The organism is Akkermansia muciniphila (genome assembly GCF_900184965.1).
GTDB lineage: Bacteria > Verrucomicrobiota > Verrucomicrobiia > Verrucomicrobiales > Akkermansiaceae > Akkermansia > Akkermansia muciniphila_A.
Genome location: NZ_FXYA01000213.1, coordinates 167,511 through 225,181, shown reverse-complemented (window position 1 = coordinate 225,181; position 57,671 = coordinate 167,511). Strand labels below are relative to the sequence as shown.

The following is a 57,671-nucleotide window of genomic DNA, read 5'->3' as shown; positions in this document are numbered from 1 at the left end:
CCGCGTATGATTTGGCGGTTTGCGCCGCCGGAATTACCAGGGACAGGCCGTTCCTGAAACAGACGGAGGAGGAGTGGGACGAGGTAATGAACGTGAATGTGACGGGAGCCGCCTGGTGCGGCCGGTGCGCCGCCGCCGCCATGATGCGGGAGAAACGGCAGGGGCAGGTGGTGATGGTCGGCTCTTATGCGGCGCTCCGTCCGGCTCCGTCCCAGGCGGCTTATGCCGCTTCCAAGGCTGCTCTGTCAGGCCTGGTGAAGAGCCTGGCGCGGGAATGGGGAAAGGAGGGGATTCGCGTGAATCTGGTGTTGCCGGGGTTCATGCTGACGGAGATGACGGCCGTGCTGAGGGAGAGCGTGAAAGAGGCGGCTTTGTCCCGGCATGTGTTGAACCGGTTGAATACGCCGGAGCAGGCTGCGGCGTTTATCCTGTTTTTACAGGATGTTCTTACGGCAGCTTCCGGCCAGGTGTTCGATCTGGACAGCAGAATTGTTTAATAATGGACAGCGGATTTATTATCCGCGTTCATTTCTCCCAATAAAATATTTTCAAAAAATTCCTTTTTTAAATAAAAGGGGGCGCCTGCGATGATTCTGAAAACAGGAAATCCCCAGGAACAAGGGTTTTCCGGTCTTCTGGAAAGCATGTAAACATGGAGAAATTTCTCTTTCCGTGTCTGGAATTTCATGTTTCCGGCGGAAACCGGATATCCCTGAACCGTCAGTTTTTTCTTAAATCACTCTTCTTCAATATTAAGGCTTGAACGCGGATAATAAATCCGTAGAAATGTTTCTCCATGAGTTTGCCGCTGGCTGATGATGAAGAGAAAGGAAAGCGTTTTTCCTGTGGTTGTCCGGAATATATTTTCCCGTCCCGGAATTATGGGATAGATGCTTTGCGCATTGTCGCCATGGTGATGGTTTTAATTCTTCATCTTTTGGCCTCCATTGATGTTTTGTCTGTGGAGAATCATGGGACCTCTTCCTATAATGTCGGGTGGCTGCTGGAGACTGCCGCTTATTGCGGGGTGAATTGTTATGCGCTCATTACAGGATATGTGTGCTGCGACGGAACGTTCAGGTATGAACGCGTGGTTTCCTTATGGTTTCAGGTTGTTTTTTATACATGGGGCAGTTTGCTGCTCGCGCTGTTGTTGTTTCCCCACGCGCTTCAATTGAATCATATTCTGAATTCCCTTTTCCCCGTTTTATCCGGTCAATATTGGTATGTGACGGCGTATGTGGGGTTGTTTTTCTTCATTCCGTTTCTTAACGCCCTGGGGAACAGGCTGACCAAATTACAGTTCCAATATCTTCTGGTGACCGTTTTTGTGCTGTTTTCCGTTATTCCCACCCTGCTTCACAGGGATGTGTTTTCGGTGGAAGAAGGGTATACCATCTGGTGGCTGGGCAGCCTTTACATGCTGGGGATGTATATTAAAAAGCATGGTTTGCTGATGGGAATGAAAACGCGTTCTTTATGGATGTTTTATGCCGGATGCGTATGTTTCGCCTGGGGTTTCAGGATGGTTCTTAACGTGGTGTCTCCATACCTGATTGGGCAGGTCAAGGGCGGTGGAATGTTTGTTCACTATAATTCTCCTTTTATTGTAGGAACGGCGGTTGCTCTGCTGCTGATTTTTTCCCGGATGCATTTTTCATCCCGAAGATATGTCTCCTGCGTTTCATGGTTGGCGGCAGCGTCGTTCAGCGTTTATGTGCTGCATTGCAATGCTTTGATAGGAAAGTGGTTTTTATGGGATGTCTTTGAGTGGACTGCGTCTCCTTCCACAGCGCTGATGGTTGTGAAAGTGTTGGCCGCCGCCGCGGTTTACGCTGGATGCGCCCTGGTGGACTCCGTGAGGCGTTATTTGTTCAGGTTGATAAACGTGGAAAGAGGCGCCCGGTCAGTAACGGGCTTTTGCGGAAAGCTGGGGCACGCGTTCCGGCAGATGTACCGCCGGATAAATCCGCGTTCCTGAGGACGTGGAAATGCTCTGTTCCGGCGGTTCCGGGCGGTTTTTGCCCGGAAGCCGGGCTAGTTGTTATGATGGCTTTTGTCCAGGAGGGATTTAAGCCAGGGAATAACCAGGTCTTTTTTGAAGAAGTGGTTGCGAGGGTCCACGTTGACGAGGCGGAAAAAAGCGTCTCTGTCCAGTCCTGCGGGCAAGTGGCTGCCGTTCCAGCGTTGGGCAGGGTCCGCAAACCGGGGCTGGTGGTGGTATTGGAAATGATCCGGCGCTCCGGCCATACGGTAGGCTGCGGAGATGATCCGGAAGTCCCTGTCTAGGCCGCCTTCCGTGCAGATGACGGGGCGCGGGGCGAGAGCCGCCACAATATCCGGGAAGTCGAATTGTTTCCAGAAGCCCGGAATGAGGTGGCGGATGGAGTTGGGCGCGGAGCGCATGCCCCTGCCGTTGGGCATGGTCATGGTTTTGGCGCGTTCCAGCGTGCGGCACAGAAAGTCGTTATATACAAAGGCAAAGATATCCGGATTCAGGATGCCCAGAACCATCATGGGTTCCGTTCCCAGGGAGAAGCCGCTGAGAATAATATGGTTTTTTTGCGCCCAGGGGCGTGTTTTCACCCAATCCAGAACACATTGGTCCGCATAGGAGGCGTAGCCCAGCCAGCTCCAGTCCATTTCCAGCAGGAAACGGGCCAGGTTTTCATAATCGTGAGAAGAACGGCCTGCGGCGCGTTCCGCGTCTCCTTCCTCTCCCGTTCCGGCGTTGTCCACCACAATGGCTGCCCATCCCTGCCTGACATAATGGAACGCCATGGCGTTGTTGCCCGGCTGCTGTACGGGAGGCTGGTCCAGATCCGGCGATGTTTCCCCCGCCAGCTCTTCCTTGGTCTGGTCGGAACCAGGAATGCAGAACAGCACGGGAACCGGATTTTTGTCTGAAGCGTTGTCCGGCAGGAGCGCCAGGAACGGTACGGCGGCTCCCGGGAAGGGATAGGCTTCCCATTTTTCCACCCGGTAGTGTTCTCTTTGCGCGGTTTTTACCAGAACGGGGGCGGGGATATCCGCCTGAAGGGGAAATTTCATCAGTTGTTTCATGGCTTCCCGGAGTTTTTCCCGCCAGGCGGGGAAATCCTTTGGAGCCATATCCGGAGAAAATTCGCATGCCGGACGCAGTTTTTCCAGCATGGTTTGGACGACGCCCCGTGAGGAAACATGCCGCTGGTCGCTCCGGGAGGAATGAAGCACCGCCCAGTCTTCCGCCCGGAATTTTTCACTGGGCGGGGAAAGGGAGAAGGAGGGAAGAGAAAGTGTTGCCAACAGAAGAGAGAAGAAAACGGCGGGCTGAATAGTCATGAAGCCAGATTGCCATAAAAGGAGCTCCCGTTGCAAGGTTGCGGCGGTGGTCTTTTCAGGTTGTTCCTGACGCACCGGAAGCTTGAGTTTTTCCGGGCAGGGCGGTAGTTTTGCCGCCGTCATGATGACGGGGGGTAAGAGTCCTGGAAGCCCGGAACCGCGGGTATGCGGCCTGGGCCTGGCTTCCGGCTTCGGCATGGGGGCAGAAGCCCATCTTGCCGGGGTAAGGGAAGGACGCAGAGTGTTGAAGCCGTTGAGCGAGTTGTGGGGCGAGGGGAATCCCTGGGACGATGTATTAAGCGGATGGATTCCAGACAGGGGGCTGTTATGCAGCCGCAGGAACGGCCCTGCCTCCCAGCTGGCGCTGCTGTTGGCGCGACAGGCCGTGGAGGAAGCCGGATGGGGAAAGGAGGAATTGAGGGACGCCGCCCTGATTGTAGGCAGTTCCCGCGGGAACGCTTCCGGGTGGCTGAGCCCGTGGCCGGGACGGCGGGCCATGAAAATTTTGGCCGTTCCCAATTCCCTGCATAGCGAGCTTGCTTCCTGCGTCAGCATCGAATTAGGAATTTGCGGGCCTTATCACGTCCTGGCGAGCGGCTGTGCCGCCGGCCTGGATGCCGTAGGCATGGCCGCCATGCTGATGCGGCAGGGAATTGTCAAGAGAGCGTTGGCTATCGGTCTGGATTTGCCCTTGTGCCGGGAGCTGCTGGGGACGTACTGGGCCTCCGGCATGCTTTCCCGCAATGGCTTGAATGATCCCTACGGCCCCCTGGCCGACGGCATGTGCATTTCCGAGGGCGGGGCGGCCATAGCCCTGGAGTTGTCTTCGGAACCCGGTATTTATGTGAAGGATTATCTGGTGAATTCCGATGCCTATAGCCCGCTGGGCATGCCGGAGGACGGAAAGAGCATTGCCGCCCTGCTGGAGGATGCTTTGAAAAATTGGGATGGAGAGGTCCCTCTGACCGTTTGTCCCCATGCCAGCGGCACGGCAGGGAATAGCGTGTCCGAACGGGCTGCTCTGAAAAGGGTTTTTAGAAACGGACTGCCGGATTTGAGGATGATGAAGCCGTGGACGGGGCATGCCATTGGAGGCAGCGGAATTCTGGAACTGGCCCTGATGCTGGCCTTTGCCAGAGAGGGGGTATTGCCTCCCAATCCTTCCTGGGTCACCTTCCCGGAAGGCGGCGCCTGTTCTGCGGAGGAACTGCCGTTGGCCGGGGGGCGGATGCTGGTCAAATCCTCCGCTTCCATGGGCGGCCATAATGTGGTGCTGAGTCTGGCCGTGGACGGCTGAATATTGTTGAATATTGAACGCTTATGAAGAATCCTGAACAGTTTTTGTCAGAGTTGCAGTCTGCGGGGCTGCTGCGTGTCCTGCGGGATGTGGAATGCCTGCCCGGAGGGATGGCCCGCCTGGCGGATGGGCGCGAAGTGGTCAATCTGGCGAGCAACGATTATCTGGGGCTGGCCCACCATCCGTCTCTGGCGGAGGCTTTTTCCCGTGCGGTGCGGGATGAAGGGGCCGGGGCCATGGCGTCCCGCCTGGTGACGGGGACGCGGCGGGCGCATTCCCGTCTGGAAGAGGCCCTGGCCGCTCTGAAGGGAACTGAGGCGGCGGTCAGCTTTTCTTCCGGTTATGCTACCTCCCTGGGAGTGATTACTTCTATTGCGGACCGGGAGGATACGGTGCTGATGGACAAGTTGTCCCATGCCAGCCTGATTGACGGGGCGCGTTTGTCCGGGGCGCGTTTGTCTACCTTCCTTCATAATGATATGGAGTCATTAAGGAAAAAACTGCAACATTTGCGGAACGCGAATCCTTTCGGAGGGATTCTGATAGTGACTGAATCCGTTTTCAGCATGGATGGAGACCGTGCCCCTCTCCGGGAAATCGTGCGTCTGAAGGATGAATTCGGCGCGTTGCTGCTGGTGGATGAAGCTCACGGATTCGGCGTGTTGGGAGAACACGGGGCAGGACTGGCGGAAGAGCTGGGCGTTTCCTCCCGGATAGATTTTCAAATGGGGACTTTAAGCAAGGCCGCCGGAGTAAGCGGCGGATATGTGGCCTGTTCCCGCGCCTGGGCGGATGTCATGGTTAATTCCGCCCGGTCCCTGATTTATTCCACGGCTCCGCCCCCCGCTCTGGCCGCTGCCGCCCTGGCCGCGGTGGAAGTGATCCGCAGCGGGGAGGGAAAGGAATTGCGCCGCCGTGTTTCCGTGCTGGCGAATGTTTTGTCCGCCGCCCTGGGGATGCCGGGAAGGCCTGTTTCTTCCATTTTCCCTGTTGTCGCGGGAGAGAACGAGGCTGCCCTGGCTGCGGCGGACGCTCTGCTGGAACAGGGATTTCTGGCTCCCGCCATCCGTTATCCCACGGTTCCCCGTGGAACGGCCCGGTTGCGCATTACGGTGACGGCGGCTCATCACTCCGGTTGGATACGTCGGCTGGGGCAAATATTGGAGGAGCTGCCGCACGGAGAATAGGATTGTCAGCTGGAAAATCATGAAAGCGTTGTCTTCCCTTTCCCTGCATTTGGTCCTGAGCCTGTTTTTCCTGCCGATGATCATGGTATATGCCGTGACAGGCCTATTGTATATGGGTGGCGCGGATCAGCATTTTACCTCCCACGTGGAAGTGTATGAATTAAGTTCCGGAGATGAGCCTCCCTATGCGGATTCCTGCCGGGAACTGGAGCGTCTGGGCGTGAAATTACCGGAAGGAAAGGTCAGGCCGTTTAAGGGGAATTACATTCTGGGTTTGGTAACAGGTACGCATGTGCTGTTTCTAAGAACGGAAAATTCCCTCAGGGCTGAGGTGGTGGAGCCTGGCATTTACCCCAATCTGTTGCTGGTTCATAAGGGGAAGGCGGGGTGGTGGTTTTCCGCGCTGGGATATGGCTCGGCCATTTCCCTGATCCTGTTGTATATTTCCGGCATTCTTCTGATGTGGAGGAACAGAAAGAAACGGAAATTGATGCTGGTCAGCGTCGTTTTGGGGACATCTGCCGTCGTGGCGGGGTATCTGATGTTCTTTACTATGGGATGACATCCTGATGTCCCGAATGGCAGAGCTTGCCTCTTGACAGGAAAGTTTTTCTCCTTGTAATGAGAAAGAATGAAGGTTCCCAAAGGAATTTTCACTGAACCCTATAAAATAATGTAATGATGAATACTTACGACTCTTCTTCTCCTTCGTCCTGCTGCAGCGGTTCACTTTCCTGCACGGCTGCTCTTGTGCTCGGCATTATTGCCCTGGTATTGGCATTGGTCGGTTTTTTCCCGTGCCTGGGTTGGATTACCCTGATTCCTGCGGGATTGCTTGCCATTATTGCGCTGATTATGAGCATTGTGGCTGTCAGTAAAGGTTCACCCAAAGGGGCTCTGGTGGTCGCCATTATCGCGTTGGTTCTGTCCGCCGTGGCGGGAATTGTCCAGGCATGGATGGCTAGCGTTACCGTGACCTACATGGAACAGCACCAGGATTATGTGGAAAAGAAGGCTCTGGAAATTCAGAAGGAGCTTCGGCAGATGGAGCAGGAAAACAAGGAGGCATTGAGGCGGTCCGTTGAGGCGGATGGAATGTCCCCCGCGGACGGAACAGGCTCCCGGGAACTGTAGTTCCTGAACCTTTCAGGAAGATCGGCGATGAATGGCGTGCGCTCGTCATGGCGTTCATGCCGTAATAGAATGATGGTCAGGAAAGTGTGGCTGCCTGTATGGGCTGTTCTGTCCTGCCTGTTGCTGGCGCCTTCCCTCATGGCGCTGGCAGTCAGCCCTGACGGGATGAATTCTCTGGCGGCCTCTGTTGCCGTGCCGCATCGTGAATGCCCGTTGTGCGGCATGACGCGGGGGTATGCGGAAATGGCCCGCGGGAATATCCGCGCCGCATGGAGATGGAACCGCGGCGCTCCGGTCTGGTTTATGGCAGGACTGCTCAATGGAGGGGCTGCCGTGGTTTATTTGGCATGGCTCTGGCGGGGAAGGGCCATGCGCCGGAAAAAGGATAAATGGCTCTCCTGTGGAGAAATCCGGCAGGAAAGGGAGGGGAAATAGTTTCTTACGGGATGCGTCCAGGCATGATGATTTTGCCGTCATGAATTCGGCACGTTAAAAAGATGCTCCGGGAAAGGACGGATGAATTAACCGGATGGTCATCATGTCTATTTTCAACTCCCATTGATTGACCATTCGGAAAGGAGGGGCAGCCGGGCTGGAAGAAACAGTTCTACCTGTCCCCGGCAGATGGGACGGCGAAGGTTTTGAAGAGGGGCGTGGGAAGTTCTTCTGCCGCCTGTTTATTCCCTGTCACGGGGGCTGGTTTTTGGAGAGGGGAATGCGGGGCTGTTGTTTTGTTCCTCAGGGTTATTTTTTGTCAGGAAGGAGAATAGCTTTTCTGAAAACGGCCGTTCTTGCCGTTCATGGAAAGGAGTATCCGCGGCATGGAATATTTTGGATTTTTCTCATTTTAATGTTTTGCTGATAATATTGTTTTTTATGTAGTTGTGTTATTTTCTAACATTTTTATTCTAGGCCCGCCTGATTTTATATATATAGTTTTTGGATATTGTATGAATATTTGCATGTCCATCTATAGATCAATCGAATTGCGGAAGAATGCATCCGGGAGTTATAAAATCCGGCTGACTATCGACCGGGGAAGCAAGTTTTGCGGAGCCAGGAAATCTCTTGGGCTCGGCACCCACCGGGAGGATTGCGCCTTAAGACGTGCCTACCTGATGCGATGCCTGCTGTTTCATATGGGATGGTTTCCCGGCGGAAAGATTGCCGTCAGGAATTCAGCCGAGTGCGGCATCAAGGATGTTGTTTGGGACAGCATGGAGTGTTCAGGGGATTCCGGAATGTTCAGGCTTACCGGAAGGGGATGCCGCATGGCCGCGGATGAGACCATGGCTATCTGGTTCCAGACGAATGGAGATGGGAGGGTTCAGTGCCTCCGTCTGCTCATCTCCGGATGGAGGAAGGATGACCGGGCGGGTGATTTGAGGGTGTTGATTCAGGGGATGCGGCATTGCGCCTCGGAACAGCGCCAGCATCCTTGCCGGATTTTGAATATTGAAATCGGAGCAGGTCCTCTCACGGCGCCCCGGGATGAATGTGTGCTGAAAGGGTAGGAAAACGGATTGTTTCAGATACCGGTTTATTCTGGTTTTATCCGGAGGCCGCCACATTCCGGTTGGGAAATTGGGCCGAATGTCCGGCATGCCCGGCCCGGAGTTTATTTGGCCGTCATGGACGACGGGAAGGTTGCCGTATCCGAGGTGAAGGCGCGGGAAAAAGGCCGGGAGGAATGGCGTGCTGCCTGCCGGGAAAGGGAGCCCTGTTTTTTCTGCATGAAAAAACCCCCGGATGGAATGATAGCCATCCGGGGGTTTGCTTGAAGGTTCCGGCTATTTTTTAGCGGGCAGTTTCACTTGAATGTGAATGTCGCGCAGCTGCCGGTCTTCCGCGGCGGCGGGGGAATCGCTCATCAGATCCGCTCCGCGGTTGTTTTTCGGGAATGCGATGACTTCGCGAATGGATTCCGCGTTGCAAATCATCATGACCAGGCGGTCCAGTCCCAGCGCAAGGCCGCCGTGGGGCGGAGCGCCGAAGCTGAAAGCGTCCAGAATGTGTCCGAATTGTTCGCGAGCCTGTTCCTCCGTGATGCCGAGCGCCTTGAACATGGCGGACTGCAAGTCGCGTTCATGGATGCGGATGGACCCGCCTCCCAGCTCCGTGCCGTTGAGCACCACGTCGTAGGCCTGCGCGCGAAGGTCTGCGGAGAGTTCTCCGCTGAGCAGTTTTTGTTCGTCTTCCTTGACGGGGCGGGTGAAGGGGTGGTGGATGGCGACCCATCGCTGTTCTTCCTCATCCCAGCCCAACAGCGGGAATTCAATAACCCACAGAAAGTCGCGTTCCTTGTTGTCCTTGAGCAGTTCCATGAATTCGGCGCATTGCAGGCGCACGCGGCCCAGGATATCGCAGGAGGGTTCCCACGGGCCGGCGGCAAAGAGAACGAGGTCTCCCGTTTCGATGTCCAGGGCTTCCGTGAGTTTTTGCTTTTCTTCGTCGGAAAGGAATTTGGAGATGGGACTTCTCCAGTCTTCTTCGCGCACCTTGATGTAGGCCAGGCCTTTGGCGCCGGCTTCCACGGCTGTTTTCGTCAGGGCGTCAATCTGGCCAACGGAGGCGGAACCGAATCCCTTGGCGTTGATGGCCTTGACTACGCCGCCGTTGCTTACGGCCGAGGCGAATACTTTGAAGCCGCTGTTTTCAAAGATGGAGGAGACGTCCGTCAGCTTCATGCCGAAGCGGCGTTCCGGCTTGTCGGAACCGTACTGATCCATCGCTTCCTTCCAGGTCATGCGGGGGAAGGGGGTGGGAATGTCCACGCCCAGGGATTCCTTGTATACGCGTTTGAGCAGGCCTTCCACCAGGTTGTAGATGTCTTCCGGCGTGATGAAGGAAGCTTCAATGTCCACCTGGGTGAATTCCGGCTGGCGGTCCGCGCGCAGGTCTTCGTCACGGAAGCAGCGGGCAATTTGGAAATAGCGTTCCATGCCGGCCACCATGAGCAGCTGCTTGTATTGCTGCGGGGCCTGGGGCAGCGCGTAGAATTTGCCGGGCGCCAGGCGGGAGGGGACCAGGAAGTCCCGTGCGCCTTCCGGCGTGGATTTGGAGAGGATGGGCGTTTCAATTTCCAGAAAGCCGTGCTCGTCCAGATAGTCGCGCGTGGCCTTGGTGACGCGGTGGCGGATCTGCATGTTGCGGGCCATGGCCGGGCGGCGCAGGTCCAGAAAGCGGTATTTGAGGCGCAGGTCTTCGTTGGAGAGGGCCCGATCCAGCTGGAAGGGGAGCACGTCAGCCTTGTTGATGACGTTCAGGGTGTCTGCGGAGACCTCGATTTCCCCGGTGGGAAGGTCCGCGTTGGTCGTGTCCACGGTATCCGTTTTCAGGCGGGCGGCCACGGTGCCGGAAATCTGGATCATGTCTTCGGAGCGGAGCTGCTGGGAGGCTTTCGCCACATCCTGATTGACTTCCGGGTGAAAGACTACCTGCGTGATGCCGGAGCGGTCGCGCAAGTCGATAAATATGACGCCGCCATGGTCCCGGACGGAATCTACCCAGCCGATGAGGGTGGTCGGCTTGCCGATGTTCGCAGCGCGCAATTCGCTGCAGGTATGAGTGCGGTATGAGTTCATCTTTATTGAAAATGGAAAAAAGGGGGGAAAGAAAGGCGTCAATTGCTTCCGGTGAGTGAAGCCACGGCGTCAAACAGGTCGTCCATGGCGACGGAGGATGAGGTGCGGGCTCCCAGGTCGCGAAGTTCCATGACCGGGAATTCATCTCCCACGATCAAGGCCGCGCGGGCGCCGGATTTGACGGCTTTCTGGAGCTGTCCGTTGACTTTGGTGAGCGTGAGGGGAAGGTCTACACTGTATCCCTGGTCCCGGAGGGCGGAAGCGATGGCAAGAACCTCTGCGCGGCGGCTCTCAGACGCCTGAACCATGAAGATGTCGCAGCCTGCGGAGGCCAGCGCCGCATCTTTCAGCGCTTTGGCATGGGGCGTCTGTTCAATGAGGTGGGTGATGACGGCATCCCCCATGGCAAAGCCGGTTGCCGGCATGTCCACTGCGTTGTTGGAAAGGGCGCCTACCAGCGTGTCGTAACGGCCTCCGCCGGCTACGGCGCGAAGGCTGCGCTGTGTGTCAAAGATTTCAAAAACCAGGCCGGTGTAGTAGGCCAGCCCGCGCACTACGGACAGGTCCAGCCTGACATAGCCGTCCAGCCCGCGGGCCGTCAGGTCTTTCTTCAGGATGTCATAGCGTTCGGACGCTCCGGCGGGCGGGTTTTCAATGAAAGCCACCAGATCTCCGCGGCTGATATGGAAGGCGTCCAGCTTGCGCTGGCATTCTTCCGAGCGGTCGCGTTCAAATTTGTCCACAATGCCCAGGAAAGCGGGAATATCCTGTTCCTGCACGCCGTGTTCCGAAGCAAACCTGATCCAGGCTTCCCGGTCAGAGACGCGCACGATGAAGTCGTTTTGCGTAAAGCCCAGTTCCCTCATGCAGTCAATGGCCAGGGCTATCAGTTCGGAATCCGCCCACGCGGAGGCTTCTCCCAGAATGTCCGCATTGAATTGGTAGAATTCGCGCAGACGCCCTTTCTGGGGTTTTTCGTAACGGAAGCATGAACCGATTTCAAACCACTTGAGCGGTTTGGTGTATTCGCGCTGGTAGGCGGCTGCGATGCGGCCCAGGGAGGCGGTGAGTTCCGGGCGGATGGTGATGTCCCGGTCCCCCTGGTCCGTGAAGCGGAAGAGCTGGGTGGGCAGTTCGCCCCCGCTCTTTTTAAGATAAAGCTCCGTGGCTTCCACAGTGGGGCCCTCCCATTCCAGGAATCCGTAACGGTGCGCCACTTTCTTCCATGCGTTGAAAAGATAGTTGCGCACGGCGCAGTCCGCCGGTGCAAAATCGCGGAATCCGGGAAGTGGTTGAAAGCGAGCGTCTGGCATAACCTGGAAAAAAGGATGTTGTCTGAGGACGAAACAGTTTACAGAATTCCTATGCCTTGGCAAGTCCACATGCTTATGATGAAGGAATTTCGGTGGAAATCATATAAATGGCCTTATGCCGGCAGATGGGGATGGTTCTTCCGGTTTTACATGAAATGAGGAAAGGCGGGAAAGGATTGATTATTGGGGAATTTATTGTTTTTTATAAATTATCCGGATTTTTGGCGCGGGCTGTGGGGCATGCGGGTTTAAGTGGCTGGGGATTTGTAATCGGATGTCAAACAACAATATTGAACAGCAAGGGGAAATGATAAGAAGGTGTTTTCAAAAGTTTTTCTGCGTATGGAGCATTGCATCTTTCCCTTTATAGAAAAGGTGTTTTTTCCCGCGCTAAAAAGAAAACCGGGGCAGTTTTGTTTGATTTCATAGGAATATGACGTGAAACGAATGAGTTTTTTTCTTCTTTGAGAATCTAATAGCAGTATTGATTATGTGTAAAGAATGTGGATGCGGGGGGGAGTTCTCCCATGAAAGTCACGGCCACGGCATGGACGTCCATGTTCCGGTATTGGATGCCAATGACCGGCTGGCTGAGCGCAACAGAGGTTTTTTTGCGGCAAAAAACCTTTTGGTTATCAATGTTTTTTCTTCTCCCGGGTCAGGAAAGACTTCTTTGTTGCAAAAGACGGCGGAGATGCTTCGCGGCCGTGTGCGCATGGGGGTTATCGTAGGGGATTTGGCGACGGATAATGATGCGGAGCGCCTGAGCCGCGCGGATATTCCCGTGGTGCAGATTACAACGGGCACCATGTGCCATCTGGACGCCCGCATGATTGCGGAGGCCATGAAGAAAATGCCTCTGGACGATCTCGACGTGTTGATTATTGAGAATGTGGGAAATCTGGTTTGCCCGGCCTCCTATGACCTGGGGGAAGGCGCGCGCGTGGTGCTGCTTTCCGTGACGGAGGGGGAGGACAAGCCGTTGAAATATCCTCCCATGTTTCATTCTGCGGATGTTGCCCTGGTGACCAAGTCCGATCTGGCGGATGCCGTTGAGTTTAACCGTGACGCCGCCCTGGCCGCCCTGAACAAGGTGGCTCATCATGCGCACGTGATGGAGGTGTCTTCCAAGACCGGCGAGGGAATGGAAGCCTGGTGCGAGGAGATTGTGGAGCGTGCGCGCCGCGCCCGGGAAGGCACGATTCAGCATCATGGCCATCACCACCATTGAACAGGCCGCCGCGGCATTGAAATTGGAGATAGCCGGCATGGTTCAGGGGGTCGGCTTCCGGCCCCATGTGTACCGTTTGGCGGTACGGCACGGATTGAAGGGGTTTGTGCGCAATACGGAGTCCGGCGTGGAGATTCATGTGGAAGGGGAGTCCGGCGCTCCGGAGCGTTTTTTTTCCGCGCTGATGGACGGTCTGCCGGAGCATGCCCGGGTTGATGGAGTGGAGCGGACCGTATGCGAGCCTGCCGGTTTTGAGGAATTCCGCATTGAGGAAAGCAATTCCACCCCCGGAGGCGTTCCGATGATGCTGCCGGATCTGGCTCCGTGCCCGGAATGTCTGAAAGAAATGCGCGACCCGTCTTCCCGCCGGTATCATTATCCGTTTACCAACTGCACGCACTGCGGCCCCCGCTATTCCATTATTGAGAAAATGCCGTATGACCGCGCGGGAACCAGCATGAAGGGGTTCCGAATGTGTCCGGAGTGCCGGAGGGAGTACCAGGATGTGGAGGACAGGCGTTTTCACGCACAGCCTATCGGCTGCCCGTCCTGCGGCCCTTCCATGAAGGTGCTGTTTTCAGATGGTTCCGAACTGGGGTTCGGCCATGGGTTTGATACCCCCGCGGCACAGGTGGCATGGGTGCTGGCGGACGGTTTGATTGTGGCCCTGCTGGGCGTGGGAGGGTTTCAGTTGCTGGCGGATGCTTCTTCGGAAGCTGCCGTCAGGCGTCTCCGGCGGTTGAAGGAGCGTGACGCCAAGCCCTTTGCCGTGATGGTGCCGGATGTGGCTGCGGCGGAGAGGCTGTGCCGCCTGTCGGAGGAGGAGAAGCGCCTGCTGGCTTCTCCGGCCGCCCCCATTGTTCTGGCCCGGGGGAGGAAGGGTGCGGATCTGGCTCCTTCCGTGTGCATGTTCAGCCGTTTTGTGGGGATAATGCTTCCGTCTTCCCCTCTTCATGCGCTGCTGATGGATGTGTGGGGAAAGCCTCTGGTGGTGACCAGCGGGAACCTGAGCGGCGAACCCCTCTGCACCTCCGTGGAGGAGGGGCTGGAGAAACTGGGCCGTGTGGCGGATGTGTTTTTTGTGCATGACCGCCCGGTAATGCGGCCCGTGGATGATTCCGTGGTCCGCGTTACGGACGGCAAGGTCATGATGGTGCGCCGCGCCCGCGGATATGCCCCGCGGCCCGTGTGGCGCACATCCGCGGCGGCTCCCGACGTGCTCGCCCTGGGGGCCGGACTGAAGAATACCATCTGCTGGCTGAAAAGGGGCGTGGCCGTCATGAGCCAGCATCTCGGTGACCTGAGCAGTGCGGCTTCCCTGAACGCTTTTGAGCGGACGGTGGAGGCGCTGGGCAGAACCCTGGATGCCGTTCCGCAGGTAATTGCCGTGGACGCCCATCCGGACGGCCCTGTCTTGGCCCTTGGCCGGCGTCTGGCGCGGAAGTGGAATGCAGCGGTTGTCCCTGTGCAGCATCATCAGGCTCATGTGCTGGCCTGCGCCGTGGAGAATGAAACGCCGTTTCCAGCTTTGGGCATCGCCTGGGACGGGACAGGGTTCGGTACGGACGGAACGGTATGGGGAGGGGAATTTTTTGTGTTGGAGGAAGAGGGTGAGCCGCGCAGGGTGGCGCGGCTCAGGCCGTTTCTTCTGCCCGGCGGGGATGAAGCGGTTCGGGACCCTTCCCGGTGCGCCTGTTCCGTGGCCCGCCAGATGATGCCGTGGCGTACGGAGGGGCTTGATAAGCGTCTGGAGAGGGGGATGCCTGTGCGGAAACGCGAGGTTCTGGAGGCGATGATGGCCCGGAATATCCATTGCCCGGCTACTTCGTCCATGGGGCGGTTGTTTGATGCCGTGGCTTTCTGGTGCGGTTTTGACGGTGAGGCGGAGTGTGAGGGCCATGCCGCCATGATGCTGGAATCATGGGCCGCGGAAGCTTCCGGGGAAAAAATGCGGGGGGAAGCGTATGAATGGGTTATGCATGAAGAAGAGGGATTGCTGGAACTGGACTGGCGGCCGCTGATGAAGTCTGTGGATGAAGATTTGTTGAAAGGCGTTTCCCGCGGCTGCATCGCCCGCAAGTTTCATGAGAGCCTGGCGAATCTGGCATTTGACGTGGCGGAGCGTTTTTGCCTGGACAGGCTGGTGCTGGGCGGCGGATGTTTTCAGAATGCCTTTTTGCTTGAAGGCCTGGCGGGAATGGCCCAGTCTAGAAAGTGCCAGTTGGCTCTGCCCCAGCGGGTGCCGTGCAATGACGGGGGAATTTCCCTGGGGCAGGTTGCGGCGGTCGTACGCCAATGGAAAGGATAGAATATGTGTTTGGCCGTTCCCGGAAAGATTGTGAGCGTTAATGAGACGGACCCTTTGTTCAGATTGGGGGTGGTGGACTTTGGCGGCGTGACCCGTGAAGTGAACCTGGCCTGTGTGCCGGAAGCCGTGCCGGGGGATTACGTCATCGTCCACGTGGGCATGGCCCTGAGCGTGCTGGATGAGGAAACCGCTCTTCAAACCCGCAGGGAAATGAGGGAAATTGTGGAAAATACAGATCCTCTGTAAGGGGGCGTTTCCCGAATTCAATTAATGGTTTATGCAGGAGGAAGTCCGGCAGCTGATTGAAGAATTGCGCCACGCTGTGACGCGTCCGTGGGCGGTCATGGAGGTATGCGGAGGCCAGACGCATGCGATTGCCTCTCTGGGGCTGGAGGAGCTGTTGCCTCCCGGCCTGCGCCTGATTCACGGCCCCGGCTGCCCGGTCTGCGTGACGGCGGTGGAGTTGATTGACCAGGCCGTGGAATTGAGCCTGCGGCCCGGCGTAGTTTTGTGCAGCTACGGGGATATGATGCGGGTGCCGGGTTCCCGCGGGGATCTGTTTTCCGCCAAGGCCAGGGGGGGAGACGTGCTTTTGATGTATTCTCCGCTGGAAGCGGTCGCTTATGCCGGAACCCATCCTGATACGGAAGTGGTGTTTTTCGCCGTAGGGTTTGAGACGACGGCCCCGGCTACGGCGCTTGCCCTGCAGCAGGCCCGCGCGCTGGGGTATGCCAATTTTTCCGTTCTCTGCGCCCATGTGCAGGTCCCCCCGGCTCTGGAATGGCTGATGGATCAGGATGAGGGAAGGCCGGACGCCTTCCTGGCCCCCGGCCATGTCTGCGCCGTCACGGGGGAAATGGATTACGGGCGTCTGGCCACTCGTTACCGGACGCCCATGGTAGTGACGGGGTTTGAGGCTCCGGACCTGCTCCGCGGCATTCTGATGTGCGTCCGTCAGCTGGAAGCCGGGGAATATGCAGTGCGGAATGCGTACGGACGTTATGTGAAACCCTGTGGAAACAGGGCGGCGCAGGAAAGGATGAATGAAGTTTTTGAGCCGGAAGACCGCCATTGGCGCGGTCTGGGGCTGATTCCCGGCGGCGGCATGAGGCTGCGCCGGGAGTGGCGTGCCATGGATGCCGTTCTTCGTTTTGAATGCGGAACGGGGAGGCCGGGTGCGGATGAGGCTTCCGGATGCCTGGCCGGGCAGGTGCTGAGGGGGCTGATTCGCCCGGGGGAATGCCCTTTTTTCGGCTCGTCCTGCACGCCGCTGACACCGCTGGGCGCTCCCATGGTGTCCGGGGAAGGGGCATGCGCCGCTTATTATCATTACAAAAGAAGTTGATGCCATGTTTGAGTGTCCTGTTCCTGAACCTGTCTCCGACCGTATTCAGATGGCTCACGGCGGCGGAGGCCGTTTGATGAATGAGCTGATTCGTTCCGTGTTTCTGAGCGCCTTCGGTTCCCCTTCCGAAGGCGTGCAGAATGACGCTGCCGTATTGGAGGTTCCTCCGGGACGGCTGGCGATGACGACGGACAGCTTTGTGGTGCAGCCTTTGGAGTTTCCCGGGGGCTCCATCGGTTCACTGGCGGTGCACGGAACGGTGAATGATCTCGCCATGAGCGGCGCGGAGCCATTGTATTTGACGGCGGGCTTTATTCTGGAAGAAGGGCTTCCGATGGAGGTGCTGACCCGCGTGGCGCAGGATATGGCTGCCGCGGCCCGTGCGGTGGGCGTCCGTATTGTGACGGGGGACACGAAGGTGGTGGAGCGCGGAAAAGGGGACGGCATTTATATTAATACTGCCGGGGTGGGCATCGTGCGCCATGGGTTGGAGATCAGTCCTTCTTCCGTTCGTCCGGGGGATTCCGTGCTGCTCAGCGGGGATTTGGGGAGGCACGGCATGACGATTATGAGCCTGCGCGCCGGGCTGTTTTTCGGAGATGGCCTGGAAAGTGATTCCGCTCCGTTGCACGAGTCCGTGGCCGCCGTCATTCGTTCCGGCATTCCCGTGCATTGCCTGCGTGACGTGACCCGCGGCGGGTTGACCGCCACTCTTTCGGAAATTGCGGAATCTGCCGGCCTGACGGTGAAGTTGAATGAAATGTCCATTCCCGTGCGCGAGGATGTCAGGGCGGCGTGCGGCCTGCTGGGGCTGGACCCGCTTCAGGTGGCCTGTGAGGGGCGTTATCTGGCTATTCTTCCGCGGGAGCATGAGGGAGAGGCCCTGAACCTGATGCGCGGCTGCGGCGTATCCGCCGGAGCCTGCGTCATAGGCCGTGTGGCGGAATTGGGGACGGCTCCCCTGCTGATGACGGGGCGTCTTGGAGTGGAGCGGGTGTTGACGATGCCTTCAGGAATGCAGCTTCCCCGCATCTGCTGACGCCTGGCGTTTTATATGGAAAATGCGGAACCATGGGGGATGCGGAAACTTCTCCCGGCGCGGGGAATTTCAGAACGGCCTTGCGTCCGTCTTGTTTCTTAGGAAGTGGGACAAAATGGCGTTGTGCGACATTTTGTCTCTTTTTGGTGTGACATTATGTCCCGTTTCCCTCTGTCAGGGAAATAGTGGAAAGGAAGGAAGAAACGATATAATATCATCATAATATGATGTTTATGTTTATTGTTCTGTATGCCTTGCCAAGTTGGCATGCCATTTGCAACAAGAGAGGCAAGAATATGAGTTTGCCTGCATGACACTTCAGGTCATGAGGAAATCAAATCTCAACGAAATCCATTCAAAACAATCTAAAATAACGATATGGCTAAAATATTAGGAATTGACCTTGGCACGACCAACTCGTGCATGGCTGTGATGGAAGGCGGTCAGGGAACCGTACTTGAAAACAGCGAAGGTGCGCGCACCACTCCCTCCATTGTCGCTTTCACCAAAAGCGGTGAACGCCTCGTGGGGCAGGCCGCCAAACGTCAGGCGGTAACCAACCCGAAAAACACCGTGTTTTCCTCCAAGCGCCTCATCGGCCGCAAATACAGCGAACTGACGGAAGAAGATAAAAAGGTGCCTTACGAAATTGTGGAAGCTCCCAACGGGGATGCTTATATCCGCGTGGACGTGGGCGGCGAAAAGAAGACCTTTTCTCCCCAGGAAATCGCTTCCATGGTGCTGGCCAAGCTGAAAGCCGATGCGGAATCCAAACTTGGCGAAACCATCACGGAGGCCGTGATTACCGTCCCCGCCTATTTCAATGACGCCCAGCGCAACGCGACCAAGGCCGCCGGTGAAATCGCCGGCCTTAAAGTGCGCCGCATCATCAATGAACCGACGGCGGCGGCCCTGGCCTACGGCCTGGACAAAAAGTCCAATGAAAACATTGCCGTATATGACCTCGGCGGCGGCACCTTTGATATTTCCGTGCTGGAAATCGGCGACGGAGTGTTTGAGGTGAAGGCTTCCGACGGCGACACCCACCTGGGCGGCGACGACTGGGACAGCGCAATCATCAACTGGATTATAGGCGAGTTCAAGAAAGACTCCGGCATGGATCTTTCCAACCAGCCTGACGCCATCCAGCGCATCAAGGAAGAAGCGGAGAAGGCCAAGATCGCCCTTTCCTCCACCCAGAGCTATGACATCAGCCTGCCGTTCATTACGGCGGACGCTTCCGGCCCCAAGCATATCCAGCTGACGCTGAGCCGTCCCAAGCTGGAACAGCTCACGGAAGACCTGCTGGACCGCACCCGCAAGCCTGTGCTGGACTGCATTGCCGCGTCCGGGCTGAAAACCGGAGACATTGATGAGCTGGTGCTGGTGGGCGGCATGACCCGCATGCCCGCCGTTCAGGAAATGGCCCATACGCTGGCCGGCAAGGAACCGCACAAGGGCGTGAACCCGGATGAAGTGGTGGCCCTGGGCGCCGCCATTCAGGGCGGCGTGCTTCAGGGGGACGTGAACGACGTGCTTCTGCTGGACGTGACTCCGCTGACCTTGTCCATTGAAACGATGGGCGGCATCGCCACTCCGATGATCGAACGCAACACGACCATCCCGGTGCGCAAGAGCCAGGTGTTCTCCACCGCCGCCGACAACCAGCCCGCCGTGGACATCCGCGTTTGCCAGGGCGAACGCAAGATGTTTGAGGATAACAAGCTCCTCGGCAACTTCAAGCTGGACGGCATCTCCCCCGCTCCGCGCGGCATACCGCAGATCGAAGTGACCTTTGACATTGACGCCAACGGCATTCTGCACGTATCCGCCAAGGACAAGGGCACCGGCAAGGAGCAGAAAATTTCCATCCAGGGCTCCAGCGGCCTTTCCAAGGATGAAATTGAGCGCGCCAAGCGCGACGCTGAAGCCCACGCGGAAGAAGACAAGAAACGCGCTGAGGAAATTGACACCATTAACCAGGCTGACTCCCTCTGCTTCTCCGTGGAGCGCCAGCTTAAGGATATGGGGGACAAGCTGCCCCCGGAACTCAAGCGCGAAATTGAAGACAAGGTAACGCGTCTCAAGGAAGCCGTCTCCAAGAAAGACATCACGGCGATCAAGGCTGGCAAGGAAGACCTGGAATCCCGCCTGGAAGCCCTGTACAAAGCGGCGGAAGCCGCCCAGCAGTCCGCCGGGGCCGCTGGCCCCATGCCGGGCGCCGCTCCCGAAGAGGAATCTTCCGACGGTCCCCGCAAGGCGAAGGGCCGTGTGGTGGACGCCGAAATCGTGGACGACGACAAATAAGCAATCCCCTTCCCGCCGGAGTGGGAAGCGATTCCCCCCTCCGGCGGAACATTACATCCCGTATTATTCATCTACAACAACATCAAAACAACATACTATGGCAAACATCAAACCCCTAGGACAACGTGTGCTGGTCAAGCGCATTGAAGCTGAAACCAAGACGGCCGGCGGCCTGTTCCTGCCGGACACCGCCAAGGAAAAACCCCAGGAAGCCGAAGTGATCTCCGTAGGCACCGGCGGCCGCGATGAAAAAGGCGCCCTGATTGAATTCACCGTGAAGCCCGGAGACCGCGTGCTTATTTCCAAGTACGGCGGCACGGAAATCAAACTGGACGGAGAAGACTACCTTATCCTGTCTGAAAATGATATTCTGGCCATCATCGGCTAAACGGCACCGCACACACACTCAACATCATTTTAAATATTAATATTATGGCTAAACAAATCCAATTTGACGAAACCGCCCGCCAGGCTCTGCTCCGCGGCGTGGAACAGATTGCCAAGGCTGTCAAGAGCACGCTGGGCCCTGCCGGCCGCAACGTAGTGATCGACAAGAAATTCGGGTCCCCCCTCATCACCAAGGACGGCGTAACCGTGGCCAAGGAAATTGAACTGGAAGACCCGTTTGAAAACATGGGCGCTCAGCTTGTCCGGGAAGTCTCTTCCAAAACCAATGATGTGGCCGGGGACGGCACCACTACCGCTACCGTGCTGGCTGAAAGCATTTACCGCGAAGGTCTGCGCAACGTCACTGCCGGAGCCAACCCCATCTCCCTCCAGAGGGGCATCATGAAGGCTGCGGATTCCGTTGTGGAAGAACTCAAGAAAATCAGCAAGCCTGTTGACTCCAGCAAGGAAGTGGCCCAGGTCGCTACCGTCTCCGCCAACTGGGACGCTGAAATCGGCAACATCATCGCGGAAGCCATGGACAAGGTGGGCAAGGACGGCACCATCACCGTGGAAGAAGCCAAGGGCATTGAAACCACGTTGGACGTGGTGGAAGGCATGCAGTTTGACAAGGGATACCTGTCCCCCTACTTCGTGACTAACGCGGAAACGATGGAAGCGGTGCTGGAAAACCCCTACATCCTCATCCACGAAAAGAAAATCAACAACCTGAAGGACTTCCTTCCGCTTCTCGAAAAAGTGGCCAAGAGCGGACGTCCCTTCCTGGTAATCGCGGAAGACATTGAAGGCGAAGCTCTCGCCACCCTGGTGGTCAACCGTCTGCGCGGCGTGCTGAACATCTGCGCGGTCAAGGCTCCCGGCTTCGGCGACCGCCGCAAGGCCATGATGGAAGACATCGCCATCCTTACCGGCGGCAAGTGCATCACGGAAGACCTGGGCATCAAGCTGGAAAACGTGGGCATTGAAGACCTCGGCCAGGCCAAGCGCGTGGTTGTTTCCAAGGATGAAACCGTTATCGTGGAAGGTTCCGGAAAATCTTCCGACATTGAAGCCCGCATTTCCCAGATTCGCCGCCAGATCAAGGACACCACGTCCGACTACGACCGCGAAAAACTCCAGGAACGCCTGGCCAAGCTGGCCGGCGGCGTGGCCGTCATTCATGTGGGCGCTGCGACGGAAACGGAAATGAAGGAAAAGAAGGCTCGTGTGGACGACGCCCTGCACGCTACCCGCGCTGCGGTGGAAGAAGGCATTGTTCCCGGCGGCGGCGTGGCGCTGATTCGCGCCCAGAAGGCCATTGACACCCTCAAACTGGAAGGTGATGAAGCAACGGGCGCCCAGATCGTTTATCGCGCTGTGGAAGCTCCGCTCCGCCAGCTGGCCTGCAATGCCGGCCGTGAAGGAGCCCTCATCGTCGCCAACGTGAAAGGCATGAAGAATACTGCCGAAGGTTACAACGTGGCCACGGACAAGTATGAAGACCTGCTTGCCGCCGGCGTGGTGGATCCGACCAAGGTGACCCGTTCCGCTCTGCAGAATGCGGCTTCCATCGCCGGTCTGCTGCTTACCACGGAATGCGTCATCGCCGACAAGCCCGAGAAGAAGAGCTGCGGCTGCGGCTCCGGAGCTTCCGACATGGGCGGCATGGGAGGAATGGGCGGCATGGGCATGATGTAAGCCCCGTCCGTTTCTTTGAAACAAGGCAATCGGCTTCAAGGCTCCCCGGTTTTCCGGGGAGCCTTTTTTATATTGCTTCATCAGGAGACGGTTTCAGGAAAGAGGCTGCGCAGAATGTCCGGGGAATGGAAGAATATTGAATGATGAGAGGAAATATCTGTCTAATCATTACATGACGAAGTTACATAAGAATATATTGTTTGCGGCCGCGGCATTGGTCATGCCTTCCGCCCTGGCCGATATCCCGGAGTCTTCCGTTCCGGCTGCCGCCGTTTCCAGTATCAAGGGGGCTTATCCGAACGCCGGTTTCATTGAATGGGACTCTGAAATGCATGGCTTGAAAAAGATTTACGAAGCCGAATTCAAAATTAACGGATTCCAGTTTGACGTGAAGATTGCCCCTGATGGGAAAATTGTGCGGATTAAGGAAGAAATGGCTGTTTCCTCTCTTCCGGAAGCCGTTCGTTCGTCCGTTTTGAAGCGTTATCCGGGGTGCCGGATTAAGGAAGCGAAAAAAATTACTGAAGGAGAACTTGTCCGTTACAAGGTGGAAGTGGAGGACAGCCGTGATGATTATGATGTGCTGATTGCCCCTGACGGAAATATCCTCCATATAGACCGTTAGGATTTTTGTTCATTTGAAGAAAGCGGAGGGAGAGCGGATGAGTCCGCTCTCCTCTTTTTTTGAGGCCGGGGAAGTGTGTGGAAAATGTAACGAAATGTTCACGTTTTAAAACGGGCGTGCGGAAGCGTCCTCCTGTAATAAAGGGGCGTTTATTACGCATATGGACCCAATCTATTACTTGATCATAGGATTGATACTGGCGTTATCCTGCTTCGACCTCGTTGTCGGAGTTTCCAATGACGCCGCCAACTTTCTGAACTCCGCCGTCGGTTCCAAGGCCGCTCCGCGCAGGACAATTGTGCTGGTGGCCGCTGTGGGCATCATCATCGGCTCGTTGTTCTCCAGCGGCATGATGGAAATAGCCAGAAGCGGCGTATTCATGCCGGCCCGGTTTTCTTTCCATGACATCATGCTGATCTTCCTGGCGGTCATGTTGACGGATGTCATCCTGCTGGACGTTTTCAACACGTTCGGCCTTCCCACTTCCACCACGGTTTCCATTGTTTTTGAACTTCTGGGCGGCGCCGTGGCTGCGGCCCTCTTTAAAATCTGGTCCGGGGAACCGGGTGTTGCGCAGGAATTGTCCGGCTACATTAATTCCTCCAAAGCTCTGGCAATCATCTCCGGCATTTTTTCCTCCGTTTTTATTGCTTTCATCTGCGGGATAACGGTTATGTGGATTTCCCGCCTCATTTTCTCCTTCAACTATCAAAAGTCCTTCAACTATCTGGGAGCCGTCTGGTGCGGCGCGGCCCTGACGGCTATCACTTACTTTGCCATTTTCAAGGGGCTGAAGGGAAGCACGCTGGTCACCAAGGAGATGCTTCGCCACCTGGACGCCCATATCTGGCTGTACGTTGGCTGCAGCCTGGCATTCTGGACCGTCCTGATGGCCGTGCTCCAGTATTTTTGCAAAATCAACATCCTGAAAGTATCCGTTCTCGCGGGCACCATGGCGCTGGCCCTTTCCTTTGCCGGGAATGACCTGGTCAATTTCATCGGCGTTTTCATGGCGGGGCAGTCTTCCATGGAAATTGCGGCTGCCGCCGCAGCGCAGGGGGCGGACCTTTCCACTCTGTCCATGGACGGTCTGATGGCCCCCGTCACGGCGGATTGGCGTTACCTGCTGGGTGCGGGCGTCATCATGGTGCTGGCTCTCATGTTCTCCAAAAAGGCGCAAACCGTTACGGATACGGAAGTCAATCTGGCGAGGCAGGGCGGGGGAGTAGAGCGGTTCGGCTCCGTCCCTCCGGCCCGCATGGCGGTACGCTATGCCCTGAATGCTTCCCGCGCCGTGGAAAAAATCATGCCCGCCTGCGTTGGGAAATTTATTGAAAAACGCTTCCGGCCTGTGCCGGAAGGGCCGGATAACGGCGCTTCTTTCGACCTCATTCGCGCTTCCGTGAATTTGACGGTGGCTGCCCTGCTGATTTCTCTGGCCACGTCCCTTCGGCTTCCGCTTTCCACCACGTATGTGACGTTCATGGTGGCGATGGGTTCCTCCCTGGCGGACAAGGCCTGGGGGCGGGACAGCGCCGTGTATCGCATCACCGGGGTGATTACGGTGATTTCAGGGTGGTTCTTCACGGCCTTTGCCGCATTTTCCATATGCTTCATTGTAGCGGCCTGCATCCTGTATGGCGGCCTCTTCGGCATCATCGCCATATGTTCTCTGGCGGCTTTCCTGCTTCTGAAAAGTTCCAGGCTCCATCGCCAAAGAATCCGGGCTGCGTCCCAGGCGCAGACCGCCGATTACCGGGATCCGGCCGCCGCCGCGCGCTGCAATGAGGAAATTATCGAGCTGATGAAGCGCATGGCGGAAATCTATGAAATGAATCTGGAGGCCCTGAACGTGGAGGATCGTAAGCGTCTGAAAAAACTCCGGAAAGAAGCGCGCGGCATCCGCCGTTCCCTGAGCGATAAAATGGCGATGGAAGTCATGCCCGTCGTCCGTGAACTCCCGGACAAGAAAGCCGACCGCGGCAAGCGCTATGTGCAGATGGTAGAATACGCTGCTTCCGTTTTTGAATCCCTCTCCAATATTACTGCGGCCAGCCATGCCTATATCGACAACAACCATGAAGGTCTGGATTTGGAAAGGATAGAGCTTCTGCGGGGAATGAACAGCCGTGTTTCCTCCCTCTACCCCCGTTTCCGGGAAATGATGGAAAGCAATGACTATACCGGGCTGGACGAATGCCTGGCAGGCATGGACGCTCTGGATGAAGAATTTGCGGATGCCGTCAAACAGCAGATTATTCTGCGTCCGGAAGATGCTTCCGATATGCGACGGACGCTTCTCTATCTCAACCTTCTTAATGAAACCCGGACGATGATCCGCAAAGCGCTTCTTCTTGCTAAAATCCAGAGGAAATTTGTTCTTGGACGGTAGCGTCTCCCTGTCATTCACGGCCGTGCCGGCGGCGAATGCTTCCGGCGCGGACGTTTTGCCTGGGCTGTTCCCGTATGGGGAGCGGCGGCCGTGCCTTTTTTATTCATATGAAAAAAGGCTTCTTTGCAGATAGAGCATGTTTTCTGCCTGTGGGCGCAATGTCTTGAAAATCTGTTTCCAGGCGTTGCCATGTATGTTGCCGTTCCAAAGGAACAAAAAACCGCAAGTCTTGATAAAGAATAACTTGCGGTATAAAACTGGTACGGGCGATGGGAATCGAACCCACGTCTCAAGCTTGGGAAGCTCGCGTCCTACCATTGAACGACGCCCGCATGAAATGCGGATGCCTATTTAGCGGCAGAAGGCCCGGATGTCAAGACCACAGAAAAAACGTGTCCTCTTTTTTGTTATTTTAACGCAGTAATGAAAAAAAACTTGTCTTATTCCGTGATTTGAACATAATACGTCCGTTGCGCGGGTATAGCTTAATGGTAAAGCTCCAGCCTTCCAAGCTGATTATACGGGTTCGATTCCCGTTACCCGCTCCATCTTTTTATTAAATTCACCTGCTAAATACTTCCTTTATGAAAGCCAGGTTTATGACAAAGGCGGCGCTTAGTGCGCTGGCGCTTGCGTTTGCGGGCGCTCTTCCCGGTATAGCTCAGCAAACTGCTTCTCCGGCAGTCGCTCCGGCTGCTGATTCGGTTAAAGCCTCCGCTGTTGAAAAGGCTTTTATGAAGAAAATGGCGGATATTGTTCAGGCTGGCCTGAAAGCTGGCGCTCTGGATATGAAGGTTGTGTCCGGAGTTTTGAATGAAGCTGCCAAGGCCGGCGTGTCTGATCATGTGATGGGGACTATGGTGTCTATGGCTGCGGGCGCTTTCCCGTCCAATGCTCCTGCCGTCGCTTCCGCCGCCGTTCGGAGTTATGGGCCGGACGTGAAGGAAGAACAGGTGCGCAATGTGATTGCTTCCGCCGTTTCCTCCCAGCCCCACCCGTATGTGTCTGTGGCTCCTATTTCGGAAGCGGTTGAAAAAGCTTTGGGCAATTCTCCGGTAGCCGCTGCTGTTCCTTCCATTGCTGTGGGCGTGGCGGAGCAGACTCCCGATAATCCCCTCACAGGGGTAACGGCTCAGGAACGCGGCTTGGTAAAACCTAATGAAGATGTTCCCGGAGGCTCTCTGGTTCTTCCGGGCGGTCTTCCTATAGGCGGTACGCCCTTCGGCCCTGCGCCCGTATCCAATCCTGCCGGCAATTAACCTGATTCTTATTTAGCAAATAACATGAAGAGCCTTTTTTATCTCTCCCTGGTGGGCGCCGGCATGTTTGCCGTTCATGCCAACGGGCAGTCTCTGTACACGCTGGCAGGTCCGGTTGGCCTGGAGGAGTCCCTTCCTCTTAAGTGGTCTTTCAATCTGGCGGGAGGGTATGACGATAATGTCAACGCCTCCAATTACAAACAGCAGGAATCCGCGTTCATCAGCACGGACATCGGCGCTTCCCTGGCCAACTACGATGCCGTGACCCAGTATTCTTTCTCCGCCAAGCTCGGGGGTATTTTTTACCTGAAGGATCTTGATGGAGGAACAAATGAAGCCCTTTCCAATTCCACGCTGTCCGCCAAACTTTCCCATAGTTTTGACCAGACGTTGCGCTATAACGGCGCCGTCTCCTTCGCGTGGCAGCCGGAACCCAACTATTCCAACGGTATTGCCAATGCCCGCCGGGATGGCGACTACATTTACGTATATGTCTCCAGTTCCGTGAGCAAGGCGTGGACTTCCCGTTATTCCACAACGCTGGGCGCCAATTTCTCCATGATCGACTATCAGGAAGACTCCGCCAAGACGGATAACCGCGATTATGTCGGCATGAATTTCACCAACCGGTACAAGTGGACGGAACGCCTGGCTATTTCCCTGGGCTGGAACGGTTCCTACTGTAATCGCGAATACGGCAACAACGAATTTTCCAACTTCGTCATGGCCGGCGCTGAATACGCGGTGAGTGAAAATACCTCCGCCACGCTGCGCGTAGGTCCGCAATTCAAATATGTTGAGAATTACGGGACAAAAACCTATCCTTCTGCGGAATTCGGCTTAAACCACCGTGTGAGCGACCGTTTCATGCTTGGGACGTTCGTCCGTTATTCCAACGAAGCGGTGAATACCTATATCCCTTACAACGGCGCCAGCTATTACTCCAATGAAACGTGGCGTTTCGGGATACACAGCACGCTGAAGCTGACGCACCGCGTCAGTCTGAATTGCGGAGCGAACCTGATTGCCAGCGATTATACGCGTCCCAGCTCCATCGGCAATAGCGACACGTCCAACCTGACTTTCAATGCTACCGCCGGTATCAAGCTTCTGCTGACGAATGCCCTGGCTCTTACGGCCCAATATTCCTACACTAACGGTTCCTACAGCGGCTATAACTACCCGATGCCCTCCTACAACCGCAATGTGTTCTCCTTCGGCATGAATTACAGCTTCTAAGTCTTGACTGACCATTAATGCCTTTACTCCTCTAATTGCGAATTTTCATTCACAATTAGAGGAGTTTTTATCTTACTGCCTTACTATATTTCATGAGTGCCCAGGATCAGCAGAACAGTGATCGCATCGTACGCAATATTGACTATTTGCAGGTTTTAAAAAATCGCTGGAAGGAAGTCTTTCTTGTCTTCCTTCTGGTGCTGGTCATTTCCGTGGTAGTGACTTTCCTGATGCCGCCCTCCTACCGGGCGACCAGCCAGTTCCAGATTAAACTGCCCAAGCCTGTGATGGATATCGGCAGAGGGGGGGACGTAGTTGCCACTTCCAATGTGACGGCCAACTACATTCCCATGCAGTATTCCGTGCTGACTTCCGCCGAAGTGCTTAAGGTGGTATCCAGGAAACTGAACCTTGCCGCGGAATGGGGGATGACGGATGAAATGGCGGCGACCAATCTGTTCGGCATGATCAAGGTGGCCCCCGTGCGCGCCACGGACCTTGTGGACGTTATTGTGTCCGGTCCGGACCCCAAACTGGTGCAGAATATCGCCAAAGCGGTGCCTGAGGCGTACAAGCAGGACCGTGAAATGCGCGAGAACCGCCTGGTGGAAACTGCCATCAAAAGTCTGAAGGATGTCCTCCGGGAACAGGAGGATGCCGTCAATGAAAAGATGATGGCTCTCAAAAAGCTGATTGCGGAGAGTTCCTACCTGCCTACGTCCTGGAGAAACGGCGAACACCGCAGCACCCTGACGGCCGGCATGGAAGAGGAGGAATTCCGGAACGCCAAAGCGCAGGCCATGGATTTTGAAAGGAGAGAAAAGGAACTGGCTTCCTATGTGCAGGAATTGCAGCGTCTGCCCGACGACAAGTTGCTGGATTACGTAATCAGTTCCGATTTGCTGAATGCGGAGACTGTGGGGGCGGATGCTCTCCGTAAGACCTATGCCGAATTTTCCGACAAGCTCAAGGAAAAGGAAAATCTGAAGTCCCAGAATATAGGCCCCAAGCATCCCAAAATGCTGGCATTGCTGGAAACGGAAAGAATTCTGGGGGATAAGCTGAACAAGGAATTGATAGGCCTGCGTTCTTCCCTGAAGAGCAAGCTGGAAATGGTTGCCGCAAGCCGGAAGCACTGGGAGGCGACCGTTGCCCAAAAAGAGGAAGATCTCCAGAAGCACGTTCTGCAGGTGCCCATGTATGAACAGGCCAGCCGTGATTATGACGCTGCGCTGGATCAGCTTAAGGAACTGGATTCCCGATACAAGGATGAGATTGCCCGTTTGCGCGTACCCCGTGAAGCGATTGAAATGTATCAGCTGCCGACCTATCCTGTTGCTCCTTACAAGCCGAATGTGACTATTAACCTGGCGGTGGGAGCGGGCGCCGGGCTGCTGCTGGGCATCGGGTTGGCCCTGCTTCTGGAATTCATGGATACTTCCGTGAAGACCATGGAAGACGTGGAACGGGCTCTTCAGGTTCCCGTACTGGGCATTATTCCCAAGAATGTGCCGATTTTGCATTCTTCCGGTGTCATGGGGCCGGACGCGGAAGCCTACCGCATTTTGCGGACGAACATCGAATTCAACAAGAAAGGGCTGGAGGAAATTTCGCTGACCTTTGTTTCCGGCAGCGCCGGGGAAGGGAAGACCACCACTCTGTGCAACCTGGCCTATATCTGCGCCCAGGGGGGATATGCCACCCTGATGATCGACGCCGACCTGCGCCGTTCCAAGCTTCACCGGTATTATGAGCTGGACAATGAGCTGGGGTTGACTTCCTATCTGCTGGAAGATTATCCGCTGGAGGAAGTCATTTTTCAGACGCCCATTGAAAACCTGTATGTCATGCCTGCGGGGCCCACTCCCTTTGATCCTTCGGGCGCCTTGAATTCCCGCAAGTTTAACGAATTGCTTCAGGAAGTGAAGCAACGTTTTGACATTGTGCTGGTGGATTCCCCTCCCATCCTGGGGGTTAGCGACTCCGCCGTCATTGTGAGCGAGGTGGACATGACTCTCATGGTTGTCCAGCCCCGCAAACTGCCGCTGAAAGCCCTGTTGAGGCAGAAGCAGGTAATTGAGTCCGTGGGCGGCAATCTGGCCGGCGTGGTGATGAATAATGTGGACATTACGTCTGATCACCAGTATCAGTATTACACAACTTACTATTCCTACTATTCTACGGATGGCTCTTCCTCCGGCGAGAACGCGGAAGCCTCTTCCATGAAGAAGGCGGAACGTTCCGGAAAGGCCAAGGAACTGGCGGCCACCCAGTCCCATGATAGTGAAGATTTGTATTAACCCATTGCTCCATGAGAAAATATATTTGTTCCATCCTTTGCCTTATGCTGGGTTCGGCGGGGCTGGTCTGCGCCCAGTCTCCGGATGCCGTGCCGCCCCAGGGCACCATTGAAATCCAGGTGCGCGGCATCCCCGCTGACGACGCTACCGCCATTTCCGGACAATATCTGTTGGACGGGAACGGGACGATACGCATGCCCCAGCTTCCTCCTGGGCAGGATGTGCTGCGCGTGGTAGGCAAAACGGCGCGCCAGATTGAAGATATGCTGATGGCCGCCTATAAGAAGGCGGAGCTGTACACGGCTCCTACGTTTCTGGTGAAGGTGCAGAGTTCTGATGCGCGGCTGACGGAACACATCGTTCTGGTCAGCGGCGGCGTGGCGATGAAAAAGAATGTTTTATGGCGGCGCGGCATGACGCTTCTGGAAGCGATTGTGGGCGCCGGCGATATCACGGACTGGGGTTCCCGGTACGTGCAGGTGACGCGCGGCGGAAAAACCGTGACGTATGATTACTTTTCCATTAAGGACAGGGCGATTCCCATCCAGCCCAATGACCGTATTTTCGTTCCCCAGCGCGGGATTTTTGAAGGGCGCCCGGCCAAACTTCTTCCCTGAGGCATTTTTTTCATACCCGGCTTTCCGCAAGGAAGCCGGGTTTTTTTGTTGGGGCCGGTTGCCATGGCGGGGGGAATATAGGAAAAAACGCGGATGAAGGTGCTTATCGTCAGCGGTTAATGAAAGCAGGAGAGCTTTTCATGGCTCTTTTTCAGGCCTTTTGCCGGAAATGAACCGTTTTTGGGGAAGCCGCATGGCGGAATCAGGAGGAGAAAGAAGTTGTTCCCAGAAGATTTGCGGCATCGGAAAGGAACGCCTGAAAAAAGGATGGAGGCGAGATTTTTCTCCAGTTTCTTTTGTTCATTGGGAGGAAAGGCTTAAGAGCCGGAAAAAATTTAGGGGGATAAGTTTCCCGATTGGCGCGTAGGCCCTTTTCACATGATTGGCCGGTATGGTCTCCGGGCATATATTGCGGTGAAATGAGTTTAGTATGAATGTAAAAAACAGAAAAACAAAGAAAAATGTTGAACATTATTAAACTCAATGCATTTTTGGAATCTCCAAAATATGTTAGAGTTTCGTGCGGAACGGCTGCATGAAGCTTCGTAACTCCAATATGAAAACCCGTTAGTCATGATATACCGTTTCAAGAAAACATTTATCGGTGTGGGAGGGCGTGAATATATCAGCAATCCCAAATTGAGCTTCCCTGAGCATGTCAAAATCCGCCGCCGCGGAACGAACCCCAGGTCCGGGCAGCCTTATACGGAGGCAGGCAGCGCCTTTGTGGAGACGTCCGCCGTCGCGGCCCGGCTCGGCTGCAGCGCGTCCGCCGCGCGCCAGTATCTGCACCGCCACGGCGTCCGTTTCCGGGTAGTCCGCAAGGGCACGGGTTCCCTGGCCCTGTACTGGCGGCGGCTGGATGTGGACCGGGTTCTTGCCGGCCGGGAGCCCGTGCGCCGCCGCGTTCCCCCGTGTTATATGGATATGGCCGGGGCCGTCAGCATGCTGGGAGTCGTCCGCAGCTATGTTTACAGGCTGGTGAAAAAAGGGTTGTTGCGTGAATACAGGTGCCGGATGAAAACAGCCCGCGGACTGCGCGTGCGCTGCTTTTACCACCGGGAGGATCTGGAACACGTCAGGCTGCATGTGCTCCAGAAAAGATGACGGAAGCAGTTCCGGCGGATGCGTTTTTGGCTTGCGCGCGGGCCGGATTGTGTCACGTTAAGGGCATGATAGCTTTTCTGCGCGGCACGGTGGCGGAATCGTATCCCCAGCGGTTGATCCTGGATGTTCATGGGGTGGGGTATGAAGTGATTGTTCCCCTGTCCACGTTTGACAGGCTGAATCCCCTTCCCGGCAGGGAGCTGACGCTGAAGACCTACCTGCATGTCCGGGAGAATATGCAGGTGCTGTATGGTTTTGCCACGGATGCGGAGAGGGATATCTTCCTGCTGCTGATTGAGCGCGTTTCCGGAATAGGCCCGGCCACGGCGATTGCCATTTTGGGGTCCCTGTCCGTGGAGCAGTTCAAGCAGGCGGTTGTGGGCGGAGACGTTTCCGGCATTGCGCGGGCCAAGGGAGTGGGCAAGAAGACGGCGGAGCGCATCGTTCTGGAGCTGAAAGATAAGGTGGGCCTGGCCGCCACGTGGGAGGCCCAGGCCCAGGGCGCTACTTCCCAGGCCGCCGGGGACGCGGAATTGGCGTTGATTGCGCTCGGGTTCAAGCAGACGGAATCCCGCAAGGCGATTGCCGCCCACCTGAAGGAGCATCCGGATGCGGATGTGGACGCGCTGATACGCGCCGCCCTGCGCTCCATGAATTGAAGGTGCTTCCTGCATAAGGCGTGTGTGTTTGCAAGTTTTTGATTTTCATGGGGGAGCATGTTCGCCTGAAAGAGCGTTCCCTGTTTGCGGAAGCTCGGGAGCATACTGCCATGATGGGGGAACAATAGTGTTGACGGCTGGTTGAAACATTTCTAAACTTGCAGCGTCCATGGTACTTGAATAAGTCCGGGACTAGTAATTAATCAAATCTGAAGCCCTCAATCTTATGGCCAAATATGCTATTAACGGTTTTGGACGCATTGGTCGCAACGTACTGCGCGCCATGTCCAAGGAAGAACGCAACAAGGTTGTTGCCATCAATGACTTGACTCCTATCGAAACGATCGCCCACCTGCTTAAGTATGACTCCACGCAGGGCAAGTTTGACGGTGAAATTTCCATCGAGGGTGATTATCTGGTCGTTGACGGCCACAAGATCCTCATTACTGTGGAACGCGATCCCGCCAACCTTCCCTGGAAGGACCTGGGCGTAGACGTCGTTCTGGAATCCACCGGCCTGTTCACCAAGCGCGACGCCGCCAAGAAGCACCTTGACGCCGGCGCCAAGAAGGTTCTTATTTCCGCCCCCTCCCCGGATCCGGATCTGACTTTCGTTCTGGGCATCAACGACAGCGAATACGATCCCGCCAAGCACGACATCGTTTCCAACGCTTCCTGCACCACCAACTGCCTTGCTCCGATGGTGAAGGTGCTGGACGACAAGTTCGGCGTTGAAAAAGGCATGATGAGCACGATCCACTCCTACACGAACGACCAGCGCATTCTGGACCTTCCGCACAAGGATCCCCGCCGTGCCCGCGCCGCCGCGATCAACATCATCCCGACGACTACCGGCGCCGCCAAGGCCATCGGTGAAGTAATGCCGAACCTGAAGGGTTCCCTGAACGGCGCTTCCTTCCGCGTTCCGACTCCGACCGGTTCTCTGACCGACTTCGTGGCCGTGCTCAAGAAGGACGTGACCGTGGAAGAAGTGAACGCCGCCATGAAGGAAGCCGCTGAAGGCCCGCTGAAGGGTATTCTGGCTTACTCCGAGGAAGCCCTCGTTCTTCAGGACATCGTTTCCGATCCCCACTCCTGCATCTTTGACTCCGGCTTCACGTATGTGGTCGGCGGCAACCTGGTGAAGGTCTGCGGCTGGTACGACAACGAATGGGGTTACTCCAACCGCGCCGCCCAGGCCATGAAGAAGCTGGGCGACAGCCTGGGCTGCGGCTGCTCCTGCGGCAAGTAAGTCCCCTCGGACAACGCTTGCTCTTCAGTTGCACGACAAGTCTTGCCGTCCGCCTGTTTCAACTCTCCGGCTTTCCTGGCCGGGTTTGCCGGGCGGGCGGGGATTTATCCGGGAGGGCAGAAATGCCCTCCCTTTTTTATTCATTGAACCAAACAATATAAACCGATATGGCTAAACTTACTGTTCGCGACCTTGACGCCAAGGGAAAGGAAGTCCTCATGCGCGTGGATTTCAACGTCCCTCTCAAGGATGGGGAAATTACCAATGACGCCCGCATCGTGGCCGCTCTCCCCACCATCAAGTTCCTGCTGGACCAGGGCGCCCGCCTCGTCCTTACCTCTCATCTGGGCCGTCCCAAAAACGAACCCGATCCCGCTTTTTCCCTGAAGCCCGTTGCCGCCCGCCTTTCCGAATTGCTCGGCAAGGACGTGAAATTCGTCCCCGCCGCCATCGGACCGGAAGCGGAAGCCGCCCGCGCCGCCATGAAAGACGGCGATGTAGTCCTGCTGGAAAATGTCCGTTTTTATCCCGGTGAAAAGAAAAACGACCCGGAATTCGCCAAGTCCCTGCTGGGCAATGCCACGCTGTTCGTGAACGACGCGTTCGGCACAGCCCACCGCGCCCACGCTTCCACGGAAGGCGTGACGCATTTTGCGGAAAAGAGCGCCATGGGCTTCCTGATTGAACGTGAACTGGAATATCTGGAAGGCAAGCTGGAAAACCCGGAAAAGCCCTTTGTGGTGATTATGGGCGGCGCCAAGGTGTCCGACAAGATTGAAGTGCTCTCCAAACTGATGGAGAAGGCTGATACGTTCCTGATTGGCGGCGCCATGGCCAACACGTTTTTGGCTGCTGAAGGGTATGACCTGGGCGCTTCCAAGATTGAAGGGGACAAGCTGGATCTGGCCCGGGAAATTCTGGAGACGGCCAAGGCCAAGGGCGTGAAGTTCCTGCTTCCCGCAGACGTGCGCGTAGCCATGAAGTTTGAAGACGGCGCCGAAACCTTCTGCACGGCTCCCTTTGCTGAAGGCGGCAAGGTGCCGGAAGGCGGCATGGCCATTGACATCGGCGACAAAGCCATTGAAGAGTTCTCCGCCATCATCAAGGATGCCAGGACCGTTCTGTGGAACGGCCCGATGGGCGTGTTTGAAATGGACTGCTTCGCCAAGGGAACCAAGGAAGTCGCGGAAGCCCTGGCAGATTCCTCCGCCATTTCCATCGTAGGCGGCGGCGATTCCGTGACGGCGGCCAAGAAGTTCAAGGTGCAGGATAAGCTTTCCTTCTGTTCCACGGGCGGCGGCGCTTCCCTGGAACTGCTGGAAGGCAAGGTTCTTCCCGGTGTGGGAGCCCTGACCGACAAGTGCTGCTGCGGCAAGTAACCGTTTATGGCCGGGCGGATGGTTTTCTGCCCGGCGTTCAGAATGGTTTTTTCATTCCCCGCGCCCGTTTTCGGGCGCGGGGATTTTTGATTTGCCGGCTTTCATTGAAAAAGAGCCTGGAAATTCTGCGGGTCCGGCGTTTTGAAGAAGGGGGCATCCCCTTTCATGCCGTCTTTCCGTTCCGGAAAGGAAGACCGTCTTTTTTGAGCTTGCCCTTCATATGGTCCTTGCTAGGCTGAATATATATGAGACTGCTGCATTGTTTTCTGGCTGCCCTTTGGTGGTGTTCTCCCGCGCCGGCTGAGGACATTTCCGCTGCGGAGAAGGCGGAATATGGCGGGTATCCCGGACGGTACGTGCTTTTGGATTCTTCCTCACGGGACCGGCAGAGCCTATCCACTCCCGTAGCTGTCTATGTCCATGACAATGGGGTGGAAGCAGCTCTTATTGGCGCTATTCATGTGGCGGAGCCGGAATATTACGACCGGCTGAACAAGTTGTTCGGCAGGTACGACGTGCTGCTTTTTGAAATGGTTGGCGGGGAGGGGCTCCGGCGGGAGGAGGAGTTGCGCCGCAGGATAGACCGCAGCAAGCCGCTGGGGGGACTGACGCTGGAAGAGGCGCGGGAATGGAACCGGATCGTGGAATGGAGGAAGAAAGGCGAGCAGGAAGAAAAATCTTTTCTGATGGGGCTGCTGGGGGGCGCCTACCAGGAATTGAGCGACATGCTGGGGCTTCAGACCCAGCGTCAGGGCATTGATTATTCCGCAGCTCATTTCGTCCATGCGGACATGACGATGGATGAATTCCGCAAGGCGCAGGCCAGGAAGGGTGAAAGCATCGCCGGCCTGATGCTTAAATCCGTTTTGTCCTCTCTGGTGGAGAAAAACGGGGCGAACCGGGCCGATGAATGGGGGCTGATGGCGGATTTCCTGGCCGGAAATAAAACGGGGCTGAAGAATAAGCTGATGGGCATGATGGCCAATGCTCCTCATGATTTGGAGGATACCGTGATTCTGGAAGGACGGAATGCCAAGTGCATGGAAGTGTTTGACTATTGGAGCGGCAAAGGGGTGCGCAGGATAGGCATTTTTTACGGAGCGGCACATCTTCCCGGCCTGCATGGCGCGCTTCTGGAACGCGGATACCGTCTCCGGGAGGTGCGCTGGCTTCCGGCGTGGAGCACTAAGGAAGAGTGCGCGGACGGGAAGAGCGGGGAAGCCTGATTTTTGTTCCGCCTTTACCGGTTTTTCCGGAGCGGACGGAGCAACGGCGGATAAACATGGTTTTCCGCCGCGCCGCCCCTTAAAAAGGAGAAAAAAGGGGGAGCTCCTTTTTCTCCCTGGGGCAGGATGCCGCTTGCCGGGGAGGAGGAACTACTTTTCAGTAGGAGTCAGTCGGGCGATCCCTCCGCCTTTGATACGCATGGTGAAGGAAAGAGCATTTCCGGAAGCGGCTTTCCGGGTTTCTACGCTCCAACCGTCATTTTTTTCCGCCAGATCCCGGAGAATAGTGGCCCGGTACGCCGTGTTTTTGTCCAGAAAATCCAGAGGAATGGAAATGGTGCGCTCCCTGTCGTCTCCGTTCATCAGAGCGATATACCATTGATTCCCTGACCGCCGGGCGAAGGCGGCGCATTTCCCGATGGCGGACGGCGGCAGGACGACGGTTTCATCCCATACGGAAGGGATGTTCCGGACAACTTCCCGTTCAGGAGATCCCTTCGGAAAAGCAGCTTCCATGTCCGCAGGGTTGGAAACCCAGTGGAGAATGGGGGATGTGTAAATGATGTTGGCCGCCATTTGGAGGGCCCAGGATGAGCCGCGCAGCTTGGGGCCGTGGCCGAAATAGCCTCCCGTGAAATCGGCGTGGCCGGAGACCAGGCGGGTGAAGGGCAGCGCACAGTAATGCTGTCCGCCTATGGCGCCCCAGATGTTCTGTTCTCCTCCGTAGATGCCTTCCCGGCTCATTTCGTGAGGCCAGGAGCGTTCTTCCCCCGTAGGGGTGTTGGCCCCGTGGAAGTTGACCATGAGCTTGTTTTTCGCCAGATTTTCTGCTACGGCGTCGTAGAAGGCCAGGCGATCCCGGGAGGCGGAGTCCATGAAGTCTATCTTGATCCCTTTGATGCCCGTTTTGGCGAGCTCGCCGAAAAAGCTGCGCATGTTTTCCCAGTTGTTGGCGGGGTTGTTGACGTCTGACCACCGCACCCATACCCAGATGCCTACATGTTTGCCGGCGGCGTAGCCGGCCAGCCTGGCCAGTTTGCCCATGCTTTCCGGCAGGGATGGCCCCCATTTTTTCCACCCTTCGTCAACGAGGTGGTATTCCCAGCCGAATTCGGCAGCCATGTCGACAAAAGCGTATTGGTCGTTTTCCAGGACGTTCCCGCGGTCCCACCAGGTCCAGGTAGAGCGGCCCGGCCTGATCCAGGAGGCTTTGGTGCCTTCCGGAAAAAGGTTCCTGTCCGGTTCCGGAGCCAGGGAAGGGATGAGGTCATTCCGGACCAGCCCGTCAAGGTCGTCATTCACCAGGATGACGCGCCAGGGCATTTCCGCGGATGAAGGGGCGGAAAAGCCGCCGGGGTCCTGAAAATATACCGCACGGCATGCGCCATCCTGAAGGGAGAATTTGATGCCGCTCCATTGCCTGTTGAAGTTGGCGGCTTCCTGTATGAGAGCGACGCCTCCACCCGGCAGTTCCGCCGTAACCGGCATGGTGCGGATGTAGCTGCGGGGATTGCCGGGATCTTTTTTGAAATCCGTTATTCTGGAAGGGGCCCAGACTCCCTCGCAGGGGCCTAGGGCTGAGGCCGCGTCCTGGGTCCAGAGGACGGTTTTTTCCGGAAAGGCGAAGGAAGTTTTTTCCTCACTGATGTTCAGTGAGGGGGCGTTCTTCACGTCTTCCGTCCATTCATAGCGGAAGGCGACCCCGTTGTTGAAGACGCGGGCGCGGAGCCGGAGGGAGGAGTTGTTCCCGGAAACCACATATTCATTGAAACGGACGGAGGCGGAAGGGTATTTGCCGCGCGTTTCGAAGGTGTCGCAAACGTTGTTTTTCACTTTTTCCACGTTCCATCCCGTGACGCCTCCGGCAAGGTCTTTTCCATTCACGACAATGCCCAGGCCGGACGGTTCCAGAACCGTTTTGCCGCTTTTTTTCAGGGAATGAGCGGCCTGGCCGCCCGCATGGAGCATCCAGGACAGCTGCCCGTCCGGAGATGGCAGAGTGGCGTGCGTTTCCGCCGCCTGTCCTGCGCCCGGCAGGAGGCATCCTGCCATACCGCTGATGATGAAGAGGGATTTTACAAGCATATCTTTGCCGGAATACGTCCGTTGTTGTCCGTTTATTACAAAATGACGTCTTGATGGGAGGCGTCCGCGAATTTTTTTTCCGGAATGGTCCTCCTGCCGGGCTGCTTTCCGGTCCGCTTCATGGAAGGGAGGAGCCGCACGGGGAGATGGGAGATGACGATATTTTATTTCCTGTTCAATATGTTATGGGGAAATACCGGAAACAGTGACAGTCAGAATAATAATCTTTACAAAGCTGCCGGGAAAGATAATAATGGTGCTACTGATAGGTTGGTAGCGATGGGAAGTGACGGCTCAGATAGTGAACCCGGTTTTCACCATGCGGAAATTCCGGGCAAAGATGCCCGTCCGCATAGTGTTTCCGAACATGAATCCAAATTGACTCCTCCCGAGTCCTGGGACGAGTCTTCCGTTTATTCCAAGGAACTCCCGGACGGAGCGACGTTGGGGCATTATAAAATTTTGAAGGTGCTGGGAAGCGGCGGATTCGGAATTACCTATCTGGTCCGCGACATGATGTTGAAGAGGAAAGTGGTTCTGAAAGAAAATTTCCCCTCCACCTATGCCTACAGGGATCCGTTTACGGGGCGCGTAGTTCCCAATAACGGAAATGACGCCGAGTCTTTCAAATGGACGCTTTCCAACTTTTTGAATGAGGCCCGCATTCTTGCGCGGCTGGATTCCCCCAGCATCGTCCGGGTGCTTTCCATCTTTGAGTGCAACGGAACGGCTTATTTCTCCATGGATTATATTCAGGGGCTTCCCCTGGATTATCTGGGAGAGCAACAGCTGCTGGACGGGAACTGTTACTCCGAGCCCAAGTTGAAAGGATTGCTGGTGCACATCCTCCAGACTTTGGACTACCTGCATAAAAAGGGGATTTGCCACAGGGACATCAAGCCGGGAAATATCCTGCTTACGCAGGAAGGGAATCCCGTGCTCATTGACTTTGGCGCGTCACGCCATATAGAGAGCAATTATACTCAGACCGTTCTGGCGACTCATGGGTTTTCTTCTCCGGAACAGGCTCTGGGCAGAAAGGATTTAGGGCCCTGGAGTGACCTTTATTCCCTGGGCGCCACGTTTTATTCCCTGCTGAAGGGCGTTGCGCCGCCCAGAGGGGAGGAACGGCTGGTCAACGACACCATGCAGCCGCTGGCCGCCTCCTCTGAGCTTTTCGCCAATTATTCGAGGAAGTTTCTGAAAACCATAGACAAGGCCCTCTCCCCCCAGGTAGAAGACCGCTATAAGTCCGCGGAAGCGTGGATTAAGGATCTGGGAGTTGATGGAGGCGCCATTTCAACTATTCAGTTTTCTCCTGAGGAGTTCAAGTCCGCCCGCAAGCGTTTTTTCAATCTGTTCGCCTTATCCTCTTCCCGCTTCATGTCGGAAGGGCAAGGAAAAATGGGGACGGGCTGGAGGAGGGTATTTGGTGGTTTTCTTGTTATCGGCCTTCTTGGCGCGGCTCTGGGCTACTTTGTTTATGACTGGGGAAAGAAGTCGGATGAGGGAGATTTTACCAGCATCATGTCCACGGCCATTCCCCAGATTATTTCAGAGTCAAGGGATGTGTCATTTTTGAGCTCCATGGATCATTTTGACGTCAGGCTGGACAGTCCGTCTTTATCGCGTCATGCCCTTCCATCCGTGCTGCCCGACCGCTTTTCACTCGCATGCGTTCATTTGAGGGCGCTTCAGGAAGACAAAATGTGCCCTCCCCTGTATCTGACCATACGTGATGAGGACGGAAAACTGGTTTCCCGGTCGTTTAACGGCTTTTCCTTCACCCTGATTGAAAGCCCGACGCTTACCGGTTTCCGCTTTGTGGATCTTCCGGCGCTGGAGGTGGATGTCCCTTACAGGTTCAGTTTTGAGACCAAGGATAATGTCCCCCATCCGCTGAAGATTGTTTCTTCCCAGGCTACGACGCTGGAAAGCGGGGAAGTCCTGAAGCCCCATTTCAGATTCATTTGCACGGCGTATGATCCCGAGGTGAGAGCTTCCCTGGACAGTCCGGAGAACAGAAAGCTCCGGGAAATTCTTCTCGCTTCCCGGAAAAGGAACCGCACGGAAATCGATTCCATCGTGCTGACGGAACAGGAGAAGGTCCAGTTGAAGAAATTCGCCAAGGCCGGATATCCCGCCGCCCAGTATAAAATGGCCCGCCTTATTTTTGAACGGGATGGAAGATACGGTCAGGAAGGGGGCGTCTGGCTTTACAAGGCGGCCATGGGCGGCTTTATTGTGGCTCAGCGGGATCTGGCGTTTCTTCTTATAGGCGGGGAGGAGTTTTTCCCGGATCTGCTTCAGTGCCCGGTCAGCCTGTCCCAGAATTATTCCCAGGCGGTGGATTTGCTTTTGATGTCTTTTATGGCGCAGGAGCCTTCCGTCCTGTATATGCTGGGCATTTTGTATTCCCAGGGATGGGGAGTGGATTACTCCGCGGATATGGTCAGGAGGGTGTCCAAGCTGCTGGCAGGTTCCGGTTACGATTTGTCTCGCCTCACTTTGTCGGCCCCCATTTTAGCCCATTGGGAGCTTCTGGGACAGCAGGAGAGAGCTTATACGCGGATGCGCTGCACCGTTCCCGGCAGGAAGATAAATCAATTTTCAGGGGTGCGTCTGGTTCGGACTTCCAAGGAGGGAGGAAGCTGCCTGATTGACAAGGTGATCCTTTTGAGGGACGGGCAGGAAGTGATGTCCCGTTCTTTCTATAAGGATCTTACCTGGGAATCTCCTGTTCTGGAGGTGCCCATGAACATGGAAGATTACGCGAAGGATGTGGATGATTCCGAGTGGTCGATCGAAGTGATCATGGCTCCGGCCAATACGTCCGGCATCATGGAAATGATGAAAAAGAAGGAGCTTTCCGGCGAGAAAGAGCCGCAGGGCTGACGGAAAGGCCGCGGCGGGCTGCCGGTTGTACCGGTTCATATGCAAGTTTCATGTTCCCGCCGGAAGCGTGGCCCTGGCATGGCAAAGGCGGGAGCCGGTGTTACGGGGGGATGATGTTTCCCTTGGACAGGTCCGGCCCGGGGATGGCCGCAGCGGCGTTAAATGTTCTTCAGCATGTCCAGCGTTTCCCGGAGTTTGTCCGCGGGCGCGGCGCTTGCCAGCCGCGGGAATTTGTTGGACAGCAGGATGAAATCCCCGTTCCTGGTGAGCATCAGGCGCTGTCCGCTGATTTCCACCATGGAGATGTTGGCCCGGGATGCCAGGATTTTGATTTTGTGGGAATCCAGCAGGTGGCGCACCGTTTCCGGCGCGGGGCCGAAGCGGTCTTCCCAGGCGCGGAGCAGATTGTCCGCTTCCTTAAGGGTACGGACGGCGGCCAGATCCTTGTAGGCGCAGATGCGCAGGGACGCGTCGCTGATGTATTCCCTGGGAAGGAAGGCTCCCAGAAAGTCTTTGCGGGATTTGGCGGCGAACTGCGTTTCGCTGTTGACGATGAAGTCCGTCCTTAGAGCCGCATCCGGACGGGGGGCCGTGTGTTTGCCCTGCATCTGGGCGATAGATTGCTGGAGAAGCTGGCAATACAGGTCAAAGCCTATGGCGGCGATGTGGCCGCTCTGCTGGGTGCCCAGCAGGTTGCCCGCACCGCGTATTTCCAGGTCCCTCATGGCAATTTTGAAGCCGGAACCCAGTTCCGTGTACTGTTTGATGGCGGAGACGCGTTTGCGGGCGTCTCCCGTGGTGGCGGCGGATCTGGGGAGCATGAGGTAGGCGTAGGCCCGGTGGCCCGCACGGCCCACGCGGCCGCGGAGCTGGTAGAGGTCCGCCAGGCCGAAGCGGTCCGCGCGGTCAATGATGATGGTGTTGGCGTTCGGGATGTCAATGCCGGATTCGATGATGGTGGTGGCCAGCAGGATGTCCGCTTTCCCCTGCACGAAGGTGCGCATGACCTGTTCCAGTTCTTCTTTAGGCATCTGGCCGTGGCCGATGACGATGCGGGCCTTGGGTACCAGGGCCTGGATGCGGTCCCGGAACAGTTCGATGGTTTTCACGCGGTTGTGCAGCAGGAAAATCTGCCCCCCGCGTTCCAGCTCGCGTTCCATGGCCTTTTTCATGATGCGTTCGTCGTAAGGGCACACGCTTGTCTGGACGGGCTGCCGGTTGACGGGCGGCGTCTCAATGGAGCTCATGTCCCGTGCTCCCATCAGGGCAATGTACAGGGTGCGGGGAATGGGCGTGGCGGACAGCGTCAGCACGTCGATCCCCTTGAATCGTTCCTTGAATTTTTCCTTGTGCCTGACGCCGAAGCGCTGTTCCTCGTCAATGATGACCAGGCCCAGATTTTTCATGGACACGTCATCGGAAATGAGCCGGTGCGTGCCTATGACGATGTCCACGGCTCCCGTTTTGAGCCCTTCCAGCGTGGAGCGGATGTCCGCCGCGCTGCTGAAGCGGCTGAGCATTTCAATACGCACGGGGTATTCGCTCATGCGTTCCTTGAACGTGCGGAAATGCTGTTCCGCCAGTACGGTGGTGGGAACCAGAACGGCTGTCTGGCGGCCTCCCGTCACGCATTTGAAGGCGGCGCGGATGGCCACTTCCGTTTTGCCGAAGCCCACGTCCCCGCAGATCAGGCGGTCCATGGGGCGGGCGGATTCCATGTCCGCTTTCGTCTGGGCGATGGCGCGGAGCTGGTCCTGGGTTTCCCGGAAGGGGAAGGAGCTTTCAAATTCCCACATCCATTTGCTGTCCGGGGGGTGGCTGTAGCCTTTTCCGGTCTGGCGTTCCGCCTGAACGTTAAGGAGCTGGGCGGCGTAATCCGCTACGGAGCGTTCAGCTGATTTTTTGGCGCGCTGCCATTTGGAGTCCCCCAGTTTGTTGAGTTCAGGCGTTTTGCTTCCCAGGCCAATGTATCGTGAGACCAGGTGCGCCTGGCTGAGGGGGACGTGCAGGATCGTGTTGTCCCGGTAGAGGATGTTCATTTCCTCGTCTCCGGAGTCAGGGGAGGCGGAGATGTTGATGAATTTGCCGATGCCGTAGCTGGTATGCACTACCAGATCCCCGGGATTGATGTCTTTCAGGGACGCCTGCGCGCGCGCCTTGCGCGCCTTGTCTTCCCGGCTGGCGCGGCGGCGGGCCGTGGCGGACTGGTACCTGCCGAACAGTTCCGAGGAGGAAAGAACGGCCGTCTTCGCTTCCGGGATGCTGAACCCTGCCGGGAGTTCCCCGCGCAGGGGGGTGATGGACAGCAGGGCGGGCGTTCCGGCGCAGATGTCCCGGAAACGTTCTTCCTCCCCTTCATTGGGGAAGAACATGCTGACATTCCATTTCCGGTCCAGCCATTCGCGGATTTGGCGTTCCGCCAGTTCCCTGCGCATTTCCTGCATCACGAAGTCCCCCGCCTCAAAGCTGCCCAGGGGATTGTCGTGGATGGCCAGGGAGAAGTCTTCTTCCCCCGCCGCCTGTTCCGGTGGAGCGGTGAGGATGCACACGTTCCCCCGTTCCTTGCAGAAGGGGGCCGTAATGACCAGGTCTCCCGGCTTGATCCAGTCCCGCAGGGTCCCCGCGCCCGCGGCCTCCGCCAGGATGAGGTTGACGTGCTCCGCCTTGCGGAAGGAAATCTGGGAATCCACATCAAATTCCCGGATGGATTCAATTTCGTCGTCAAAAAATTCCAGGCGCACGGGGTGGGAGGACTGGAGAGGAAAAACATCCAGAATGCCGCCGCGGCGGGACCATTGCCCGCGGGAAATGACCTGTGGAACACCTTCAAACCCCGCTTCCCCAAACTGCCGTATCAAGTCCTCCGGAGCGTGCGTTTCCCCTGTTTTCAGGGTGATCCCCTGGTTTTGCATGCTGTCGGGAGACGGAACTTCATCGTTCAGGCTGTTTTCCGTCAAAACGATGGTTTGCCCGCCCGTGCGGCCGGAAGAGATGCGGTGAAGGATGTTGAGACGCTCCGCCGCGAGTTCCGGGTCTCCCATTTCCTCTCCCAGGGCCGTTTCTTTTTCCGGAATGAAAAGGAGGTGGGGCACTCCCCAGGTTTCCAGTTGGGCCGCAAGGGCTTCCTGCGCCCGCAAATGGGGCGCGACCACCCAGGCCCGGGCAGTGTCCGGAAGGGTTCTGATGCACAGGGCCGCTACAAACGGCGCTCCGGGCAGGGAGGTATGGTCGAAGACCGCCTGTTCCTCCGTGCCCAGCTTCGCCAGTTCCCGGTGAAAGGGGGCGGTACGGGCCACCCTGTCCATCAGGTCGGATATGGAAGCTTTTTCTGCCATGCGTGTCTGTGAATCCCTGTTAAGGGAAGTGTGCCGCCTTTCCCTCCCGTGTCAACGGTTTTTCAGGGCACAAACTGTCCTTCGTTTCCCGTCGGGGGGGGACTGTTTCCACGGCACGCGCGGCAACGGTTCAGGAAGAGGAACGGAAGCGGATTTTAACGCCCGCTTTACGCCATTTCTGTTCAATTTCTCTGGCCAGTTCTTCATAGCTCCGTCCGTCAAGGAGGAGCTTTTGAGCTTCCTTTTCACTGGTTCCTGACTGGATGGCTTTCATGTAATTCTTGATGCGCCGGGCATCGCCCTTGCCGTCCATGTGGTAAAAATAGTAGGCCATCAGGGCGGCCAGTCCGTAGTTCAGGTTGGGGTTTTCTTCCGTGAACCGGGAATAGGGCATGTTCATGTAAGCTTCCAGGCCGGGAGCCTCAATGTCATTTCCCAGGGCCCGTCCACCCGTGTTTTTTTTGCCGTATTCCGTCACGCGGGAGACAATGTGGGAACGGTTGGCCCCGAAGTTGAAGCGGCCTCCGGCGTAGGGCGTCATGCCCATGTATTCCGCGGAGCCTTCGCAAAACCAGCTGGCTTGCTTGGCCTGCGAAGACATGAGCTGGTGCGTCAGTTCATGGATGAGGGTGGAGGCGTCCTTGTCACGGTCAATGACGTAGGTGCTTCCCATGGTTTTGACTCCCAGGGAATCGAACGGGACCAGAATTCTTCCGCGGTCTCCGGGGCGCGTCGTTCCCAGGAAGATGCCCGCCGTGCCTTCGCGTCCGCCGTTTTCCAGATAGGTGCTGAACTTTTCGTACAGGTAGGCGGGGAATTTGGCGGAATCGTCATGGGCAGGGGAGTTCCCTATGGGAAGGGTTTTGTTGGCCAGGTGGGTGGCCTCAAAGAGAAGGCCCAGGCGCTTGATCATGCCGGTTCCCAGCCTGGCGTCGCAGATGAAGCGGAAATGGGGTGTTTCATAAATATATTCTCCCGGTTCCTCCTTGACGGTTTCCACCTTGAAATTATCCGGGCATTTGATGGTCCTGGGCCACGGCAGGTGGTAATTGTCCGCCGTATTGGAGGGGAGCGCCCCGCCTTTTTCCTGTTCCGCGATGAAATCCCTGTCTTCCCGGGAAAGCAGGGAGAGGGGAATGGAGACGGTTTGGCCTCCGGAACGTTTCAGCACGGCTTTCTGGCCGTCCATCCTGATGAATTCCGCTTCCAGTTTTTTTCCCTGGAGGCTGGTCCAGGTACGCCCCTGTGCAAGGGGGGTGAGGAACAGGGCGGCCAGGGTTCCCGCCGCCAGGCAGAGGCGCGCGGGCTTTTTCATCAGGGGGAAGACGGGAGGCATGAGCATAGTTGCGGTTAATGTTTGGGACGCGGCAGCATCAGGAGCAGCAGCCCGCAGAACAGCATCAGGCATCCTGCCGCCGCCAGGGTGGTGGTCAGCGGAACGCCCTGGTCCTTGAACCACCCCCCAAAGAAGGAGATGAGGGCGCCCACGCCGGCGGATGTCAGGTTGAGGAGGCCATAGCCGGTTGCGGAATAACGCTCGTCAATATGGGAGCGTAGCACGGGCATGAGGGTGGCGTCCAGCGATCCCTGCGCCAGCCCCTGCGTGGCGACCAGGCCCAGCATGAGCACGAGGGGGACGGTGATGTCCCAGCCGAAGATGCCGGGCAGCAGAGCCAGAACCACCAATGGGCCGGATATGGTGAAGGTGATGCCCGGAACCAGGGCGCGGGCGCGGGCGTTTCTCTTGTACCACATGTCCGCCAGGATGGCGCCTCCCAGCACGGCGACGTATTTGGCCACGGAGCTCCACAGCGTGGCGGCGGGACCCGCCTCCGCGGAGGAGAGCTGGTATTTATCCTGAAGCAGGGTGGGATACCAGGTGAGAAGGAACCAGTTCCCGGCGCCGGCAAAGGCCACTACGGCCAGCAGCATCCACATGGGGCGTCCGCTCAGCAGGCTGGAAAGGACGGCCCCGGTGGAAAGCTTGGAAGCGGGTTCCTTGATGACCTGTTCGTCATTGTCCACATTGAGCAGAACCGTTTTTTCCTCCGGTTCGGACGGTTTTTTTGCCAGGGCCGTATCCGCCGGGGCTTTGGACGGGTCTTTCAGGAACAGGATGAGGATGACGGCGTACGCCACGCCGATGAGGCCGAACAGGGCGAACGTCATGCGCCATCCCGTCCATGAAGCCATGGTGGCGCCGAAGCCGGCCACGGCCATGCCTACATAGATGCCGCTCATGTGCAGGCCTGTAGCGATGGAGCGCGTGCTGCCGCGGTGGTAGTCCGTAATCAGGGCCAGGGCGGCGGGGATGTAGAACGCCTCGCTGATGCCCATGGCGCCTCGCGCAATGAGCAGGGAAGTGTAGTCTTCCGCATGGCCGGTCCACCATGTGACTACGGACCAGACGACGAGAGAGCAGAGGATCATCAGCCGGCGGCTGTAGCGGTCCGCCAGAAAGCCGCCCACGGGGCTGAGCAGGGCGTAAATCAGCAGGAAAACGGAGGTGACCATGCCGAACTGGGCTTCCGTCTGCGGAATGTCCCGGACGATGGGTTCATGCAGAGCGGAAAGGAGCTGGCGGTCAAAATAGTTCAGCATGACCACAAACCACAGGACAATGACGGCTACCCAGGCCCACAGGCCCGGCCTGGTGTTCGGGTCCGTGACGGCGGCAACGTTTTTAACGCCGTTGCGCACGGCGGAGACGATGATGAGCGCCAGGACGATGATGGTCAGAATAAGAACGGCGTAATCAACCGTGCTCATTTCAAAGTGGTAACCTGCGTCGGCGGAGGCGTTTGCCGGGGTCCGGACGCCCGGAGCCGTTTCCCCGCTGATGGTCATGATTTCAGAACCCCTGACGATGGCGGGAGCCGTGGCGATGCCCACGGGCCATTCCCCCTGGCGCGTCCATGTGTTCCCGATGACGTCATAAACCAGAATGTCCCGGGACTGCGCCACGGGCGTGGCCGGGTCCGGCGCATTGCCGCGCTTGTCTCCGCCGATCAGGAGAATGGAATTTTCACGCACCGGGGCGGGGCCCGCGGCGGCGGCTACGGGCATTCCCGGCCCGGCAGGCTGCTGGCTGCCGGCGGAGCCCCATTTGGAAGGATCCTTGTCCGTCATGTCGTAGCCGATCATGTCGGAAAGGTACGTCCTGGAGGTTTCTCCGGCGTTATCCCTGGACAGGGCACATCCGCCGATGATGAACAGGGTGCTGTCGCAGACGGCGGCAGTGGAGAGAATGCGGCCCGCTCCGGGGAAAGGAGGCAGGGAAACCCATTTCATTTTATCCGTATCCGGCGTGGTATCCAGCATGTAGATAGTGTTGAGGGCGGTTTCCGGCTGGTCCCGGTCTCTGCCGCCGATGACGAACAGCTTGTTCCCGTGGGCGGCGCATGCGGCTTCCGTCACGGGGACGGGAAGGGGAGGAAGCTTTTCCACGGAGCCGTCCGTTTTGATCAGCAGGGCGTCTTTCAGGATGCCCTGCTCATTATGGCCGCCGGCTACCGCCAGCCCCTTTCCTACGCTGGCAAAAGCGGCGTAACCCAGCGGGACGGGCAATGTCCCCGTCTTGCTCCACTGGCCGTTGCGGAGTTTGAAAATGTCCCGGTAGTAGGTTTTGGGGCCGCGTTCCTCCGGAGTTGAGGCTCCCGGCACGGCATGGGGGAAGTTGGAGCCCCCTGCGGCAATGACGGACTGGGCGCCGTCGTTTTCCGTAACGGTTCCGGCTACCATGCCGGCGCGGCCTGCCGGGTCCGGAAGGTCGGGAACAGTTCCGGACGTCCGGACGTCCACGGAAAAGGAGGCGTCAGCGGCCGGGATCGCGATGAGAAGCAGGGCTGCCAGAGCGGAGCCGCAAGCCTTGGAAATTTGGGTTAGGGAACGTGTCATGTGCATATGTTGAGAGGTTTGTAGTTGGATTCCGGGAAAAATCAGGGGAGGGTGACGCTCCACACTTCAGGAGAGCGCCTTCCGGGTTTGAGTTCTCCGTTCACGACCGCAAAACGGCCCTGCCACGCGCAGCACGGAAGGACTGCCCTGGGCGCGGCGATGGAACCTGCGTCGTGCCATGTCATGTCTGCCGTGTCCAGGCACAGAGATTGGTTGTTGAAGCCGGGATTAGTTTGCGGAGTGTATTTTTTCCCGGAGCCGTCATCCCCCCCAAGCAGGTAAATGACGCCGTTCCTGGAAACCGGGGCCGGAGTAGGGGCTGCGGCAATGGCGTAAGGCATGTCCGGCAGGCGCGTCCATCCGTGTTCCGGGGTATAGCTCCATGCTTCCTTCAGCAATTCCCGGACCTGTTTGCCGTCCTGCTCCCTCAGGCCGATGCCGCCGAGCACGTACAGGGTTCCATCTGCTGCGGCCATTTGATGCAGGAAGCGGCCGCGGCCCGGCAGCGGGTCCTGTTCCAGCCATCCCTGTTCCGGCCGGCGTGTGTCCAGCATGAAGACCCGGTTGGTGCAGTCCTGCTCACCGGGACGTTCACATCCCCCAGTAAGATAGACTTTCCCGTCCAGCACGGCAGCCGCCGTATATGCCAGGGCGATGGGGAGGGAGGGAAAAGGGCGCGTGGTGACAGTGCCGTCCGCGGCGTTCAGCAGGTAAACGTCTTTCCGGTGTCCTTCCCTGTCGCAGCCGCCGATGCACAGCAGGCCTTCCCTGACGCTGGCGGAGGCTCCGTAGGCATAGGGCACGGGCAGTGTTCCGGCCTCTTTCCATGCGTTTTCCTTCGGAGAGAGCGTAAAGACGCGGTCCGTCCATGTTTTGGGGCCCCCTTCAAGCATGGGCTTTTCCGGGAAGTTGGTTCCTCCTGCACAAATCATTATTTCTCCGCAGGTTCCTGCGTACATGCCGGCGAAGCCTTCCGGATCGGGAAGGGAGGGTAAAGGTGTCCAGGATGAAGAATAGCGGCTCATAACGCGTGTAAATGATTACGCCGTATAATAGCAAAAACCGGCGGCTGCGCCAGTATTAACCTCTGGTCCTATTTTTTTGAATAAATTCCTTTCCTCGCGCCTCTTACCAACGTAGAAGAGGTTAATCATATGAAAACCGGGACCCGTTTTTTGATTTTATGTCTCCTGGCGCCTGCCGCCCTGGCGGAAAATATGTCTCTGCGGTCCGGCAGGGTGCTGGAAGACGCCGTGGTGGTGTCTTCCGGAGATGATTTTGTCAATATCCAGTATACGGACGGGGTAGCCAAGGTTTCCTATAAGGATCTGACGGATGCCCAGCAAAGGGATTACAAGATGACGCCGGATGAGGTGAGGGCCAGACTGGAGCAGCGAAGGATGGAGGAAGCGGCGCGCAGAAAGAAAGCGGAAGAAGCCAGGAAGGCGGCCGATGAAGAAGCCAGGAAAATCCGGGAATCCCTGTCTGAGGCGGAGCGGCATCCCCGCTATCTGAAAGGGGCGGATATTTCCCGCATGTTTTTGCTGATGGGGGAACTTACCAGGGTGGAGGCGGAGGTTATGGCTCTGCAGTGGAATGCCCTGGAAGCGGATCGTGTGGGTTTGCCGGAAGACGCCCGCGTTTTCCGCGCAAGGGCGGCCTCCTATCAGGAGCAGATAAACGCCATCCGTAAAAGAAGGGAAACCGCGGAACAGTATTGGCAGGATTTGGAAAAGAAATACCTGGCCCTGAAAGACGGCACCCAGAAGAAGATTGCGGATTTGAACAGGCAGGTTTCCCAGTTGCAGGGGGAAGTGAGGGAAGTGGCCAGCCAGCCGAGAACGGAACGCATCATTGTCCCGCCGATTATCAGGACGTGGAATTATCCGCCGCCGCCCGTCATTATCCGGCCCCAGCCGCTTCCTCCGCGTCCCGTGCCTCCGCATCATCCGAGGCCTTTGCCCATAAAGCCGAGTTTGTACAGAGGTTAAAGAGGCTCCAGAGCATTGCCTTTTCTCCCCATGGGCCTGTGCCGTTTACAGGAAAAAGGCTGCCGGGGCATTCCTTTGCCGTTGAGGGGAAACATCAGATTCCGGGCAGGGGGAACAGTTCCATGCGGCCTTCCCGGAAGGAGGCCAGATTCCTGAACCCTGCCTGCCGGACCAGTTCCCCGGCCCGCTTGAAATCCCGCCCTACATCCTCCGGCCTGTGGGCGTCCGAGCTGATGGTCAGGGGAATCCCCGCTTCCGCCGCCATTTTCAGGAATTGCCCGTCCGGATATTGTTCGCCGCACTTGTTGTGCCAACCGGCCGTATTAAGTTCCAGACATGCTCCGGATTCCCGCATGGCTTCCAGCGCCGGTTCATAATAACGGCGCTGGTCGCCGGAGGGGCGGAAGCCGAATTTTTTGATCAGGTCCGCGTGTCCCATGATGTGGAACATTCCGGAGGCGGCCATATTCCGGAAGCGCTCCCAATATTGTTCCCACGCGTCCTCCACATCCGTCCGGCGCCAGAAATCCATCCTGTAGGGATTGTCGAATTCCTCCTTTTCCCCCAGGTAATGGACGGAACCGATCAGGTAATCCCAGGCGTGCAGGCCCTGCAGGCGCTCTATCCATGGTTCAATGCCGGGAAACCAGTCGCATTCCAGAGCGGAACGGACTGTCAGTCCGTGCGGCGCGGCGCATTCGCGGGCTTCCGTGATCCAGTCCAGGTAGGCCGGCATGTCCGCCTGCTTCATGCGCCAGTCGTCAAAAGGTTCCCCGGGCATCGGGGCATGGTCTGAAATGCCGTATTCCCGGAGCCCGGCACGGACGGCTGCCTGCACATATTCCTGCGGAGTGCCGGAGGCGTGCAGGCACAGGGGGGTATGGGTATGGTAATCGCAGTACATGAAGGGGAATGCCCATGCTAGCATGGCGCGGCGGACGGTTCAACCCGGAGGGATGTCTTTGTTCATTATTTGCCGTCGTTGACTTTATGAGTTGATTTTATGGACAGGATTTTTTAGAGTCGCGTTAAATAGGACACGTGACGTATGAGTGACTGGCAAGGCTTTTCCCCGCTGAATGATTTTACAGGGCCGCTCCTGGATAACCTGAAGCGCCACCCCAAGCGCATTGTTTTTCCGGAAGGGGAGGATGTCCGCGTGCTGCGCGTGTCCCAGCGCTTTGTGGAGGAGCAGGCTGGAGCGCCCATCCTGCTGGGAAGGAAGGAAGTCATCACGAGAATGGCGGAAATGAACGGAATTTCCCTGAAATTCGTCCGTGTCATTGAACCGCAAAAAAGCTCGGATCTTCAGATGTTCTGCGACCGCTATGAACGGGCGGAACAGATGTTCGGCAACGGGTTGCCCATAAACACCCGTGAAATTGTTTCCGAACCGGTTCATTTTGCCGCCATGATGGTGCTTTACGGCCAGGCGGACGCCATTGTGGCCGGGAACATGAAAAGGGTGGCTTCCGTTTTCCGCGCGGTGAACAAGTACCGGCAGGATCCCGTTCCCACCAAGCCTTTGTTTGCCATTTCCATCGTGCTTGTGCCCGAATTTTCCAAAAAATTCGGCGGCCGCGGCGTCTATTTTCTGGCGGATACCGGGGTTAACCCTGAACCCACGGTGGAAAATATGGCCTATTTTGCCGTGGAGACGGCCAAGATGGCCCGCCACATGCTGGGTAAAAGCGTTCGCGTCGCCATGTTGAGCGCGTCCACTTCAGGTTCCGTTCCGGAACTGGCCGCGGACCGTACCAGGGCCGCTGCGGCGCTGGCGAAGAGCATGGTGCAGAAGGATTGCCTGAGCAATGAAATCTCCGTAGAGGGAGAAATCCAGATTGACGCCGCTCTGTCGTCGGATTCCTACAGCGTGCGCGTGCACCGCAATTCCATGCTTCAGCCGAGTGAGGTGTGGGTCTTCCCGACTCTGGATGCTGCGGATATCTCCAAAAAACTGTTATGCATGATGCCGTCCGTATACAACTACGGCCTTATTCTGGGCGGTCTGCTCTTTCCGATTGCGCAGCTGCCGCGGCTGACGGATGAAGACAGGATGTTCGGCACTGCGCTGGTGGTAGGGAATGAAGCCATTAAATTCCACCTGCTGTATCCGCAGGGGGTTGCTCCGCTTTATTGACCGGGGGAGGCGCGTCCATGACCAGCAGGCGCTTTTCCCTGCGCACGGCCAGTTTCCCGCCGGGCAGGGAAGTCCGGGAAGGGCCGTCTGTATTCAAGATATTGATTACCCGGAGTACGGCGTCTTCCGTCAGATTCGGAATATGCTGCCGGCGCAGGTAATCATGCACGGCGCATTGTTTCAGCTCCGCAGGAAGCAGGTTGATCTTCGGCAGGAACAGGCGCCCCTGGGGATCTGTCAGGTTCATGGAGTCCAGCGCCTGGGAAAGCGCCGTGCGGATTTGATTTTCCAGACGGCAGGCGCGTGAAAAGGGAAGGCTGGTGTCCCTCTGGAACAGCGCATTCAATTTGGGAATGATTTCATGGCGCAGAACATTCCTGGTATATTCGGCAGACTGGTTGCTGGAGTCCTCCTTCCATGGAATATGGAGATGCTCCAGATAGGCGGTGATATCCTCCCGGGAAAAATCCAGCATGGGGCGTACGACGGTCAATCCGTTGGCCCAGGTGGAGACGGGGGACATGCCGTGAATGCCGGAGGCGCCGCGGCAGAGGTGAAGAAGAGCCGTTTCCTGCTGGTCGTTCCGGTGGTGGGCCAGGGCCACGAACGCCCCCGGATGGCCGGCGGCCCATTTCAGAAACGAGGCCTGCCTGGCTTCCCTGGCCGCTTCTTCAATGGAAATTCCACGGGTATGGGCCATATCGCGGACATGGACGCGTTCCCGGACACAGGGAATACCCAGGGAGGCCGCGTAACGGAGCACAAACGTTTCCTCTTCCTCCGCTTCCGGACGCAGCTGGTGGTTTACATGGCATGCAACCAGGTTGCAGCCCGGCATGCCGGACAGCAGGGAAAGCAAAGCCATGGAGTCCCTTCCCCCGCTGATTCCGGCAAGGACGGGGCGGCCAGAGCGGAGAAGTTCCGCGGACTGGCTGTCAAAACGGTCCGGTGTCAATATCATGCTGCTGCAAGTGAAGCTGGAAAAAGAGAAAAAGAAAAGCCTGCAAATAAAAACCCCGTTTTCCGGAAAGGAAACGGGGTTGAAAAATTGCTGAAGGCAGTTCTTACTTGTTGAGCTTGGGCTTGCCTCCGCTGCGGCGGACGGTGCCGAAACGCTTCTGGAATTTGTCGATGCGGCCTTCCGTGTCCACAAACTGGTTCTTGCCGGTGAAGAACGGGTGGGAATCAGAGGTGATACCGCAGGAAACCACGAAATGTTCAACCCCGTCAATAACTTCCGTCTTGGGGGAACGAACGGTGGAACGGGTGATGAAGCGGCGGCCGGTGGTGATGTCAACGAAAACGACCGGATTATACTGGGGATGAATATCTTTCTTCATGGTGGTGTATTGCGTTTCCGACGCAAGGGGAATGCAAGTATAAATATGTTTTATTGCATGTCAAGCATCCCCGCGTAAAAATAAGGAAGTTTGCACATGACGGTTCGGGAGCTTGCGGAAGGAACGGTTGTGGAGATGATGGGACGGAAAATGGAGCAGGTGTTGAAGAGGCCCCCGTGGTGGGCGTGGTTTTCCCTGATGGGATTGGAAATCCCTTCTGCCGCCATTGCCTGGGCTTTTGCCGTCAGCCAGTCTCATCTGGTGGTGGTTTCCTCCCCCTGGCTGTATCAATTCCTGTTTGTGGCTGTCTGGTGCGTCAACATGCTGGACCGGGTGCTGAAAATATTCCGGAGCGGTTCCGCCGTGCACACGGATGAATGCCTGCTCTTTGCCAAAAAGCACTGTTTCGTGGTCTCCCTGCTCATTATGGTGGCGGCCGTGACGGGGCTTTGGATTATGTTTTTCCAGTTGGGCGTGGTCATTTTCCAATTTGCCTTTCTGCCTGGCGTTTGCAGCCTGCTCTTTCTCTATTTTTCTTCCAACCCTCATCAGAAAGGGATCTTGTCTTCCGGATTCGTCATGGGGGCGTTTTTCGCCGCCGTTTCCTTTGCCACGGGAGCCGGAATACCGGCCTACTTTTACGGGACGGTAGGGGGCGGCTGGGGAGGCCAGCTGTCCGAACCCACCTGGTATCTGGTGGCGCTGGTCATGCTCTGCATGTTCAGCCGCAAACGGTGGAGTGAAGAAGAGGAAGAAGACGGGCAGGATTCCGCCGACCGTGACATGGTATCCCTGGTATGGATGGGGGTGACAGTCATTTACGTCGTATTCTGTCTGGCCGCCGCCGCCAGGGAATACACCGGAGACGCGTGGATTTATTATGGGCTGGCGATGGCGGGGGCATTCATGTTTGTGCTGGACAGGCTGAAGAGGAACATGCCTCCCCTTCTCCTGTACACGCTGTCCTGGGCGGCGCTGATTTTTGCATTGCTGTTGAGCGGTATTCTGGCGCAGGCTTCCTCCTGATTGACTGGGCGGATTCCCGCTATGGGGAGGGCAAAATACGGGGAAGTTGAAAAAATAATATTTTGTGGTTGCAATATTGGGAAGAGGATGATAGATTCTGCCCCGCAAGCGCGTTCTGCGTGCAAGCAAGTGGCTCGGTAGCTCAGTCGGTAGAGCAGGGGATTGAAAATCCCCGTGTCGGCGGTTCGATCCCGTCCCGAGCCACCATTTTTTCTCCCATTTCTTAAAATCCCCTTTTTATACGGGAAGTAGCTCAGCCTGGTGGAGCGCCTGCTTTGGGAGCAGGATGTCGCAGGTTCGAATCCTGTCTTCCCGACCATTTTAAAGCCTGTAAATCGAATGATTTGCGGGTTTTTGTCTTTAGTGTAACTTCCTGTTGGTTGTCCGTATGGTTATTTGTAAAATGGATTATTCCTGTATGGGGGCATCCGTACCTGTGATTATTTAAAGCGCCGGAAATCTTCTGTATCCGAATCACTGCGGAGAGAAAGACCATGAATCATTCTTTTCAAACCTGCTGCGTACTGGCGGAAGCCTTGATGGTTGGGAGCAGCGTGCCGGATTTTTTCCCTGACGGCGGGGAAGGTGAATAAGATTGATCAGTATGCCGGGCTGAGAGACGGTATAAAAAACGCCGCAGGGGAGAGGTGCGGCGGAGTGGAGAAAGTGATGGATGATAGAAGCAGTTTTATTTCTTTTTTAATATATAATGTTCGGCCAGGATGCCCTGATTGATTGTCCCTTCCTTGTCTGACAGCATTACTTTACTGCCGTCAAGTATTTTATAGTAAGATTTTTCATTGGAAGAGGACTGGGTCAATTCAATCAGGCTGCCGTTGATGAAAGCATAAGAGCCTTTTGATTTGAAAATGGCGTTTTTTTCTCCTATGTATTCGCTTCTCAATACATAAGTCTTGTTGTTGTTTAATGTTAGCGTTGTTTTGATCCCTTCACAATCGGCGGCAGGAAGAATTCCTTCATAAGTGCCGTAAGGATTAAAATTTTCCGCTTGTTCCGCTGTTTTTGTTCCTTCGTTTTCAATTGGAGAATGATGATTTTGAGGAGAATTACAGCCGGTTACGATCACTAGACATGCGGCCCATAAAAGAATCATTTTCATGGCAGGTATCTTTCTTTTGGATGAATGTTTTTCCTGATTCAACAGGGTAGAAGCTGGAAACAAGCAGTTTTGTGTCTGCCATTTCCGGCCTTATTATCATATAGGGCAAGGTGATGGAGGGGGGCAAGATTTTTTCTTTTCATGGAACCCGTGAGTATGATGAATGCCGGATGATTTTTTTCTGTTGGCGCGGATGACGCTTTTGGCGGCGGTTTGTTTTGCCTCATCTCTTGGCTGTGCGGCAGCGTGTTTCCGGAACAGCAAGGTTGCCCGATGGCGCCTGCTTCTTGTCCTAGTGATGATTATGGTTGCGGTTCTGTTCGGGAATGGAGGCGATTAATTAGTCATTTGTATATCTTTTGATTGACCGCATGTGCGCGTACGTATATTTTCCGGTCATGCTCCTTCGATTTTTATCGAGCCTCTTTTTTGCGTCCGGCATCATTTTTGCCGCCCAGGCGAATCCCCAGCCTTATCCGGATTCCGATTCTTCAGACGGATATGATCCCGGTTTTTATGCAGAGGCTTATTCCGGCGGTTACGACAACGCTTCGGCGCCGGCGGAGGCGTCCGCCTCCAGGCCCGTTTTCCCCACACAGTCCTATTTTGAATTGCTTGGCCCCATGGATTCCAGAAATGGGAGCGGAAGCGTGAATGTCCAGAATTGGATGACGGATTTGAATTTGTGCAGAATGTCCAGCGGTTCCTGGAATTTTTCTTCTACCGCGGCGTTGCGCCTGAGCTGGTTTAACGGAAAAGGAGCGGATAAGATGGATGTGGACCGGCTGTACACGATTTGGCTGAATGTGAATGCCTCCTATGCCGTCACGGGGAAGACGCGCCTGGTTTTCGGTGTGACGCCCCAGATTTCCACGGATTTCGATACCTGGACGAGCCATAATATTTTCTTAGGAGGCCATGTTCTTCTGGCAGGCCCCTTGAACGACCGGTTCAGCTATGGCGTCGGCATCGGCTGTTATCCGCAGCTTGGGGATTATCCTTTGCTGCCTCTTATTCAGTTTAAATGGGAAGCTTCCCGGAATTGGACGCTGCAGCTGGAGGGGACCCGTCTTTCCTATATCAACAGGGTGAGCGATGGATTCAAGTGGGGGCCGTTCGTTTCCGTGGTGTCCGGCACATGGACGATTCACCATGACCGCCGCGTTCGCCAGTTTGCATGGATTTCCGGCGTCGCCGGCATAGGAGCCGATGCGGGTCTGGGGCGTTGGGGCAGCGTTCGCCCCAGGCTGGTGGCGGATATCGGTTTTTCCTTCGGGAATTCCGGTACTATCAAGACCAGCAACGGGAGCCATGATTTGGAAAAGTACCATTATGACCCCGGTCTTTATTTGCGTGCGGGGTTGCTGTTTGAGTTTTGATCGGCCAACAGGATTAGCGAATACATGACGAGGCCTCCGGCGCGTTGAGTGCGCCGGAGGCCTTTTACATATGGGGAGGTCTGAGGCCGGAATGGTGTCCGGGAGCGGTCAGGCTTCTTCAACAGAGGGCCTGCCCACGGAGTGGTATTCAAATCCTACGGCCCGGAGGTTTGCCGGGGAGAGGATGTTTCTTCCATCAAAGATGATGCGGTTGCGCATGACGCCGGCGAGTTTCTGCAGGTCCGCATTCGCGTATT

45 protein-coding genes and 4 tRNA genes (2 of these 49 cut by a window edge) are annotated in these 57,671 nt (G+C 56.6%); 35 read left to right on the top strand and 14 right to left on the bottom strand.

The genetic code is table 11. From position 1 onward, the window contains the following. A protein-coding gene (locus CI070_RS09835) for an SDR family NAD(P)-dependent oxidoreductase (RefSeq protein WP_218824896.1) crosses the window boundary here: on the top strand, positions 1-497 show its 3' portion. It extends 103 nt beyond the left edge of the window; the window shows 497 of its 600 coding nt (coding positions 104-600); its start codon lies off the left edge, out of view; its stop codon occupies positions 495-497. A 299-nt stretch (positions 498-796) separates the two neighbouring features. After that, positions 797-1,981, top strand: a complete 1,185-nt coding sequence (locus tag CI070_RS09830) for an acyltransferase (RefSeq protein WP_094135385.1) — start codon at positions 797-799, stop codon at positions 1,979-1,981. A gap of 56 nt (positions 1,982-2,037) precedes the next feature. Here the strand turns inward: CI070_RS09830 and CI070_RS09825 are convergent, their stop codons facing one another. Continuing rightward, complete coding sequence (locus CI070_RS09825) at positions 2,038-3,321, bottom strand: alpha/beta hydrolase family protein (protein WP_094135404.1); 1,284 nt, start codon at positions 3,319-3,321, stop codon at positions 2,038-2,040. A gap of 121 nt (positions 3,322-3,442) precedes the next feature. Here CI070_RS09825 and CI070_RS09820 point away from each other — a divergent pair, with 121 nt between their 5' ends. From CI070_RS09820 to CI070_RS09795, 6 genes are all read left to right on the top strand, one after another. Continuing rightward, complete coding sequence (locus CI070_RS09820; RefSeq protein ID WP_094135384.1) at positions 3,443-4,618, top strand: beta-ketoacyl synthase N-terminal-like domain-containing protein; 1,176 nt, start codon at positions 3,443-3,445, stop codon at positions 4,616-4,618. A 23-nt stretch (positions 4,619-4,641) separates the two neighbouring features. After that, positions 4,642-5,805, top strand: a complete 1,164-nt coding sequence (locus tag CI070_RS09815; RefSeq protein WP_094135383.1) for an aminotransferase class I/II-fold pyridoxal phosphate-dependent enzyme — start codon at positions 4,642-4,644, stop codon at positions 5,803-5,805. Between the two features lie 19 nt (positions 5,806-5,824). After that, positions 5,825-6,367, top strand: a complete 543-nt coding sequence (locus tag CI070_RS09810) for a hypothetical protein (protein WP_094135382.1) — start codon at positions 5,825-5,827, stop codon at positions 6,365-6,367. 116 nt (positions 6,368-6,483) lie between these two features. Then, the gene (locus tag CI070_RS09805) at positions 6,484-6,939 is read left to right on the top strand and encodes a hypothetical protein (protein ID WP_094135381.1); all 456 of its coding nucleotides are present in this window, start codon (positions 6,484-6,486) and stop codon (positions 6,937-6,939) included. 69 nt (positions 6,940-7,008) lie between these two features. Beyond that, positions 7,009-7,374 (top strand): DUF2752 domain-containing protein, encoded by a 366-nt coding sequence (locus tag CI070_RS09800; protein WP_179218289.1) that lies wholly within the window; start codon positions 7,009-7,011, stop codon positions 7,372-7,374. A 527-nt stretch (positions 7,375-7,901) separates the two neighbouring features. After that, positions 7,902-8,453 carry a hypothetical protein gene (locus CI070_RS09795; RefSeq protein ID WP_143245499.1) on the top strand — a complete coding sequence of 184 codons (552 nt, stop codon included), beginning with the start codon at positions 7,902-7,904 and terminating at the stop codon, positions 8,451-8,453. Positions 8,454-8,729: 276 nt separating this feature from the next. On the opposite strand, the gene aspS is transcribed toward CI070_RS09795, so the two are convergent. Continuing rightward, complete coding sequence (gene aspS, locus CI070_RS09785; protein WP_094135377.1) at positions 8,730-10,523, bottom strand: aspartate--tRNA ligase; 1,794 nt, start codon at positions 10,521-10,523, stop codon at positions 8,730-8,732. 38 nt (positions 10,524-10,561) lie between these two features. Next, positions 10,562-11,836 carry a histidine--tRNA ligase gene (hisS, locus tag CI070_RS09780; RefSeq protein WP_094135376.1) on the bottom strand — a complete coding sequence of 425 codons (1,275 nt, stop codon included), beginning with the start codon at positions 11,834-11,836 and terminating at the stop codon, positions 10,562-10,564. A 547-nt stretch (positions 11,837-12,383) separates the two neighbouring features. Between hisS and hypB the strand changes: the two genes are divergently transcribed. The 10 genes from hypB to CI070_RS09730 all read left to right on the top strand — a co-directional run bounded on the left by hypB (position 12,384) and on the right by CI070_RS09730 (position 25,168). Beyond that, positions 12,384-13,067, top strand: a complete 684-nt coding sequence (gene hypB / locus CI070_RS09775; protein WP_256943510.1) for a hydrogenase nickel incorporation protein HypB — start codon at positions 12,384-12,386, stop codon at positions 13,065-13,067. After that, a complete protein-coding gene (hypF, locus tag CI070_RS09770; RefSeq protein ID WP_094135374.1) occupies positions 13,048-15,375 on the top strand; it encodes a carbamoyltransferase HypF in 2,328 nt (775 codons plus the stop codon). The genes hypB and hypF overlap by 20 nt, the downstream gene beginning before the upstream one ends. Before the next feature lie 3 nt (positions 15,376-15,378). Beyond that, positions 15,379-15,621, top strand: a complete 243-nt coding sequence (locus CI070_RS09765) for a HypC/HybG/HupF family hydrogenase formation chaperone (protein WP_012420439.1) — start codon at positions 15,379-15,381, stop codon at positions 15,619-15,621. Between the two features lie 31 nt (positions 15,622-15,652). Beyond that, positions 15,653-16,720, top strand: a complete 1,068-nt coding sequence (hypD, locus tag CI070_RS09760) for a hydrogenase formation protein HypD (RefSeq protein WP_094135373.1) — start codon at positions 15,653-15,655, stop codon at positions 16,718-16,720. A 4-nt stretch (positions 16,721-16,724) separates the two neighbouring features. Further along, the gene (gene hypE / locus CI070_RS09755) at positions 16,725-17,759 is read left to right on the top strand and encodes a hydrogenase expression/formation protein HypE (RefSeq protein WP_094135372.1); all 1,035 of its coding nucleotides are present in this window, start codon (positions 16,725-16,727) and stop codon (positions 17,757-17,759) included. Between the two features lie 378 nt (positions 17,760-18,137). Further along, positions 18,138-20,066, top strand: a complete 1,929-nt coding sequence (dnaK, locus tag CI070_RS09750; protein ID WP_094135371.1) for a molecular chaperone DnaK — start codon at positions 18,138-18,140, stop codon at positions 20,064-20,066. 97 nt (positions 20,067-20,163) lie between these two features. Further along, the gene (gene groES, locus CI070_RS09745; protein WP_012420445.1) at positions 20,164-20,454 is read left to right on the top strand and encodes a co-chaperone GroES; all 291 of its coding nucleotides are present in this window, start codon (positions 20,164-20,166) and stop codon (positions 20,452-20,454) included. A gap of 41 nt (positions 20,455-20,495) precedes the next feature. Continuing rightward, entirely contained in the window at positions 20,496-22,151 is a 1,656-nt protein-coding gene (groL, locus tag CI070_RS09740; protein WP_094135370.1) for a chaperonin GroEL, read from the top strand. Positions 22,152-22,323: 172 nt separating this feature from the next. Beyond that, complete coding sequence (locus CI070_RS09735; protein WP_094135369.1) at positions 22,324-22,776, top strand: PepSY-like domain-containing protein; 453 nt, start codon at positions 22,324-22,326, stop codon at positions 22,774-22,776. A gap of 160 nt (positions 22,777-22,936) precedes the next feature. Continuing rightward, positions 22,937-25,168 carry an inorganic phosphate transporter gene (locus CI070_RS09730; RefSeq protein ID WP_094135368.1) on the top strand — a complete coding sequence of 744 codons (2,232 nt, stop codon included), beginning with the start codon at positions 22,937-22,939 and terminating at the stop codon, positions 25,166-25,168. Between the two features lie 258 nt (positions 25,169-25,426). Here the strand turns inward: CI070_RS09730 and CI070_RS09725 are convergent. Further along, positions 25,427-25,500 (bottom strand) — tRNA-Gly (locus CI070_RS09725). Between the two features lie 142 nt (positions 25,501-25,642). Between CI070_RS09725 and CI070_RS09720 the strand changes: the two genes are divergently transcribed. The 10 genes from CI070_RS09720 to CI070_RS09665 all read left to right on the top strand — a co-directional run bounded on the left by CI070_RS09720 (position 25,643) and on the right by CI070_RS09665 (position 36,206). Next, a tRNA-Gly gene (locus CI070_RS09720) sits at positions 25,643-25,716 on the top strand. A 36-nt stretch (positions 25,717-25,752) separates the two neighbouring features. Then, positions 25,753-26,427 carry a hypothetical protein gene (locus CI070_RS09715; RefSeq protein WP_143247162.1) on the top strand — a complete coding sequence of 225 codons (675 nt, stop codon included), beginning with the start codon at positions 25,753-25,755 and terminating at the stop codon, positions 26,425-26,427. A 24-nt stretch (positions 26,428-26,451) separates the two neighbouring features. Then, positions 26,452-27,666, top strand: coding sequence for a hypothetical protein (locus CI070_RS09710; protein ID WP_094135366.1), 1,215 nt, complete (start codon positions 26,452-26,454; stop codon positions 27,664-27,666). Positions 27,667-27,758: 92 nt separating this feature from the next. Further along, the gene (locus CI070_RS09705; RefSeq protein WP_094135365.1) at positions 27,759-29,966 is read left to right on the top strand and encodes a polysaccharide biosynthesis tyrosine autokinase; all 2,208 of its coding nucleotides are present in this window, start codon (positions 27,759-27,761) and stop codon (positions 29,964-29,966) included. Between the two features lie 11 nt (positions 29,967-29,977). Beyond that, the gene (locus CI070_RS09700) at positions 29,978-30,583 is read left to right on the top strand and encodes a polysaccharide biosynthesis/export family protein (RefSeq protein ID WP_094135364.1); all 606 of its coding nucleotides are present in this window, start codon (positions 29,978-29,980) and stop codon (positions 30,581-30,583) included. A gap of 573 nt (positions 30,584-31,156) precedes the next feature. Beyond that, the gene (locus CI070_RS09690; RefSeq protein ID WP_094135362.1) at positions 31,157-31,690 is read left to right on the top strand and encodes a hypothetical protein; all 534 of its coding nucleotides are present in this window, start codon (positions 31,157-31,159) and stop codon (positions 31,688-31,690) included. 65 nt (positions 31,691-31,755) lie between these two features. Then, positions 31,756-32,349, top strand: a complete 594-nt coding sequence (gene ruvA, locus CI070_RS09685) for a Holliday junction branch migration protein RuvA (protein ID WP_094135403.1) — start codon at positions 31,756-31,758, stop codon at positions 32,347-32,349. 226 nt (positions 32,350-32,575) lie between these two features. Continuing rightward, complete coding sequence (gene gap, locus CI070_RS09680; RefSeq protein WP_012420455.1) at positions 32,576-33,601, top strand: type I glyceraldehyde-3-phosphate dehydrogenase; 1,026 nt, start codon at positions 32,576-32,578, stop codon at positions 33,599-33,601. A gap of 167 nt (positions 33,602-33,768) precedes the next feature. Then, on the top strand, positions 33,769-34,980 hold the full coding sequence (locus CI070_RS09675; RefSeq protein WP_094135361.1) for a phosphoglycerate kinase: 1,212 nt from the start codon (positions 33,769-33,771) through the stop codon (positions 34,978-34,980). Positions 34,981-35,225: 245 nt separating this feature from the next. Next, positions 35,226-36,206: a hypothetical protein gene (locus CI070_RS09665; RefSeq protein WP_094135359.1), complete on the top strand. Its 981-nt coding sequence runs from the start codon at positions 35,226-35,228 to the stop codon at positions 36,204-36,206. A 150-nt stretch (positions 36,207-36,356) separates the two neighbouring features. Here CI070_RS09665 and CI070_RS09660 read toward each other — a convergent pair whose 3' ends face one another. Next, a complete protein-coding gene (locus CI070_RS09660; RefSeq protein WP_094135358.1) occupies positions 36,357-38,291 on the bottom strand; it encodes a glycoside hydrolase family 97 protein in 1,935 nt (644 codons plus the stop codon). A 378-nt stretch (positions 38,292-38,669) separates the two neighbouring features. Between CI070_RS09660 and CI070_RS09655 the strand changes: the two genes are divergently transcribed. Next, a complete protein-coding gene (locus tag CI070_RS09655) occupies positions 38,670-41,186 on the top strand; it encodes a protein kinase domain-containing protein (RefSeq protein WP_179218288.1) in 2,517 nt (838 codons plus the stop codon). A 158-nt stretch (positions 41,187-41,344) separates the two neighbouring features. Here CI070_RS09655 and mfd read toward each other — a convergent pair whose 3' ends face one another. The 4 genes from mfd to CI070_RS09635 all read right to left on the bottom strand — a co-directional run bounded on the left by mfd (position 41,345) and on the right by CI070_RS09635 (position 49,443). After that, positions 41,345-44,521 (bottom strand): transcription-repair coupling factor, encoded by a 3,177-nt coding sequence (mfd, locus tag CI070_RS09650; RefSeq protein WP_094135356.1) that lies wholly within the window; start codon positions 44,519-44,521, stop codon positions 41,345-41,347. Positions 44,522-44,651: 130 nt separating this feature from the next. Then, positions 44,652-45,863 (bottom strand): SHD1 domain-containing protein, encoded by a 1,212-nt coding sequence (locus CI070_RS09645; protein ID WP_094135355.1) that lies wholly within the window; start codon positions 45,861-45,863, stop codon positions 44,652-44,654. A gap of 8 nt (positions 45,864-45,871) precedes the next feature. Beyond that, positions 45,872-48,418: an MFS transporter gene (locus CI070_RS09640; protein ID WP_179218287.1), complete on the bottom strand. Its 2,547-nt coding sequence runs from the start codon at positions 48,416-48,418 to the stop codon at positions 45,872-45,874. 41 nt (positions 48,419-48,459) lie between these two features. Next, entirely contained in the window at positions 48,460-49,443 is a 984-nt protein-coding gene (locus CI070_RS09635; protein ID WP_094135353.1) for a Kelch repeat-containing protein, read from the bottom strand. Between the two features lie 129 nt (positions 49,444-49,572). Between CI070_RS09635 and CI070_RS09630 the strand changes: the two genes are divergently transcribed. After that, positions 49,573-50,409: a hypothetical protein gene (locus tag CI070_RS09630; protein ID WP_094135352.1), complete on the top strand. Its 837-nt coding sequence runs from the start codon at positions 49,573-49,575 to the stop codon at positions 50,407-50,409. A 94-nt stretch (positions 50,410-50,503) separates the two neighbouring features. Here CI070_RS09630 and CI070_RS09625 read toward each other — a convergent pair whose 3' ends face one another. Beyond that, positions 50,504-51,337, bottom strand: coding sequence for a histidinol-phosphatase (locus tag CI070_RS09625; RefSeq protein WP_256943509.1), 834 nt, complete (start codon positions 51,335-51,337; stop codon positions 50,504-50,506). A 120-nt stretch (positions 51,338-51,457) separates the two neighbouring features. On the opposite strand from CI070_RS09625, the gene CI070_RS09620 reads away from it, so the two are divergent. Next, entirely contained in the window at positions 51,458-52,549 is a 1,092-nt protein-coding gene (locus tag CI070_RS09620; protein WP_094135351.1) for a phosphate acyltransferase, read from the top strand. Here the strand turns inward: CI070_RS09620 and tilS are convergent. Continuing rightward, positions 52,503-53,510 (bottom strand): tRNA lysidine(34) synthetase TilS, encoded by a 1,008-nt coding sequence (tilS, locus tag CI070_RS09615; protein ID WP_094135350.1) that lies wholly within the window; start codon positions 53,508-53,510, stop codon positions 52,503-52,505. The genes CI070_RS09620 and tilS overlap by 47 nt on opposite strands. Positions 53,511-53,613: 103 nt before the next feature. Continuing rightward, on the bottom strand, positions 53,614-53,889 hold the full coding sequence (locus tag CI070_RS09610; protein ID WP_035196558.1) for a type B 50S ribosomal protein L31: 276 nt from the start codon (positions 53,887-53,889) through the stop codon (positions 53,614-53,616). Between the two features lie 96 nt (positions 53,890-53,985). Here CI070_RS09610 and CI070_RS09605 point away from each other — a divergent pair, with 96 nt between their 5' ends. From CI070_RS09605 to CI070_RS09595, 3 genes are all read left to right on the top strand, one after another. After that, positions 53,986-54,915: a hypothetical protein gene (locus tag CI070_RS09605; protein ID WP_094135349.1), complete on the top strand. Its 930-nt coding sequence runs from the start codon at positions 53,986-53,988 to the stop codon at positions 54,913-54,915. 131 nt (positions 54,916-55,046) lie between these two features. Next, a tRNA-Phe gene (locus CI070_RS09600) sits at positions 55,047-55,122 on the top strand. A 35-nt stretch (positions 55,123-55,157) separates the two neighbouring features. Next, positions 55,158-55,234: transfer RNA gene (locus CI070_RS09595), tRNA-Pro, on the top strand. A 369-nt stretch (positions 55,235-55,603) separates the two neighbouring features. Here CI070_RS09595 and CI070_RS09590 read toward each other — a convergent pair. Continuing rightward, positions 55,604-56,035, bottom strand: a complete 432-nt coding sequence (locus tag CI070_RS09590; RefSeq protein WP_094135348.1) for a copper resistance protein NlpE — start codon at positions 56,033-56,035, stop codon at positions 55,604-55,606. 398 nt (positions 56,036-56,433) lie between these two features. Here CI070_RS09590 and CI070_RS09585 point away from each other — a divergent pair, with 398 nt between their 5' ends. Next, positions 56,434-57,414, top strand: coding sequence for an Amuc_1434 family mucin 2-degrading aspartic protease (locus CI070_RS09585; RefSeq protein WP_143245496.1), 981 nt, complete (start codon positions 56,434-56,436; stop codon positions 57,412-57,414). Between the two features lie 108 nt (positions 57,415-57,522). Here the strand turns inward: CI070_RS09585 and CI070_RS09580 are convergent, their stop codons facing one another. Continuing rightward, positions 57,523-57,671 carry the final stretch of a UDP-glucose dehydrogenase family protein gene (locus tag CI070_RS09580; protein WP_094135346.1) on the bottom strand. 1,174 nt of this gene lie beyond the right edge of the window, so the window shows 149 of its 1,323 coding nt (coding positions 1,175-1,323); the start codon falls outside the window, past its right edge; its stop codon occupies positions 57,523-57,525.

Coding starts and splice junctions, on each gene's coding strand:
- mfd (WP_094135356.1), bottom strand. CDS start 44,521: ATGGCAGAAAAAGCTTCCATATCCGACCTGATGGACAGGGTGGCCCGT.
- CI070_RS09795 (WP_143245499.1), top strand. CDS start 7,902: ATGTCCATCTATAGATCAATCGAATTGCGGAAGAATGCATCCGGGAGT.
- CI070_RS09690 (WP_094135362.1), top strand. CDS start 31,157: ATGATATACCGTTTCAAGAAAACATTTATCGGTGTGGGAGGGCGTGAA.
- CI070_RS09805 (WP_094135381.1), top strand. CDS start 6,484: ATGATGAATACTTACGACTCTTCTTCTCCTTCGTCCTGCTGCAGCGGT.
- CI070_RS09620 (WP_094135351.1), top strand. CDS start 51,458: ATGAGTGACTGGCAAGGCTTTTCCCCGCTGAATGATTTTACAGGGCCG.
- CI070_RS09585 (WP_143245496.1), top strand. CDS start 56,434: ATGCTCCTTCGATTTTTATCGAGCCTCTTTTTTGCGTCCGGCATCATT.
- hypF (WP_094135374.1), top strand. CDS start 13,048: ATGGCCATCACCACCATTGAACAGGCCGCCGCGGCATTGAAATTGGAG.
- CI070_RS09625 (WP_256943509.1), bottom strand. CDS start 51,337: ATGCTAGCATGGGCATTCCCCTTCATGTACTGCGATTACCATACCCAT.
- CI070_RS09715 (WP_143247162.1), top strand. CDS start 25,753: ATGAAAGCCAGGTTTATGACAAAGGCGGCGCTTAGTGCGCTGGCGCTT.
- hypB (WP_256943510.1), top strand. CDS start 12,384: ATGGACGTCCATGTTCCGGTATTGGATGCCAATGACCGGCTGGCTGAG.
- CI070_RS09660 (WP_094135358.1), bottom strand. CDS start 38,291: ATGCTTGTAAAATCCCTCTTCATCATCAGCGGTATGGCAGGATGCCTC.
- CI070_RS09640 (WP_179218287.1), bottom strand. CDS start 48,418: ATGACACGTTCCCTAACCCAAATTTCCAAGGCTTGCGGCTCCGCTCTG.
- CI070_RS09635 (WP_094135353.1), bottom strand. CDS start 49,443: ATGAGCCGCTATTCTTCATCCTGGACACCTTTACCCTCCCTTCCCGAT.
- dnaK (WP_094135371.1), top strand. CDS start 18,138: ATGGCTAAAATATTAGGAATTGACCTTGGCACGACCAACTCGTGCATG.
- aspS (WP_094135377.1), bottom strand. CDS start 10,523: ATGAACTCATACCGCACTCATACCTGCAGCGAATTGCGCGCTGCGAAC.
- hisS (WP_094135376.1), bottom strand. CDS start 11,836: ATGCCAGACGCTCGCTTTCAACCACTTCCCGGATTCCGCGATTTTGCA.
- CI070_RS09765 (WP_012420439.1), top strand. CDS start 15,379: ATGTGTTTGGCCGTTCCCGGAAAGATTGTGAGCGTTAATGAGACGGAC.
- CI070_RS09675 (WP_094135361.1), top strand. CDS start 33,769: ATGGCTAAACTTACTGTTCGCGACCTTGACGCCAAGGGAAAGGAAGTC.
- CI070_RS09815 (WP_094135383.1), top strand. CDS start 4,642: ATGAAGAATCCTGAACAGTTTTTGTCAGAGTTGCAGTCTGCGGGGCTG.
- CI070_RS09605 (WP_094135349.1), top strand. CDS start 53,986: ATGACGGTTCGGGAGCTTGCGGAAGGAACGGTTGTGGAGATGATGGGA.
- CI070_RS09730 (WP_094135368.1), top strand. CDS start 22,937: ATGGACCCAATCTATTACTTGATCATAGGATTGATACTGGCGTTATCC.
- CI070_RS09800 (WP_179218289.1), top strand. CDS start 7,009: ATGATGGTCAGGAAAGTGTGGCTGCCTGTATGGGCTGTTCTGTCCTGC.
- CI070_RS09830 (WP_094135385.1), top strand. CDS start 797: ATGAGTTTGCCGCTGGCTGATGATGAAGAGAAAGGAAAGCGTTTTTCC.
- tilS (WP_094135350.1), bottom strand. CDS start 53,510: ATGATATTGACACCGGACCGTTTTGACAGCCAGTCCGCGGAACTTCTC.
- hypD (WP_094135373.1), top strand. CDS start 15,653: ATGCAGGAGGAAGTCCGGCAGCTGATTGAAGAATTGCGCCACGCTGTG.
- gap (WP_012420455.1), top strand. CDS start 32,576: ATGGCCAAATATGCTATTAACGGTTTTGGACGCATTGGTCGCAACGTA.
- CI070_RS09610 (WP_035196558.1), bottom strand. CDS start 53,889: ATGAAGAAAGATATTCATCCCCAGTATAATCCGGTCGTTTTCGTTGAC.
- ruvA (WP_094135403.1), top strand. CDS start 31,756: ATGATAGCTTTTCTGCGCGGCACGGTGGCGGAATCGTATCCCCAGCGG.
- CI070_RS09820 (WP_094135384.1), top strand. CDS start 3,443: ATGATGACGGGGGGTAAGAGTCCTGGAAGCCCGGAACCGCGGGTATGC.
- CI070_RS09645 (WP_094135355.1), bottom strand. CDS start 45,863: ATGCTCATGCCTCCCGTCTTCCCCCTGATGAAAAAGCCCGCGCGCCTC.
- CI070_RS09665 (WP_094135359.1), top strand. CDS start 35,226: ATGAGACTGCTGCATTGTTTTCTGGCTGCCCTTTGGTGGTGTTCTCCC.
- CI070_RS09810 (WP_094135382.1), top strand. CDS start 5,825: ATGAAAGCGTTGTCTTCCCTTTCCCTGCATTTGGTCCTGAGCCTGTTT.
- CI070_RS09710 (WP_094135366.1), top strand. CDS start 26,452: ATGAAGAGCCTTTTTTATCTCTCCCTGGTGGGCGCCGGCATGTTTGCC.
- CI070_RS09705 (WP_094135365.1), top strand. CDS start 27,759: ATGAGTGCCCAGGATCAGCAGAACAGTGATCGCATCGTACGCAATATT.
- groES (WP_012420445.1), top strand. CDS start 20,164: ATGGCAAACATCAAACCCCTAGGACAACGTGTGCTGGTCAAGCGCATT.
- hypE (WP_094135372.1), top strand. CDS start 16,725: ATGTTTGAGTGTCCTGTTCCTGAACCTGTCTCCGACCGTATTCAGATG.
- CI070_RS09590 (WP_094135348.1), bottom strand. CDS start 56,035: ATGAAAATGATTCTTTTATGGGCCGCATGTCTAGTGATCGTAACCGGC.
- CI070_RS09735 (WP_094135369.1), top strand. CDS start 22,324: ATGACGAAGTTACATAAGAATATATTGTTTGCGGCCGCGGCATTGGTC.
- CI070_RS09630 (WP_094135352.1), top strand. CDS start 49,573: ATGAAAACCGGGACCCGTTTTTTGATTTTATGTCTCCTGGCGCCTGCC.
- CI070_RS09825 (WP_094135404.1), bottom strand. CDS start 3,321: ATGACTATTCAGCCCGCCGTTTTCTTCTCTCTTCTGTTGGCAACACTT.
- CI070_RS09700 (WP_094135364.1), top strand. CDS start 29,978: ATGAGAAAATATATTTGTTCCATCCTTTGCCTTATGCTGGGTTCGGCG.